Source organism: Amycolatopsis acidiphila (assembly GCF_021391495.1).
Lineage (GTDB): Bacteria > Actinomycetota > Actinomycetes > Mycobacteriales > Pseudonocardiaceae > Amycolatopsis_E > Amycolatopsis_E acidiphila.
Window position 1 is genome coordinate 7722816 of record NZ_CP090063.1, and the last position, 55948, is coordinate 7778763.

General features: G+C 66.6%; 53 protein-coding genes and 12 pseudogenes (2 of these 65 only partly in view). 27 read left to right on the forward strand and 38 right to left on the reverse strand.

The window, feature by feature from the left end; translation table 11 throughout:
- On the reverse strand, positions 1-821 hold the 5' portion of the coding sequence (locus LWP59_RS37845; protein ID WP_101436338.1) for an SDR family oxidoreductase. It extends 67 nt beyond the left edge of the window; the window shows 821 of its 888 coding nt (coding positions 1-821); the start codon lies at positions 819-821; the stop codon falls past the left edge of the window.
- Positions 822-910: 89 nt separating this feature from the next.
- Here LWP59_RS37845 and LWP59_RS37850 point away from each other — a divergent pair, with 89 nt between their 5' ends.
- The 3 genes from LWP59_RS37850 (at position 911) to LWP59_RS37860 (ending at position 3381) form a co-directional block, all read left to right on the forward strand.
- Positions 911-1531 (forward strand): TetR/AcrR family transcriptional regulator, encoded by a 621-nt coding sequence (locus tag LWP59_RS37850; protein ID WP_101436339.1) that lies wholly within the window; start codon positions 911-913, stop codon positions 1529-1531.
- Between the two features lie 108 nt (positions 1532-1639).
- Positions 1640-2137: a PaaI family thioesterase gene (locus LWP59_RS37855; RefSeq protein ID WP_101436340.1), complete on the forward strand. Its 498-nt coding sequence runs from the start codon at positions 1640-1642 to the stop codon at positions 2135-2137.
- Positions 2138-2259: 122 nt separating this feature from the next.
- Positions 2260-3381, forward strand: coding sequence for an acyl-CoA dehydrogenase family protein (locus LWP59_RS37860; RefSeq protein ID WP_101436341.1), 1122 nt, complete (start codon positions 2260-2262; stop codon positions 3379-3381).
- A gap of 66 nt (positions 3382-3447) precedes the next feature.
- On the opposite strand, the gene LWP59_RS37865 is transcribed toward LWP59_RS37860, so the two are convergent.
- A complete protein-coding gene (locus LWP59_RS37865) occupies positions 3448-4101 on the reverse strand; it encodes a TetR/AcrR family transcriptional regulator (RefSeq protein WP_101436342.1) in 654 nt (217 codons plus the stop codon).
- Between the two features lie 133 nt (positions 4102-4234).
- Here LWP59_RS37865 and LWP59_RS37870 point away from each other — a divergent pair, with 133 nt between their 5' ends.
- A complete protein-coding gene (locus LWP59_RS37870; protein WP_101436343.1) occupies positions 4235-5821 on the forward strand; it encodes an MFS transporter in 1587 nt (528 codons plus the stop codon).
- Complete coding sequence (locus LWP59_RS37875) at positions 5818-5949, forward strand: BtrH N-terminal domain-containing protein (protein ID WP_222425608.1); 132 nt, start codon at positions 5818-5820, stop codon at positions 5947-5949. Before LWP59_RS37870 ends, LWP59_RS37875 begins: the two co-directional genes overlap by 4 nt.
- Before the next feature lie 4 nt (positions 5950-5953).
- Here LWP59_RS37875 and LWP59_RS37880 read toward each other — a convergent pair whose 3' ends face one another.
- Complete coding sequence (locus tag LWP59_RS37880; RefSeq protein WP_208637356.1) at positions 5954-6889, reverse strand: IS5 family transposase; 936 nt, start codon at positions 6887-6889, stop codon at positions 5954-5956.
- Between the two features lie 13 nt (positions 6890-6902).
- Here LWP59_RS37880 and LWP59_RS37885 point away from each other — a divergent pair, with 13 nt between their 5' ends.
- The 6 genes and pseudogenes from LWP59_RS37885 to LWP59_RS37910 form a co-directional block, all read left to right on the forward strand.
- Positions 6903-7952, forward strand: a complete 1050-nt coding sequence (locus LWP59_RS37885) for a BtrH N-terminal domain-containing protein (RefSeq protein ID WP_101436344.1) — start codon at positions 6903-6905, stop codon at positions 7950-7952.
- Positions 7953-8102: 150 nt separating this feature from the next.
- Positions 8103-8531: pseudogene (locus LWP59_RS37890) on the forward strand (transposase); the annotation flags it as partial.
- A gap of 589 nt (positions 8532-9120) precedes the next feature.
- Positions 9121-10584 (forward strand): group II intron reverse transcriptase/maturase, encoded by a 1464-nt coding sequence (gene ltrA, locus LWP59_RS37895; RefSeq protein WP_101436346.1) that lies wholly within the window; start codon positions 9121-9123, stop codon positions 10582-10584.
- Positions 10493-11221: pseudogene (locus tag LWP59_RS37900) on the forward strand (IS256 family transposase); the annotation flags it as partial. The gene ltrA (LWP59_RS37895) and the pseudogene LWP59_RS37900, both read left to right, overlap by 92 nt.
- A 158-nt stretch (positions 11222-11379) precedes the next feature.
- The gene (locus tag LWP59_RS37905) at positions 11380-12210 is read left to right on the forward strand and encodes a transposase family protein (RefSeq protein WP_144646382.1); all 831 of its coding nucleotides are present in this window, start codon (positions 11380-11382) and stop codon (positions 12208-12210) included.
- A gap of 26 nt (positions 12211-12236) precedes the next feature.
- Positions 12237-12380 (forward strand): annotated as a pseudogene (locus tag LWP59_RS37910) (transposase); the annotation flags it as partial.
- 5 nt (positions 12381-12385) lie between these two features.
- Here the strand turns inward: LWP59_RS37910 and LWP59_RS37915 are convergent.
- The 3 genes and pseudogenes from LWP59_RS37915 to LWP59_RS37925 form a co-directional block, all read right to left on the reverse strand.
- Positions 12386-12796, reverse strand: a pseudogene (locus LWP59_RS37915) (transposase family protein); the annotation flags it as partial.
- A 17-nt stretch (positions 12797-12813) separates the two neighbouring features.
- On the reverse strand, positions 12814-13914 hold the full coding sequence (locus LWP59_RS37920) for an IS110 family RNA-guided transposase (RefSeq protein ID WP_233921962.1): 1101 nt from the start codon (positions 13912-13914) through the stop codon (positions 12814-12816).
- Positions 13915-14146: 232 nt separating this feature from the next.
- Positions 14147-14515: pseudogene (locus tag LWP59_RS37925) on the reverse strand (helix-turn-helix domain-containing protein); the annotation flags it as partial.
- Between the two features lie 151 nt (positions 14516-14666).
- Between LWP59_RS37925 and LWP59_RS37930 the strand changes: the two are divergent.
- Positions 14667-14873 (forward strand): annotated as a pseudogene (locus LWP59_RS37930) (transposase); the annotation flags it as partial.
- 48 nt (positions 14874-14921) lie between these two features.
- Here the strand turns inward: LWP59_RS37930 and LWP59_RS37935 are convergent.
- From LWP59_RS37935 to LWP59_RS37965, 7 genes are all read right to left on the reverse strand, one after another.
- Entirely contained in the window at positions 14922-15725 is an 804-nt protein-coding gene (locus LWP59_RS37935; protein WP_229858633.1) for a class II aldolase/adducin family protein, read from the reverse strand.
- Between the two features lie 40 nt (positions 15726-15765).
- Positions 15766-17046, reverse strand: coding sequence for an MFS transporter (locus LWP59_RS37940; protein WP_144646083.1), 1281 nt, complete (start codon positions 17044-17046; stop codon positions 15766-15768).
- Positions 17047-17088: 42 nt separating this feature from the next.
- Positions 17089-18003, reverse strand: a complete 915-nt coding sequence (locus LWP59_RS37945; RefSeq protein ID WP_222425754.1) for an NAD(P)-dependent oxidoreductase — start codon at positions 18001-18003, stop codon at positions 17089-17091.
- Positions 18004-18180: 177 nt separating this feature from the next.
- Positions 18181-18729 (reverse strand): 3-phenylpropionate/cinnamic acid dioxygenase subunit beta, encoded by a 549-nt coding sequence (locus LWP59_RS37950; RefSeq protein WP_144646079.1) that lies wholly within the window; start codon positions 18727-18729, stop codon positions 18181-18183.
- Entirely contained in the window at positions 18726-20168 is a 1443-nt protein-coding gene (locus LWP59_RS37955; RefSeq protein ID WP_144646077.1) for an aromatic ring-hydroxylating oxygenase subunit alpha, read from the reverse strand. Before LWP59_RS37955 ends, LWP59_RS37950 begins: the two co-directional genes overlap by 4 nt.
- Before the next feature lie 52 nt (positions 20169-20220).
- Positions 20221-21453 carry an NAD(P)/FAD-dependent oxidoreductase gene (locus tag LWP59_RS37960; RefSeq protein ID WP_144646075.1) on the reverse strand — a complete coding sequence of 411 codons (1233 nt, stop codon included), beginning with the start codon at positions 21451-21453 and terminating at the stop codon, positions 20221-20223.
- The gene (locus LWP59_RS37965; RefSeq protein WP_144646073.1) at positions 21446-21646 is read right to left on the reverse strand and encodes a ferredoxin; all 201 of its coding nucleotides are present in this window, start codon (positions 21644-21646) and stop codon (positions 21446-21448) included. The genes LWP59_RS37960 and LWP59_RS37965 overlap by 8 nt, the downstream gene beginning before the upstream one ends.
- Positions 21647-21801: 155 nt before the next feature.
- Here LWP59_RS37965 and LWP59_RS37970 point away from each other — a divergent pair, with 155 nt between their 5' ends.
- Positions 21802-22512: a FadR/GntR family transcriptional regulator gene (locus tag LWP59_RS37970; RefSeq protein WP_222425753.1), complete on the forward strand. Its 711-nt coding sequence runs from the start codon at positions 21802-21804 to the stop codon at positions 22510-22512.
- A gap of 235 nt (positions 22513-22747) precedes the next feature.
- On the opposite strand, the gene LWP59_RS40835 is transcribed toward LWP59_RS37970, so the two are convergent.
- A complete protein-coding gene (locus LWP59_RS40835) occupies positions 22748-22888 on the reverse strand; it encodes a hypothetical protein (protein ID WP_186383651.1) in 141 nt (46 codons plus the stop codon).
- 669 nt (positions 22889-23557) lie between these two features.
- Between LWP59_RS40835 and LWP59_RS37980 the strand changes: the two are divergent.
- The 3 pseudogenes from LWP59_RS37980 to LWP59_RS37990 all read left to right on the forward strand — a co-directional run.
- Positions 23558-23836: pseudogene (locus LWP59_RS37980) on the forward strand (transposase); the annotation flags it as partial.
- 55 nt (positions 23837-23891) lie between these two features.
- Positions 23892-24113, forward strand: a pseudogene (locus LWP59_RS37985) (transposase); the annotation flags it as partial.
- A 160-nt stretch (positions 24114-24273) separates the two neighbouring features.
- Positions 24274-24642 (forward strand): annotated as a pseudogene (locus tag LWP59_RS37990) (helix-turn-helix domain-containing protein); the annotation flags it as partial.
- A 385-nt stretch (positions 24643-25027) separates the two neighbouring features.
- On the opposite strand, the gene LWP59_RS37995 reads toward LWP59_RS37990, so the two are convergent.
- Positions 25028-26196 (reverse strand): IS3 family transposase gene (locus LWP59_RS37995; RefSeq protein ID WP_373300086.1). Its coding sequence is split into 2 segments (ribosomal slippage): positions 25028-25927 and positions 25930-26196, totalling 1167 coding nucleotides; the frame shifts between segments, so codons are not numbered across the junction.
- 65 nt (positions 26197-26261) lie between these two features.
- Between LWP59_RS37995 and LWP59_RS38005 the strand changes: the two genes are divergently transcribed.
- Together LWP59_RS38005 and LWP59_RS38010 are read left to right on the forward strand one after the other, a co-directional pair.
- Positions 26262-27242 (forward strand): IS110 family RNA-guided transposase, encoded by a 981-nt coding sequence (locus tag LWP59_RS38005; protein ID WP_144646388.1) that lies wholly within the window; start codon positions 26262-26264, stop codon positions 27240-27242.
- Positions 27243-27259: 17 nt separating this feature from the next.
- Positions 27260-27670 (forward strand): annotated as a pseudogene (locus LWP59_RS38010) (transposase family protein); the annotation flags it as partial.
- Positions 27671-27675: 5 nt separating this feature from the next.
- On the opposite strand, the pseudogene LWP59_RS38015 reads toward LWP59_RS38010, so the two are convergent.
- The 3 genes and pseudogenes from LWP59_RS38015 to LWP59_RS38025 all read right to left on the reverse strand — a co-directional run.
- Positions 27676-28548 (reverse strand): annotated as a pseudogene (locus LWP59_RS38015) (IS256 family transposase); the annotation flags it as partial.
- Positions 28457-29920, reverse strand: a complete 1464-nt coding sequence (gene ltrA / locus LWP59_RS38020) for a group II intron reverse transcriptase/maturase (RefSeq protein ID WP_101436346.1) — start codon at positions 29918-29920, stop codon at positions 28457-28459. The gene ltrA (LWP59_RS38020) and the pseudogene LWP59_RS38015, both read right to left, overlap by 92 nt.
- Positions 29921-30509: 589 nt before the next feature.
- A pseudogene (locus LWP59_RS38025) lies at positions 30510-30938 on the reverse strand (transposase); the annotation flags it as partial.
- A gap of 57 nt (positions 30939-30995) precedes the next feature.
- Here LWP59_RS38025 and LWP59_RS38030 point away from each other — a divergent pair.
- On the forward strand, positions 30996-32384 hold the full coding sequence (locus LWP59_RS38030; protein WP_186383268.1) for an IS110 family RNA-guided transposase: 1389 nt from the start codon (positions 30996-30998) through the stop codon (positions 32382-32384).
- A 280-nt stretch (positions 32385-32664) separates the two neighbouring features.
- Here LWP59_RS38030 and LWP59_RS38035 read toward each other — a convergent pair whose 3' ends face one another.
- The 8 genes from LWP59_RS38035 to LWP59_RS38070 form a co-directional block, all read right to left on the reverse strand.
- Positions 32665-33105, reverse strand: a complete 441-nt coding sequence (locus tag LWP59_RS38035) for a peptidase associated/transthyretin-like domain-containing protein (RefSeq protein ID WP_144639200.1) — start codon at positions 33103-33105, stop codon at positions 32665-32667.
- Between the two features lie 75 nt (positions 33106-33180).
- Positions 33181-34203, reverse strand: a complete 1023-nt coding sequence (locus LWP59_RS38040; protein WP_233921963.1) for an alcohol dehydrogenase catalytic domain-containing protein — start codon at positions 34201-34203, stop codon at positions 33181-33183.
- Positions 34204-34299: 96 nt separating this feature from the next.
- Positions 34300-35319 carry a 2Fe-2S iron-sulfur cluster binding domain-containing protein gene (locus tag LWP59_RS38045; RefSeq protein ID WP_144639196.1) on the reverse strand — a complete coding sequence of 340 codons (1020 nt, stop codon included), beginning with the start codon at positions 35317-35319 and terminating at the stop codon, positions 34300-34302.
- The gene (locus LWP59_RS38050; protein WP_222425552.1) at positions 35291-36301 is read right to left on the reverse strand and encodes an aromatic/alkene monooxygenase hydroxylase subunit beta; all 1011 of its coding nucleotides are present in this window, start codon (positions 36299-36301) and stop codon (positions 35291-35293) included. The genes LWP59_RS38045 and LWP59_RS38050 overlap by 29 nt, the downstream gene beginning before the upstream one ends.
- Before the next feature lie 3 nt (positions 36302-36304).
- Positions 36305-36619, reverse strand: coding sequence for an MmoB/DmpM family protein (locus LWP59_RS38055; RefSeq protein ID WP_144639194.1), 315 nt, complete (start codon positions 36617-36619; stop codon positions 36305-36307).
- Between the two features lie 13 nt (positions 36620-36632).
- Positions 36633-36998 carry a Rieske 2Fe-2S domain-containing protein gene (locus tag LWP59_RS38060; protein WP_144639192.1) on the reverse strand — a complete coding sequence of 122 codons (366 nt, stop codon included), beginning with the start codon at positions 36996-36998 and terminating at the stop codon, positions 36633-36635.
- Entirely contained in the window at positions 36998-37243 is a 246-nt protein-coding gene (locus LWP59_RS38065; RefSeq protein ID WP_144639190.1) for a toluene-4-monooxygenase system B family protein, read from the reverse strand. The genes LWP59_RS38060 and LWP59_RS38065 overlap by 1 nt, the downstream gene beginning before the upstream one ends.
- A 36-nt stretch (positions 37244-37279) precedes the next feature.
- Positions 37280-38749, reverse strand: a complete 1470-nt coding sequence (locus LWP59_RS38070; protein WP_229858581.1) for an aromatic/alkene/methane monooxygenase hydroxylase/oxygenase subunit alpha — start codon at positions 38747-38749, stop codon at positions 37280-37282.
- Positions 38750-39495: 746 nt separating this feature from the next.
- Here LWP59_RS38070 and LWP59_RS41330 point away from each other — a divergent pair.
- On the forward strand, positions 39496-39957 hold the full coding sequence (locus LWP59_RS41330) for a transposase (protein ID WP_144639188.1): 462 nt from the start codon (positions 39496-39498) through the stop codon (positions 39955-39957).
- On the forward strand, positions 39954-40958 hold the full coding sequence (locus tag LWP59_RS38080; RefSeq protein WP_229858583.1) for an IS3 family transposase: 1005 nt from the start codon (positions 39954-39956) through the stop codon (positions 40956-40958). Before LWP59_RS41330 ends, LWP59_RS38080 begins: the two co-directional genes overlap by 4 nt.
- 24 nt (positions 40959-40982) lie before the next feature.
- Here the strand turns inward: LWP59_RS38080 and LWP59_RS38085 are convergent.
- The 11 genes from LWP59_RS38085 to LWP59_RS38135 all read right to left on the reverse strand — a co-directional run bounded on the left by LWP59_RS38085 (position 40983) and on the right by LWP59_RS38135 (position 49513).
- A protein-coding gene (locus tag LWP59_RS38085) for an IS5 family transposase (RefSeq protein ID WP_407653135.1) occupies positions 40983-41800 on the reverse strand; the annotation gives its coding sequence in 2 pieces (ribosomal slippage) (positions 40983-41452 and positions 41452-41800; 819 coding nt in all).
- A 156-nt stretch (positions 41801-41956) separates the two neighbouring features.
- Positions 41957-42721: an IclR family transcriptional regulator gene (locus tag LWP59_RS38090; protein WP_144639184.1), complete on the reverse strand. Its 765-nt coding sequence runs from the start codon at positions 42719-42721 to the stop codon at positions 41957-41959.
- A gap of 99 nt (positions 42722-42820) precedes the next feature.
- Positions 42821-43876, reverse strand: a complete 1056-nt coding sequence (locus LWP59_RS38095) for an NADH:ubiquinone reductase (Na(+)-transporting) subunit F (protein ID WP_144639182.1) — start codon at positions 43874-43876, stop codon at positions 42821-42823.
- An 84-nt stretch (positions 43877-43960) separates the two neighbouring features.
- Positions 43961-44293: a phenol hydroxylase subunit P4 gene (locus LWP59_RS38100; protein WP_144639180.1), complete on the reverse strand. Its 333-nt coding sequence runs from the start codon at positions 44291-44293 to the stop codon at positions 43961-43963.
- Between the two features lie 5 nt (positions 44294-44298).
- Positions 44299-45822 (reverse strand): YHS domain-containing protein, encoded by a 1524-nt coding sequence (locus LWP59_RS38105; RefSeq protein WP_144639178.1) that lies wholly within the window; start codon positions 45820-45822, stop codon positions 44299-44301.
- Between the two features lie 17 nt (positions 45823-45839).
- Positions 45840-46130, reverse strand: a complete 291-nt coding sequence (locus tag LWP59_RS38110) for an MmoB/DmpM family protein (RefSeq protein WP_144639176.1) — start codon at positions 46128-46130, stop codon at positions 45840-45842.
- The gene (locus LWP59_RS38115) at positions 46127-47134 is read right to left on the reverse strand and encodes a ferritin family protein (RefSeq protein WP_144639174.1); all 1008 of its coding nucleotides are present in this window, start codon (positions 47132-47134) and stop codon (positions 46127-46129) included. Before LWP59_RS38115 ends, LWP59_RS38110 begins: the two co-directional genes overlap by 4 nt.
- A gap of 1 nt (position 47135) precedes the next feature.
- Positions 47136-47507: a hypothetical protein gene (locus LWP59_RS38120; RefSeq protein ID WP_144639172.1), complete on the reverse strand. Its 372-nt coding sequence runs from the start codon at positions 47505-47507 to the stop codon at positions 47136-47138.
- Between the two features lie 292 nt (positions 47508-47799).
- The gene (locus tag LWP59_RS38125) at positions 47800-48627 is read right to left on the reverse strand and encodes a 2-keto-4-pentenoate hydratase (RefSeq protein WP_186383266.1); all 828 of its coding nucleotides are present in this window, start codon (positions 48625-48627) and stop codon (positions 47800-47802) included.
- 263 nt (positions 48628-48890) lie between these two features.
- On the reverse strand, positions 48891-49169 hold the full coding sequence (locus tag LWP59_RS38130; RefSeq protein ID WP_144639168.1) for an HAD family hydrolase: 279 nt from the start codon (positions 49167-49169) through the stop codon (positions 48891-48893).
- Between the two features lie 62 nt (positions 49170-49231).
- Positions 49232-49513 (reverse strand): HAD family hydrolase, encoded by a 282-nt coding sequence (locus LWP59_RS38135; RefSeq protein WP_144639166.1) that lies wholly within the window; start codon positions 49511-49513, stop codon positions 49232-49234.
- A 319-nt stretch (positions 49514-49832) separates the two neighbouring features.
- Here LWP59_RS38135 and LWP59_RS38140 point away from each other — a divergent pair, with 319 nt between their 5' ends.
- From LWP59_RS38140 to LWP59_RS38155, 5 genes are all read left to right on the forward strand, one after another.
- Complete coding sequence (locus LWP59_RS38140; RefSeq protein WP_144639164.1) at positions 49833-51596, forward strand: PEP-utilizing enzyme; 1764 nt, start codon at positions 49833-49835, stop codon at positions 51594-51596.
- On the forward strand, positions 51593-52684 hold the full coding sequence (locus LWP59_RS38145; protein WP_144639162.1) for a PEP/pyruvate-binding domain-containing protein: 1092 nt from the start codon (positions 51593-51595) through the stop codon (positions 52682-52684). The genes LWP59_RS38140 and LWP59_RS38145 overlap by 4 nt, the downstream gene beginning before the upstream one ends.
- A gap of 94 nt (positions 52685-52778) precedes the next feature.
- Complete coding sequence (locus tag LWP59_RS41335) at positions 52779-53126, forward strand: 2Fe-2S iron-sulfur cluster-binding protein (protein WP_144639160.1); 348 nt, start codon at positions 52779-52781, stop codon at positions 53124-53126.
- Entirely contained in the window at positions 53126-54040 is a 915-nt protein-coding gene (locus LWP59_RS38150) for a catechol 2,3-dioxygenase (RefSeq protein ID WP_144639158.1), read from the forward strand. The genes LWP59_RS41335 and LWP59_RS38150 overlap by 1 nt, the downstream gene beginning before the upstream one ends.
- 136 nt (positions 54041-54176) lie before the next feature.
- A complete protein-coding gene (locus tag LWP59_RS38155) occupies positions 54177-54566 on the forward strand; it encodes a GlcG/HbpS family heme-binding protein (protein ID WP_144639155.1) in 390 nt (129 codons plus the stop codon).
- A gap of 23 nt (positions 54567-54589) precedes the next feature.
- Here the strand turns inward: LWP59_RS38155 and LWP59_RS38160 are convergent, their stop codons facing one another.
- The gene (locus LWP59_RS38160) at positions 54590-55369 is read right to left on the reverse strand and encodes an IclR family transcriptional regulator (RefSeq protein WP_144639153.1); all 780 of its coding nucleotides are present in this window, start codon (positions 55367-55369) and stop codon (positions 54590-54592) included.
- 147 nt (positions 55370-55516) lie between these two features.
- Between LWP59_RS38160 and LWP59_RS38165 the strand changes: the two genes are divergently transcribed.
- On the forward strand, positions 55517-55948 hold the 5' portion of the coding sequence (locus tag LWP59_RS38165) for a 2-keto-4-pentenoate hydratase (protein WP_144639214.1). The gene runs 369 nt beyond the window's last position; 432 of the gene's 801 nt are visible here — the first part of the coding sequence; its start codon is at positions 55517-55519; the stop codon falls past the right edge of the window.

Below are 55948 nucleotides of genomic sequence, written 5' to 3' on the forward strand. Positions count from 1 at the left end.
GCAGCCGGATCGGCACCCGCGAGGACCCGATCCGCGCGGGAGGCCCGCAACAGAACGTCGCCGACCGCGCGCGGCGCCAAGGCCAGCAGCCGGTTCATCGCCCCCAGCGACCGAGGCACATACACCTCGAACCGCGGGCGGGCCACCGCGCCCACGATCGCCTCAGCCACCTGCTGCGGCGTCACCGGCCGCACCAGCGGCGACTCGCCGAGCCCCGAGGCCAGCTCGGTCCGCACCACCGTGGGCATCACACACGACACCGACACACCCGTGCCGCGCAGCTCAGCCCGCAGCGCCTCGGACAACCCGACGACGCCGTGCTTGGTGGCGCAATAGGTGGCGGCCTCGGCGAACCCGACCTTGCCCGCCTCCGAGGCCACGTTGACGATGTGGCCCCGCCCTCGCGGACGCATCCGGCGTACTGCCTGCCGGCTGCCGTGGATCACGGCGTGCAGGTTGATCTCCACCTGTCGCGCCGTGACCGCCTCCGGCTCGTCGGCCAGCCGCCCCAGCGGCATGATCCCCGCGTTGTTGATCAGCACGTCGAGCGGCCCGAACGCCTCCTCGACCTGATCGAGGAAACCGGTGAACGAGTCCCGGTCGGTCACGTCCACCCGCCACACTCGCACCGCCTGCGCCTGTCCCTGCGCCGGCGAGGGGTCCAGGTCACCGATCGCCACTCTGGCCCCAGCCCGGGCCAGCGCGTCCGCGGTCGCCGCCCCGATTCCTCGCGCTCCGCCGGTGATGGCAACCACCACACCGGCCAGCGGCCGCGCGACCGGAACCCGGCGTTGCCAAAACCTGCCTACCCGCTCAGCCATGGACGTCGCCTCCGCCGCTGATCGATCCGCATTCTGACAGAAACCACTGTCAGAATGCTTCTGACAGGAGACCATGTCAAGATGGGGTCATGACGACGCCAAGGCGGAGCTATCGCGGGGTCAGCGCCGAGCAGCGCCGCGACCTGCGGCGCGAGCAGTTGCTGGAGGCCGGCCTGGATCTGCTGGGCACTCAAGGGTGGCAGCAGACCACGATGACCGCGGTCTGCGCGCGTGCCGGGCTCACCGAGCGCTACTTCTACGAGAACTTCGCCCACCGCGACGAGCTGCTGTTGGCCGTTCTCGACCGGATCGCGGCGCGGATCCGGGACGTGGCGTTGCGGGCACTGGCCGGCCCGGACGGCGACCCGCGCGCGAAGGCGGAGGCGGCGATCGGCGCGTTCGTCGACCTGCTCACCGACGACCCCCGGGTCGGGCGCGCGGCGATACTGGAATCCGCCGCCGCTGAGCCGCTGCGGGCCCGGCGGCACGAACTGCTCGTCGGCTTCGGTCAGCTGATCGCCACCCAGGCGCGCGCCCTCTACGGCGACAACGCGCTGCCCCCGCCCCGCGACCGCATCAACGGCCTCATGCTCACCGGCGGGCTCGCCGAACTGCTCATGGCCTGGCTCAACGGGGAGATGCAGATCGACCGCCAGGACATCATCGACACCGTCGCCACGCATTTCGCCGCCACCGCACGACAGCAATAGCCACGGGCGGTGCTGTGACGGCGCCCACGCAGACTTTCAGAACTCCTAGTCTTACAGCGAGACTGCTAGTCTCGCTGTGTTTCGATGGTGGAAGGACAAACACACACGATGGCCGATTCGGGGTTCGCTTCGCTGCCGCCGCACCATCCGCAGTGTCTGGGCTGCGGGCCGGACAACCCGGCCGGGCTACAACTGTCCGTCTACCGCGACGGTGACGAGGTCTTCACCGACCTCGCCTTCGACGCACGCCATCGGGGCGCTCCTGGGCTGGCGCACGGCGGCGCGATCTCCGCGGCCTGCGACGACCTGTTCGGGTTCGTGCTCTACGTCGTCGAGGAGATCGCCGTCACCCGCACGTTGACCGTCGAGTACCGCGCTCCCGTGCCGTTGGGACAGCGGCATCGCATCACCGCACGCCTGCACCACCGGGACGGCCGGCGGCTGCACCTGGAAGCCGCGGGCGTCGGCGACGACGGTGTCACGCGGTTCACCGCCCAGGCGCTGTTCATCGTCGTCGACATCGACCATTTCAGCGATCACGGCACCGAACACGACGTCCACGCCATGTTCACCCAGCACCCCCTGCGCACCCGCGAGGGCGGCTGAGGCCGTCCACCACGGCACCACCGGCGACCCACTCACAACCCGACGAAGGCGGTGCCGGTGGCTGGGGTACCGCGACACGATGAAGGAGACGCTCCGTGCCCGCACACCGCAGCCGCCCGTGGATGACCGCCGACCTCGACGCGTTCCGCGACCTCGCGCGTCAATTCTGCGAGAAAGAACTGTCGCCGAACCAGCAGCGGTGGGCGGCGCAGAAAAGCGTCGATCGCGACCTCTGGAACAAGGCCGGGGAGGTGGGGCTGCTATGCCTGGCGATCCCGCAGGAATACGGTGGGGGCGGTGGCACCTTCGCCCATGAAGCCGTCCTGCTCGAAGAACAGGCCGCCAGCGGCGACAGCTGCTGGGGCGTGGGCCTGCACAACGCCATCGTGGCGCACTACCTGCTCGCCTACGGCACCGAGGGCCAGAAACGGGACTGGCTGCCCAAACTCGCCCGCGGCGAGTGGGTCGGCGCCATCGCCATGACCGAACCCGGCACCGGCTCGGACCTGCAAACCGTCACCACGAAAGCCATCCGCGACGGCGACTCCTACATCGTCAACCGCGCCAAGACCTTCATCACCAACGGCGGCCAGGCCGACCTGATCCTCGTCGTGGCCAAGACCGATCCGACACGGGGTGCCGAGGGCATCTCGCTGATCGTGGTGGAAGCCGAGCGCGACGGGTTCCGGCGCGCTCGGGTCCTGGACAAGGTCGGCCTGAAAGGACAGGACACCGCCGAACTGTTCTTCGACGACGTCCGCGTCCCGACTGGTCACCTCCTCGGTGAGGTCGAGGGCCACGGTTTCCTCCAGCTGATGCAGCAGCTCCCGCAGGAGCGGCTGCTTATCGGCATCGCCTCCGTCGCGGCCATGGAACTCGCCCTACGCGACACACTCGACTACACCCGCAGCCGCACGGCGTTCGGCCGGGACATCTTCTCCTTCCAGAACACCAAGTTCACCCTCGCCGAAGCGGCGACCGAAACGCGGGTGGCCCGCGTGTTCCTTGACGACTGCATCAGCAAACACCTCGACGGCACGCTCGACGTCCCGACCGCGGCCATGCTCAAATGGTGGTCCAGCGACCGCGCCATGCGAGTCATCGACGACTGCGTCCAGCTCCACGGCGGCTACGGCTACATGAGCGAGTACCGCATCGCCCGTGCATGGACCGACCAGCGGGTGCAGAAGATCTACGGCGGCACCAACGAGATCATGAAAGAGATCATCGCCCGTACGCTATGACCTCGGCTCGCGCGGGACTCCACGGCGGGCGTGGCTCGATCGCCGCGCGGCAGGGGCCGGCGGAACTCACGTCCGGGGGGTGTTGGCGGCCAGGAAGTCGTCGACGACGCGGGCGCAGAAAGTCTCGTCATTGGGAAGGCCGGTGACCAGGCGGTTGAACACGACCGGCCCGACAAGCTGAGCCAGCGCCGCGGTGGTGTCGATGTCGGCGCCCAGTACCTTGCGGGCGTCGTCACCGGTGAGAATAGTGTCGAAGGGCCGCCGGTAGAGCTCGACGATGCGGCGCCGCAACGTGCGCATCCACGGCCGGGCGGTATCCGGCTGGTCGATGCCGGGCAGGTCGTCCGGTTGTGCCGGCAAGGTGCTCATCCCCACCCAGGACAGCACAGTGAGCTGCAGCGGGGCGTGGTCGATGAGCTGGGCTTGGTTGACGAGCAGGGTGAGCAGCCGACGCCGCAGCGGGCCCCGGGCGGGAGCCGGCGGCACGGGCGGCAACAGTTTCTCGAAGGCCGCGGCCACCAACTCGGTGCCAGTGCCGAAATGGCGGTAGAGCGTGGCGCGGGCTACACCGGCGGTGCGGGTGACCGCGTCGATGGTGACCGCGTCGATGCCGCCCTCGGCGAGCAGCCGGGTGGCCGCGTCGATCAGCAGTGCCCGCGACTGCGCCGGTCGCGGGTCCTCACGTGGCGTGCGTGGTGAGCGGGTGGTGGGTGTGGGCATTGGTCTCCCTACTGGCCGACATCCTAGTAGCGCAGCGTTTCACCAGGACGGCGAGTGTGATCGAGCAGGTGTTGTGAACTACCAGTCTAGGTCCGATACTGGGAGTCTCATAACCGTGTAGGAGTCGTGGGTGATGCGTGTGCCGGAAACAGCCGTCAGGTCGCGGCCGTTGCGCCAGATGTGGACACTGACGGTGTCGTGCCTGGCAGTGGCGCTGGTGATGGCGGCGGTGGCGTCGCTGACCACGGCCCTGCCCGGCCTCGCCGGGGACACCGGGGCCAGCCAGACGCAGCTGACGTGGATCGTGGACGCCTACACCCTGGTGCTGGCCTGCGCACTGCTGCCGGCGGGCGCGGTCGGCGACCGCTACGGCCGGCGGGACCTGCTGGTGATCGGGCTCGCGGTGCTCGCGGCCGGATCGGCCCTGCCGACGGTCGTCACCTCGCCAGGCTGGGTGATCGCCTGCCGCGCCGTCAGCGGGCTGGGGGCGGCCCTGGTGATGCCCGCGACGTTGTCCATCCTGACCGCGGAATTCCCGCCGCGACAGGCCTCGCGCGCGGTGGGAGTGTGGGCGGGCTTCGCCGGTGCGGGCGCGGTGCTGGGCATCCTCGGCGCCGGGGTGTTGTTGCAGACCTGGTCATGGCGGGCGGTGTTCGCCGCCACGGCGATCCTGGCCCTGCTGTTGCTGGCAGGGGCCTTCGCCGTGCCACCCTCTCGGGAACCGGACACCCAGCCGCTGGACGTCCCCGGCGCGGCGCTGAGCGCGACGGCGATCGGCCTCGTGGTGTTCGGCATGATCGAAGCACCCGACCGAGGCTGGGACAGCGTCCTGGTCATCGGCGCGCTCAGCGGCGCCGTCCTCGCCGCGGCCGGATTCATTCTCGTCGAGCGTCGCCACCGTGCGCCGCTGCTGGATGTGCGACTGTTCACCGAACGCGCGTTCGGCACCGGCGCCGGGTCGCTGGTCGTGCAGTTCCTGGCCGCGTTCGGGCTGTTCTTCGTAGTGATGCAGCACCTGCAACTCGTCTGGAACTACTCGCCGCTGGACGCCGGTCTGGCGCTGACCCCCTTGGCCGTCCCGCTGGTCGTGGTGGCGGTGCTCGCGCCGTGGCTGACCGAGCGGCTCGGGCTGAGGCTGATGACCTGTACCGGGTTGGGGCTGGTCGCCGTCGCCCTGGTCGGCGTGGCCGGCCTCGGAGTCGAGGAGGACTACCCACGTCTGGCGGTGTTCATCATCATGTTCGGGCTCGGCCTGGGAATCAGCGCCACTCCGGCCACCGCCGCCATCGTGCACGGGGTCCCCCGCGCGAAACAAGGTGTCGCCTCCGCGGTCAACGACGCCACCCGCGAAATCGGCGCGGCACTCGGGATCGCGCTGGCCGGCAGCCTGCTCGCCAGCGGCTACCGCACCGGCATCATGCTCGACGCGGCCACCCTGTCCGAGCCGGACAGGACCCTGGCCACCGACTCCTTGACCGCGGCACTGCACGTCGCCACCACCCAGGCAGACCCCGCTCTGGCGGCCGCGGCCCGCCGGGCGTTCACCGAGGGCATGCACGACTCGCTGCTCACCCTGGCCGCCGTCACCGCCACGGCCACGATCGTGCTCGCCCTGCGAGCCCCCGGGCGCCCGCGCGCGAAACCCGCGCACGCTCCCTCGACACCAACGGCCGAAACCCCCGGACCCAGCGCCCTCGATCAGTCAAGGAGCACGTCGTGACCGACCAGCAACTCATCGGCAACTACCCGCACCAAGTGGCCGGACACTGCGGCTCCGGAGCGCTGCGTGATCTGATGCAGTGGGCCGGCCTGTCCTACGACTCCACGCCACTCAGAGCCTGTTGGTAGATGGTCAGGCTGGGGTCAGGGCGGGTGGTCTGGGCTTGCCCCAGCGTGGTGCTGGAGGGGTGTCGGCCAGTTCTCGGGTCAGGCGGCGGGTCATGATCGAGACGGTGGCCCACCACACCATGGCTTCGTGGTGCTCTGGTCGGCGTTCGTAGTCTCGGACCAGGCGTCGATGGCGGATCAGCCAGCCGAACGTCCGCTCCACCACCCATCTGCGGGGCAGCACCACGAAGCCTCTGATGTCGTCGCTGCGTTTCACGATGGTGATCGTCAGGCGCAGCACGGCTTTGGCCCACACGACGAGGCGTCCGGCGTAGCCGCCGTCGGCCCAGACCAGAGTGATGGTGGAGAAGTGTTCACGCAGCAACGCCAGCAGGCGATACGCGGTGTCGCGGTCTTGCATACCGGCGGAGGTGACGGTGACCATCAACACGAGTCCGAGACAATCGGTGGCGATATTTCTCTTGCGGCCCTTGGTCTTCTTCCCCGCGTCGTACCCGCAACTTTCGGCGGCCATGGTGTCGGCGCCACGCACGGTCTGAGCGTCGATGACCGCCGCGGTCGGTAGTTCGGCCCGGCCACACGCGACCCGGATGCGTCCCCGCAGCCGGTCTGCCAGCCGGTGTGGCAGTCCTCGTTCACTCCAGCGTTGGAAGAACGCGTACACCGCCGACCAGGGCGGAAAATCGGCCGGCAGCGCCCGCCACTCGATGCCGTAGCGGGTCAGATAGCCGATCGCGTCCAGCACCGCCCGCAGGTCATGGCGCATCGGCGCCCCCGCAGGGCTCTTGCGCAGCTCTGCCATGACAGCCCGTGCTTCCGGTTCCAGCACCTCCCACTGCTCATCGGTCAGATCGGACGGATACCGGCGTAGCCGGTCACGACACGCGCAACCGGACACGCCGCAACTGGCCTTCGCGGCCTCGACACGGTAGACAGACATCCTGGGGCTTCTGGTGATCAAGTTGGTGGTACTTCTCGATCTACCAGGAGCCCCGCCTCATACCCTCACGACACGCTCAGGTCCCGGCCACACCATCCACCAACAGGCTCTCAGCGAAGGCACGATCTTCGGCCTCGGCGGAGAGCTCGGATTCAGCTATCTGCGCCACTCCGCCATGTCCCCACCGATCTACCTCGTCGGCCGCGGCCCCGACCTCACCGGCCACTTCACCCGTCGACTCGGGATCACCGCCACCCAGCACGCCACCGACGACCCCGACGAGGGCTGGGCCTGGGTCCGCGACGAACTCGACCAGGGCCATCCCGTCCTCTGCTGGGCCGACATCGCCGAACTCCCCTACCTGCGCGTCCGTCTTAGCATGAGCCGCCACGACATCGTCATCATCGGCTACAACGACCACACCCGCACCGCCACCGTCATCGACAACGACCGTGCCGACCCGCAACCCGTCCCCTATGACGCGCTCGCCCGCGCCCGCAGCTCTACCGGATTCCCCGCACCCACCCGACACACCACCTACCGGCTGCGCTACCCCACCCAACTCCCGCCTCTGTCCACCACCGCCGCCGACGCCTGCGACGCCGCCGCCTCCGCACTGCGACACCCCGAACCCATGCTGACCGGCGATCTCGACACCACACCCGAACTCGTGCACGGCTACGGCCTCAACGGCGTCACCACCTTCGTCGACGACCTCCACCAGTGGCCCGACCTCTTCCCACCCGACCAGCTCGACACCGTGCTGCGCGCCCTAGCCGCCTTCATCGACAAAGCCGGCACCGGCGGCGGCCTCTTCCGTCGCCTGCAAGCCGACTACCTGCACTACCTCGCCCGCCACACCCACCTGCCCACCGCACAACAGGCAGCCGACACCTACTCTCAACTCGCACAAGTCTGGAGCGACCTCGCCACCACCGCCACCACCGATATCGACATCACCACCCGAATCGCTGCCCTCACCGACACAGCCCAACAGCTCCCCGCCCTCGAACAACGCGGCGCCGACGACCTCCATATCCTCGCCCGCGACCTCACGACCTGACACTCGCTCCGGTCGCGCACGCCAATCCCGCCCCCGGCACTCCGTCGGGGGGGCCAAGGGTGGGGGACCGCGCCGCAGGGACTGTTCCAAGATCGGTGTTTCCGGCCCGACACGCCGGGCTGAGGTCCGGCGGGATGGGCACTGTGAGTGATGACATCGGAGCTTGTGAGTCCACGTAAGCGTGACGAGAAGCCGGCGCGGGAGCTGTCGCCGGAGCAGGCCGCCGCGGCGGCGATGGTGGCCGAGGCGAGGGCTCGCGGGCTGGCGTTGACCGGGCCGGACGGCCTGCTGAAGCTGTTCACCAAGAACGTGCTGGAAACGGCGCTGAACGAGGAAATGACCGAGCACCTCGGTCACGAGAAGCGCCAGGCCGATCCGAGTCGGGAATCGACCAATGTGCGAAATGGAAGCCGGCCGAAGACCGTGCTCTCGGATGCCGCCGGCGAGGTGCGGATCGACGTGCCGAGGGATCGGGAAAGCACTTTCGAGCCTCAGATCGTCAAGAAGCGGCAACGCCGGCTCGCCGACGTGGACGAGATCGTGCTGTCGCTGTACGCGAAAGGGATGACAACCGGGGAAAGTGCGCCGTGAAAGCGCTGTTGTATCGCGAGGAGGTGGAAGACCTTCTCCTGCAGGCCGTCGCAGCGGACTGTTGAAGTTGAGGGCAGCCTGAACCGGGAGGTGCCGGTAAGGGTGGCAAGCGGCCCTGACAAAACCGGGACGTGCCAGAACTGCCAGATGGTGCGGGTCCGGCAAACGAGCCGAAGAGGTATACGCGAGGAACTGGCGTGTTACGTTTCCTAAGTAGTCACCGGCTGAAACCTGGCGGATGGCCGGTTGCGATGCGCACCCGTTCTCTGGTGAGGCGGGGAACTCCTGAGCGGGGATTTTCACCTTCGCAGGGAGGCCGTGGTGAAGGTCTGCGGCGTAGTCACGGCGATATCGCGGGAACAAAGTCAGATGCCTCCTTCGGCAAGCGATCAGCAGTGAACACGGGAACTGTCTGGCGATGGTTCCCGGCTCGTGGGCATCCAGTTTGCGCGTCGGGATAGGCACACCGTCTGCCGAACACACCGGACAGGGCGGAGCCGTCGTAGTACTCGGAGGCCGGGAAAGCCGGTCACATTGGGGAAGGACGGCAGCGGTTCCGAGAAGAAGGGATGCTGCAATGCCGAAAGACGCGCCGCTGAATAGCGGCGCTCCGGAACAACCCGAAGCTGGGTCGTTCCGTCGGGTATCGGAAATGCAGGCCAAGCTTCATCGTTGGGCGTCGGCCGATCCTGGCCGACGGTTCGATGACTTGTTCAACCTCGTGCACGACCCGGCGACCCTGCGTGTTGCGTGGGAGCGGGTCGCGACGAATACCGGGGCACGAACCGCTGGTTCGGACGGCGTCACCGTCGCCCGGATTGAGCGGGAAATCGGTGCCCTGGAGTTTCTGGGTGGCATTCGCAGAGCGGTCAAAGACGGTTCGTTTCGGCCGCAGCCGGTTCGGGAACGGTTGATTCCCAAACCTGGTGGGTCGGGGAAAGTCCGCAGGTTGGGCATTCCTACTGTCGCGGATCGTGTGGTTCAGGCTGCCTTGAAGCTGGTTCTGGAACCTATATTCGAGGCTGATTTTCATCCGGTCTCGTTCGGGTTCCGGCCCAAGCGGCGGGCACACGACGCGATCGCCGACATCCATCTATTCGGGAGCCGCGGCTACGAATGGGTTTTGGACGCCGACATCGAAGCTTGTTTCGACACCATCGACCATGCGGCCCTGATGGACCGCGTGCGGGCGCGGGTGACGGACAAGCGTGTGCTCACGTTGGTAAAATCGTTCCTCAAGGCTGGGATCCTGACCGAGCTCGGCGAGGAACGGGACACACCGACCGGGACGCCGCAAGGGGGCATCCTCTCGCCGTTATTGGCCAATATCGCGTTGTCGGTGCTGGATGAGTACCTGCACCGCGACTGGCGGCCAGGAGGTTGGATGTCGACAGAAAACCGGCGTCACCGCCATCGGCGCCTGGGTCTGCCGACCTGGCGACTCGTCCGGTATGCGGACGATTTCGTCGTCATGGTGTTCGGCACCAGGGACCACGTGGTGACGTTGCGCGAGGAAGTCGCGCAGGTGCTCGCTCCGATGGGTCTGCGTTTATCGCCGGCCAAGACTCGGATCGTGCACATCGCCGATGGGTTCGATTTCCTGGGTTTCCGCATCCGGTGGAGAATCAAGAAAGGGACCCGCGATCAGTGGCGGCTCTACACTTTCATTGGCGATCGGCCACTCCGGTCGTTGAAAGCGAGAATTCGTGCCCTGACGCGCAGGACATCACAGCAGGACCTACGGGCCGTGTTGATCCGGATCAATCGGATCACACGCGGCTGGGCTGAATATTTCCGGCACGCCGTGGCCAAGCACACCTTCGACCGGATCGCTTACTTTATCTGGTGGCGAATCGTCCGATGGGTGAAGACCAAACGGCGTTGGAGATGGAAGGACGTCCACCGCTGGCTGCGAACCCCGACGGGGTGGCGGCCGATCGCGGTGGACGGGATTGAACTGCGCAACATCGCGGCGACACCGGTCACCCGGTACCGTCGGCGCAGTATTCCCAGCCCTTGGCCCTGCGCGAACCGCGCCTAACGACAGAAACCGTGGAGAGCCCGTTGCGTTGAAAGGCGCACGGCGGGTTCGGCGAGCGGCCTGGGGAAACAGACCGACGGCAACGCCGGAACTGCGCCCCAGGCCGACTCGACTCTCGGCGCATTTCAATGAGATTTACGGTGCTTCGGTGAGCAAGGAGACGATATCGCGGATCACCGACAAAGTGATCGCCGAAATGCAGGACTGGGCCAACCGGCCGCTCGACGCGGCCTACGCGGCGGTGTTCATCGACGCGATCCACGTCAAGGTCCGCGACGGGCAAGTCGCCAACCGCCCGGTCTACGCGGCCATCGGCGTGACCGTGGACGGCCGCAAGGACGTCCTGGGCCTCTGGATGGGCGTCGGCGGCGAAGGCGCGAAGTTCTGGATGAGCGTTCTGATCGACCTGAAGAACCGCGGTGTCCGCGACGTGTTCTTCCTCGTCTGCGACGGCCTCAAAGGCCTCCCGGAGACCGTCGTGAACGTGTGGCCGTACACCATCGTCCAGACATGCATCGTCCATCTGATTCGCAACACCTTCCGCCTTGTCGCGCGGCAGAACTGGGACGCAGTCAAGCGGGATGTCAAGCCCATCTACACGGCACCCAATCCCGACGCCGCACTCGCCGCATTGAAGTGATCTCACCAACGGTGGTTCTGGTGCTGATGGTCTGATGGTGCTCGCGGGAACGCTCTGGCACGGACCCCGACGAGCTGCGGGGCCGGAGACGAAGGACGGGGAGCTCCTGATAGGACTGGATTTGCGAAGATCAAATCCTGACCAGAAAGCTCCCCGTGATCACCTATCGTGCCACACTCGACGTGCCCCGCGAACTGGCCCAGTATCTGGGCCGCCTGCTCCGTGCGGAACGTCGGGACCGCGGCACGCGCACCGGGACCAGGGCGCTGACCTGCTACGGACAGGCGGTGCTGGGCCTGCGCTGGTTCCGCCAGCGCGGCGACGTCGCCGCGCTGGCCCGCGATCACGGCATCTCCCGCGCCACCGGCTACCGCTATCTCGACGAGGTCGTCGCCGTGCTCGCCGACCGCGCTCCGGACCTGCACGAAGTGCTGGAACGAGCCAAGAACGACGGACTGGCCCACGTCATTCTCGACGGAAAGATCTTCTCCGCCGACCGCCTCGCGGAGAAGACCACCAGCGTGAAAGGCAAGCAGATCGACCTGTGGTACTCCGGCAAAGCGCACGAGCACGGAGGCAACATTCAAGCTCTGCTGGCACCGGACGGTTTCCCGTTGTGGATCAGCGACGTCGAACCCGGCTCGGTACACGACCTGACTGCGGCCCGCGAGCATGTGCTGGGCGCCCTGTACTGGGCCGCCTCCCGACTCGACCTGCCCACGCTGGCCGACAACGGCTACGACGGGGCCGGCATCGGCGTGTTCACCCCGGTCAAACAGCCCGCCGACGGCCAGACGCTCGACGTGGACACCCGAACCCGCAACGCCCTGCTGCGCGGCCTGCGCTGCCTCGGCGAACGCGGCTTCGCCCTGCTGACCGGCCGCTGGCGATCGCTACGCCACATCACCGCCAGTCCCCGCAAGATCGGCGACATCGTCAAAGCAGCGCTCGTACTCACGCATTTCGAGCACGGACGGATCACCTAAAACTCGTTGAGATCACGTCATTGAATGCCCTGGAAGAGAAATGGGGGAACAAATATGGTGCCGTGATTCGACTGTGGCGCAACGCATGGGAAGAGTTCGTGCCCTTTCTCGACTACGACATCGAAATCCGGCGCATGATCTGCTCGACGAACGCGATCGAATCACTGAGCCTTTTTCATCCTGCGGTGGTCTCGTAGTTCTGTAGGACGTGGATGGCTTTGGCGAGTTGGCCGGCGCGTCGGGGGCAGCTGCGGAGTTTGCGCAGGATGTGCCAGGTTTTGAGTTGGGCGTTGGCGCGTTCGCCGGGGCCGCGCAGCCGTGCGTGAGCCCGGTTGACGTCCTTTTGGGACTCGGGCTTGTTCTTGCCCTTGTACGGGGTGATCACGTGTTGTCTGGTCTCGTCGTAGCCGTGGTAGCCCTTGTCGCCCAGCGCGATGAGCCCGGCGTCGCGCAGGGCGGCGAGAATCTGCCAGATCCGGGCAGCGGCGGTGTCATGGGTGCTGCCGGGCAGGTCACCCGAGACCCACAGGATGGTGCCGTCCGGCGAGGCGATGACCTGCAGGTTCATGCCGTGCTTCTTGTGCTTGATGCCCCTATGTCTTGTCAAGCGGTGTGGGCGTGGTGTTCTGGAGGGGTCCAGACTTGTCGTAGGAGAGGGTGGACCTCGCGGGCGACGTAGCGTTTGAGGCAGCGGATCACCTCGCGGCGGGTTTTGCCCTCAGTCAGGCGTCGTTGCAGGTATTCTTGGGTGGATGGATCGCATCGCAGGCGGGTGAGCACGATGCGGTAGAGCGCGGCGTTGGCCTGCCTGTCGCCGCCTCGGTTGAGTCGGCGTCGTTGGGTCTTGCCGGATGACGCCTCGATCGGGCTGGTGCCGCACAGGGCCGCAAAGGATGCTTCGGTGTCGAGTCGGTCGGGGTTGTCTCCCGCAGCGAGGAGGAGGGCTGCGGCGCTGTCGTGGCCGATGCCGCGGCGGTGCAGCAGGGCGGGGGCGCACGCGTTGATCGCCGTAGTGATCTGTTGTTCGAGGTCGCGGATCTCCTCGCCCAGGCGCAGGATGCGCCGGCCCAGCAGGCGCAGTGTGTAGATCGCCGCGGCGACGGCGTCCTGCGGGTCGGTGGTGTCGAGCTCAGCGCATCGGCGGATGAGCATCCAGCGACTCAGCCCGGCCAGCGACTCGCGCAGTGCCGGGTCGGTGGTCACCAGCACGGCCTTGAGCTGGTTGATCGCCTGAGTGCGCGCCTTGAGCGCGGATGTCTTGGCCAGCTTGAACATCCGCATCATCTCCACCGGCCCGTCGCCGGTCTTCGCGATAGCGGTGGCCCGACCGGACAACACAGCTCGCGCAGCGGACTCGGCGTCACCGGCGTCGGTCTTGCCGCGTTTGCGTCGAGTGGCCTTGTCTGGCTGGTTGACCTCGATGACCGAAACGTGTTGGGCCCGCAGAAATCGGGTCAGCGCCACGCCGTAGGAGCCGGTGCACTCCACCCCGGCTTGCTGGACTGTCCCGAACGTGCGTGCCCACGCGAGCATCTGCTCGTATCCGGCAGCGGTTGTGGGGAATGCCTGGCTGGCCAAGAACACACCCAGCATCGTGATCACCGTTGCGACATGCACGTCCTTGTGCGTGTCGACGCCCAGCACCACCACGTTATCGGCAGCGGTACCACCTCCCTGTGTGTCCGATTGCGGCGTGCTGGTCATGATTGGCTGACTCCTGATCGGCTCGGGAATGGATGGCCAGCGCCGGGCCGGTGTGGGCGGTCAGGACTGTGATGGTGCCGTGACGGCAAGGCCCCTATCGGGACACGCCCCACCGCACCGGCGGCAGCAAGCACCACCCCCGACCACGGCCGACAGATCAAACACAAGGCAGCAAGGCCAACCAGAGTACGGGTCAAGCCGTGGCCCGAGGCAGCACACAAAGATCATCACAGCCGGAGTAGAAGGGGCGGTCGGCGGAGACCCGGTCGATCGGGATCAGGGTGCCGTCGATGACCACGTAGGCCAGGCCGTCGCGTTTCGCCTTGCGCAGCGCCGCGCGTAGTTTCGGGGCTCGCGCGGCCAGTAGTTCCACGGTCTCGTTGACGTAGCGCCAGCAGGTTGTGGTGGAGATGTCGAACCCGGCGCCGACCTCGGCGAACGGTTCGCCTTTGCGCAGGTACACCAGTACCGCCAGGGCCTGCTGGCCTGAGTTGAGCTTGCGCCACACCGAACCGAGCTGCTTGCGGTGGGTGCGGATGAGGCCGGACACGAAGGTGAGGGTCTGATGTGACAACGGCAGCGCGGCACGGTAGAACAGCATGTGAAGCCCCTGGTCCTGCGGAACGATCTTGGTCGAAAGTCCTGCTACCAGGGGCTTCGCCATGCCAGGACCTCGACACGCCGATGATCGTCTACCTGTGATCAGCGACAAGCCTTGCCCGCCAACACATCCAGGTCAGGATGAAAAAGGCTCACTGAATGCCCGCTACCGGCGGGCCGTCCGCGCTCGCGGGCACTTCCCGACCGAGCAGGCCGCGATGAAATGCCTGTACCTTGTGACTCGCAGCCTGGACCCGACCGGGACCGGCCGCGCCCGATGGACGATGCGCTGGAAACCCGTGATCAACGCATTCGCCATCACGTTCGGTGACCGCTGGCCGGTCGCCGAAACCTACTGATCGACAACGCCGGAAACACCGATTGCGGGATAGACCCAGGGGGAAAGCTCAGAGACCGTCGTGATCGAGCTTTGCGAGCAAGCTGTGCCACACGAACTGATCGTTGAACGTTGATCCGAGATCAGGAAGTTCGGCGGCGTCCTCCGCTGACAGGACTTCCGGGTCGCCGTGCGCGCTAGCATCGAGCGTCAGGCGCGCAAGTGCTTCGAGGTTGAGCGCTCGGACCACAGCTTGCTGCACTGTCTCACCGGTGGTGACGATCCCATGGCCCCGTAGCACGCAAACATGCTTCATACCGAGAGCATCGGCCACGGCGCGCCCCAGTTCTGTTCGGCGGATGAGCACGCTGCGCGGGTAGACGGGAATTCCGTCCGAGGCAAGGCGCATCGCGGGAATGTTGAACGCGCCGACGATGGGTCGCAGCGTCAAACCGGCGATGTCCGCGGCCACAACGGCAGGCGGATGGACGTGCACGACGGCCTGCACGTCCGGCCGAGCCCGCATGATTTCGCTGTGGATCGGCAGTTCGTTGGGTACGGCGTATCCATCGGGCAGGTCGGTCCTGCCAACAAGTGGCACGCGTCGGATGTCGTCCGGGCGGGTGAAGAGCAGCCCACGCTCCTGTGGGCCGCGACACCGCACCCAGATACTGTCGTTGTCCGCGCGCGTGCTGACATGGCCCAGGATGTCGGCCGCCAGCCCCTGATGGGCCAGGATCCGGCACGCGGTGGCAACCATGCTGCGAGCGACAGCTTCTTCGACGGCAGTCCGCGGAATACCTTCCGCGGACTCCGAGGCGAGCGGGTAGTGCGCCAAGGCGTCCTGCGAGGAACGAGACATTTCGATGGCCATGTGGCTCCTTTCGGTCAACGGCCGTTAGTCCCTATCTCGGTCAGTACCGGATTCGGTGGAGAGCGAACGCGCAGGCGGCACCGATGATGAAGGTGCCGATCAAGAATCCGAAGGCCGCCGGGTAGCCGCCCGCGTCGATGAACAGGCCCATGACCGTGGCTCCGAAGGCACCGACGAAGTTCCCGACGCCGATCATCACGCCCGCGGCGCGGCCCATGCGCCGCTCGGGCGCCATCGAGTGCAACACGCCCTGCCCGGCGAGCGTGGTCATGCCCTCGATGCCCACGATCGCGATGATGACCGCGGCGAGTTCGAAGTCCGTCGAGTGGATGACCTGACTGAGCACGAGAAAGAGCGCAGCCAGGGAAAAACCGCAGACAGAGAAGATGGCCTTGCGCCCGATGCGGTCCATCCAGACCGCCACGATCGGAGAGATCGCGATGCAGAGGACGAAGGCGAGCGCGACGAACGCGCTCGCGGTGTTCTTGCTGACGTGCTGTTCGGACTTGAGGTAGGAAGGGAACCAACTCGCGAGCCCGTACACCCCGATGTTGTTGGTGATCCAGCCGATGATCATGATGAAGAAGGGCCAACTGAGGAGCTGACTGCGCCTCTCGTCGCGGGAGAGCTTGACGTTCGTGCTGTCGGCGGCGATGAATGCTCTCTCCGCGTCCGTCACCCGCTTGGCCTTCGCCGGGTCGTCCTTGAGCAGCACAAGTGCGACCGGGATGCAGACCACCAGGGCAAGAATGGTCAGCAGGAAGAAGGCTCCTCGCCAGTTCGTCACGGCGATGGCGCCGTTGACGACATAGGCGGCCACGGCGAATCCGAGGTTGATCGCGCCGATCCACAAGGACTTGGCCCGAGAGCGCTCCGAGCGTGGGAACCAGCGCGCCGTGAGGGCGTTCGACAGTGGCCAGAGGAAGCCCTCGGAGACGCCGAGCAGGGCTCGGCCCACCAGTAGGATGCCGTAGCTGGGTGCCAAGCCGGCGATCGTCGTACTGATCGCCCAGAACACGAGCCCGGTGACCGCACAACGCTTGGGGCCGAACTTGTCGATCAGGATTCCCCAGACCGGCATCGACGCCCCGTAAAACAGGAGCGTGGCGGTGGTGAGGAATCCGATCAGGCCCTCTTCGCCCTTGAGGTGAAGCTCGGACAGGAAGCCATCGTCGGCGGCGATGACACCCACGCCGGTCTTGTCGATCATGCCGACAATCCAGATGATCGCCAGCGGTGGCAGGGCGATTCGCCAGCGCATACTCGGCGTCGAGGGCAGTGGGTCCAACGCCGCACTCGCCGGCGATTGCTCGGTACTCAACTCTGAGTCTCCATTCGAGAGGGATGCTCAACGGCCCAAGGGTCAGGATGGGGTAGATCGGGTCCGGGATTCGGCGGCTCCTGTCCTGGTTTCGGCACTCGGGCGCTCCCGGCGCAGGCGCGCGAGGAGCTCGGTGCTCTCGGGGTAGGGGCGCTCGAGATAATGAGTCTCGGCGACCCGTTCAAAGAAGTCGGCCACCACGTCGACGGTCGGGCTGCGCACCGAGCTCCCGGCAGCCAACTGCTTGACCAGCTGCATGTCCTTGTGAATCGTTCGGGCCGGCGCATGGGTGGCCATCTGGGCGACGTCACCGCGAAAGAACTCGGCGGCGGTGTCCAGGCCGGAGTCGCCTCCGCTGCTTCGCTCGATCGCTTGCGCGACTGCAGCGGCATCGAGGCCCCATTCTCGGGCGATCAACAACGCCTCGGAGGAGGCGAGGTACCAGGCGTACTTGACGTGTTGATTGAGCAGCTTGGTCGCGTACCCAGCTCCACGGCTCCCGCAATGCACGAGAGTGCGCGACACGGCAGCCAGGACAGCCTCCGCCGCACCAAGAACGCCCGGCTCACCACCGATGAGCACTGTCATTTCCGGGGCCTTACGACTGACCGGGCAGTCGACGAAAACGCACCCCGCGATGTCGAAGGCTTCACCGACCCGGATGGCGGTGTCAGGACCGCAGGTGGACATGTCCAGCACGATCGTGCCCTCGCGGGCTCCGGACAGCACGCTGTCCGGAGCCTCCACCAACACATGCTCGACCTCGGTCGGCCCTGGCAGAAAGGTGATGACAAGACCGCAGTTCGCAGCGAGATGTGCGGCGCTGTCGGCGACCTCTGTTCCCGCGGCGGCAAGTTCCTCGACCCGTTCTGGCCGGCGGTCGTGGACCATTACCGCATAGCCTGCCAGGAGCAATTCCTGGGACAATGCCGTCCCCATGCCGCCGAGCCCGATCACCCCGACAGACGGGCCGCCGCCCCCACCACTCCAACTCATGCCGGACCTTCCATATCGCAGAAAGATTTTTCGATGTGAGGCTTTTGCTGTCGGGCGCGCGAAGTTCGACGCAGACTTGGAACCGGTGCGAGTTCGCAGATACGCCACGAACCACGGCACTGCTGAGGAGTTCGCCTCTCAGAGGAAGACGGAGAGGTTCTTTGCCATCAAGACCGACTGGTCGAGGTGGAGTATTCGTCGGAAGACTTTCCAACCCTGCTCGGTACGCCGCGCCCAATCGCGACGACGCCCGACGAAAAAGTCGGTCTCGTCGGCCACCCGGTTGCGGTAGACCAAGAAGCGAGCGCTGACTTCGACTTCGTCGCCGGAGACCTCGACGATCCGCAGATTGGTCACCACGTGCGAGACGCGCGACACTGGCTCCTCGGCCCAGTGCACGCCGGTGAGGAGCTGCTGGACGCGGAGTTCCACCGTGCTCTTGGGCTCGTCGAACCAGCACACCTCGGAGCCGTACTTTGTTTCCTCACGCTCCGCCACGTCGTTGTACATGACATTCATACGGAGCGGGACCGAGTAGCGGTAGTCGTCCGCCAACAGGTCTAGCCACTCCTCGTAGCGGCGTTCGTCGAGAAGGTCAGCCTCGTAATAGAGGAACTCGCTGATCTCACTGAGCAGTTCCACGCGCTGCAGGCCGGTCGGCTGGCTGTTCTGCATCGTGACGGTCATGCCTCCACCTCGCTCGCACGCTCCATGATCTTGCTGACGCGGTCGTCGACAGCGGCCACGTTCATCAACTCGGGCCAAGACATGTTGTCGACGAACTCGGCCCATCGGCGGTAGAACGCTCGGGCGTTGACCTCGCCGGCGATGGCGTGGTCGGAGTGCACTGCGCCGTCGAGCGCGCTGAGCCGCTCCTCGCCGAGACCCTGCTGGTAGTTGTAGGGATAGCGGCGGGCGACCACGCCCAGGCTTGCCTGGGTCGCGTAGTCCCAGTTCTCCATATCGTCCTGCTCGGTCATGCCGGCGGGGCCCCCGTACCGCATGTAGTACTCGCGCAGCCAATCACGGACGAAGTCCGGAGCATCCTTGTCGACGAGGAACCAGCGCCACACCTCGGTCTCGGTGGAGCTGATCGGATGAGAGACCAGGATCGAGCGCGGGAAACCGGCAGCGAAGGACATGTTCGGGAACAGCGTCGCCGGGCCACGTCCGCCCAGTGCGCGGCCCTCCGCGCGGAGCCTCTCAGCGCGGATGTCCCATGCGTGCTCGAAGTACTCGGTCAGCTTCGGCTCAGCGAATTCGGGATACGGGAGCTCGTAGTCAAGGTTGTCCGAAGCGCCGTGACCGAGGCGGAATGAAGTCTTCATGCGGCCCTTGGAGAAGCCGCCCTGGTTCTGCCGCTCACCATGGCGACGTTTGCCTCGGCCGCCCGGACCGATCCCGACCGCCTCGACCGAGGCATGTGTCGAAGCACCATGGTAGGTATCACCCAAGAAGTTCTCCGCGACGAACTTCCAATTGGAGCGGATCCGCCACTTCAGCACGCCGCGGAACACCTCGGTCTCGCCCTCGCGCCCGTCGAACGCGTCGGCCAGGTTGTCCAGCCAGAAGTGGAAGTTGCCGACGTAGTCGAGGAAATCCGGTGCGTTCTCGTCCCAGGACGCGAAGATGAGGCCCTTGTAGTTATACACCCGCGGGCAGCGGACGAGTCCCCACTTTTCCTTCTCGAGCCGGCCGTGGTAAGCCGACTTCATGTGCGGCACTCCGTGGAGGTCGCCGGGGACGTCCACCAACGATCCGTCCATAGAGTACGACCACGCGTGGTACGGGCAGGTGAACTGCATCGTGTTGCCCTCGTCGTACCGACAAACACGCATACCGCGGTGGCGGCAGGAGTTCAGCAGAACGTAGACCTCACCCTTGGTGTCACGGGTCATGAGCACCGGGTCAGAGCCCATCCGAGAGCTGAAGAAGTCCCCCGGGTTCGGCACCTGGCTGGCGTGGCCGACGAAGAGCCACGCTCTGGGGAAGAGATACTCCAGTTCCAACTTGTGGATCTGCTCGTTGACGAAAATGTCGCGGCTGATGACACCGCTGTCGACGTCGACCAGATCGCTGACGCGAATCGGCGCGGGCGAGGCCGTGCTTAGGTCCTCAATCGTCATTACTGTTGCCTTTCGATGTGCTTCCCTGGTGAGGCGGGCGCGCGGGAAGATGTCAGGTCAGGCCGACGGACGCGCCCGAGGAGAGCGTCTCAAGCTCGGCGACTACGTGATCAATGGAGGCACCGCGCTCCCATGCGGATCGGCATGTTGCGATCGAGCGCGGCCAGCCGATCGCGACGCATGCGGCAAAGGCGCCCCTTAGCCCATAGATCGCCACGGTCTTCTCTCCCGCCGGGGTCAGAAATCGACGCAGTTCCACGCTGTCGGATTCCGCCGGGCGTCCGACCATCTGGATCTTCGTGCCGAACTGGTCGGACCAGAAATAAGGCGCACGCGCGTCCGGTACCGGCGACGTGGGGTCGATGATCTGCTTAGCGACGATGTGCGCCTGTTCGACAGCGTTAGTCCAGTGCTCGACGCGTCGATAGACCGTCGCGCCCTTGTCGATCGACCGGGCGACATCGCCGATCGCATAAACGCCCTCAGCGGCCTGGACAGCACAACTGGCGTCAGTAAGTACGCCATTGTCGACAGGAATCCGGGAGCCGTCGAGCCACTCAGTGTTGGGCATGGTGCCGATCCCGACAACCACCGTTCCGGCCTCGTGCGTTGTGCCATCGGACAACCGCACAACAACACCGTCAGACGTCTGCTTCACGGCGTCCACACCCACACCGGTCAGTAGCTTGACGCCGTTGTCGCGGTGCAAAGACGCGAGATGCCCGCCGACCTCAGCGCCCACCGCGCGAGCGAACGGCGCCTCCAACGCCTCGATAATGGTGACATCGGCCCCGAGCGCCCGCGCCGACGACGCGACCTCGGCACCGATGAAACCACCACCGACGACAAGCATGGGGCCTCCCCCGGCAAGTCGCTGTCGGAGGGCGCGAGCATCGCGCAGTTCGCGAACGGAGACGACGCTCTCATTGGTGGCGAGACCGCCCAGGGTCCGAGGTCGGACGCCGGTAGCGATGATGAGGTAGTCGTACTCGATCTCCTCGCCGCCCGCGGTGACCGTGCGCTCATCGATGTCCACGGCGGTGGCCGGCGTCCCCGGCCTGCCATCGAGCTGGAGCCCGTCCCACCCGCCGGCGCCGAGCAGCGAGATCTGGTCCTCAGTCTGCGTGCCGAGCAACAACTGCTTGCTCAACGGAGGCTTGTCGTAGGGCAGCTCGTCCTCCGCGCCGAGCACCACGATGTCGTCCTCGAAACCAAGACGTCGCAGTTCCTGGGCGGTGCGGATACCGCCGACCGATGATCCGACGATGACGGCGCGCTCACGCATCAGCGCCCGCCCTCCAGATCGCCGACACCGGGCAACTGCGGATTGCCGCGTCCACCGTCTCCATCTCGGACGGATCGACCACTTCGTCGAGGACAACGACCAGCCCGTCGTCGTCCAGGTCGAAGTGCTTGGCATCCACACCAACGCAATTCCCGTAGCCCTGGCACTTCACGACATCCGCCTTGATGCGCATGCCACCTCCGCATTGGTACAATGGTTTAGGACATCATCCTAAGCTGGGGCGGAGGCCGGTGTCAAGAGTCACCAGACCGAGGGTGCCGGGTGCCGTAACGTGACTCTCCGCAAAGGACCTATCAGGCCCCTGCGGGCTGCGGCGAGGAGGACAGCGTGTCGAAGGAGGCCCCGCCCGTTGCGTTCGATCCGCTACCGAGTGCGAGAACCGCGGACCGCATCGTGCGCTTGCTTCGTGACCAGATCCGTTCTGGCGAGCTGTCGGTCGGAGCTCGCCTGCCGTCTGAGCGGGATCTGTGCGCTCAACTCAACGTCAGCAGGCTCTCCTTGCGCGAGGCCCTCCGCGTGCTCGAGTCCAATGGCCTCGTCGAGATCCGGATGGGATCCCGCGGCGGAGCCTTCGTGACGGCCCCGTCGACACAGCACGCCGGCGAGGGAATCACCGACCTTCTCACGACCGCTGGCCTGTCCGCCGCGGACGTGACCCAGGCGCGCTCCATCCTCGAACTCGGGATCGTCCCGGTTGTGGTCGCGTGCGCCGACGAGACCGACCTCCGTGAACTCCAAACGTTGTGCGACGACGCCGAAGCGGCACGCACCGACGGCACCTATACGCCGGCGATGTCCCTCGACTTCCATCTGCGTGTCGCGGCCGCGACACACAACCCCGCGATCGTGATGGTGATGGATTCCTTCCGCGACGCCATCCTAATGTCGATGCAAGAGGCGCAGCACGAGGGAACACAGGGCGTCGCAGAGCACCGGGAGTTCATCGAGGCCGTCCAAGCAAAGGACATCGACCGCGCACATCGGGTCATGGCCGATCACCTTCGTCGCACCGCCGATGCAGTCGGTTACTCCTGCTGAACCACCACGTCGACGAGCGCCATTGGCCGACACTTCACGATGCGACTCACCAACGACGCCAACCACGCATGGTGGTTTCACGCCGGCTGCACGGACAGAGTTTCCGCAGTCGCAGTAGCCCTTCACCCGCTCCTCGCGGGCAGCGTACGCCGAGCCGATGTGTACGCCCGTAAGGCCTCCGCTGCGGTCACCGCCTCCTCCAATGTGAACGGTGCCCCAATGGCCGGCTGCCTGTTCACCATGTCGTGCAGCTCGGCAGCGGAGCCCCGTGCACGACCGTGCTGTCCGTGCTGCCCGGCAGTACGGCGCCGGCGTCCAGGAACGCGCGCATGCGGTAGGCCAACCGGGACCGCTCCGGGCCTATCGCGGCGAGCATGCCGTCTGGGGACGACCGTATGGTTGTTACCGCACGCAATGCCGAAGCGCCCGCAGATGTCGTCTGTCGGTTGTTTTTGCCGGTAGTTCTTGGCTCCGCTGCTCCGGAGCAGCGGAGCCAAGAACTACCGGCAAAAACAGGCCCGCCGTCAACGGCATCGTCTACCCCGGCTGGAAGCGAGCGGCATGACCACCCGTCTGTACCGCCGCGAGTGCGGCTGGCACCCCGAGTACCGACGCAAGCGCGCTGCGCTTCGCGCCGCCGCTCGCCACCAGTGCGCCGGCACGCCGGTGGCCGAGACGCGTCCACCGTGGTGGTCCCGCCTGTGGACCAACCTATGGGCAAGCCAGTCGGGTGTCACCGCCGTCGACACCGAAGCACGAGCGGATGACCGTACCGGTGACGACGTATTGGTCGATGCCCGCGGCAAACCGCATCCAGTGGGCCGCGCTCGCCGCGCACCACGCCGAGACAACGCGCCGCGCCCGCGCCGCGATGGTCGACCTAGTACTACAGTCGCGATGTGTGATTTGTGGCGGCGTGTCGTGACTGTGGACGCGTTCGGGACGTGGTGAACTTGGCGGCGTGGTAGAGCTTGTGGAGAAGGCGATGGCCGGGGCGCCTGTGGTTGATGATCGTGTCGCACGGTGGCGGGCCGGGTTCGACGACATGTTCTCGTTGGTAGCCGGTCGTTTCGCGCAGGCGGACTCGCGTCGTCGGGCTCGGATGTATCTGCTGGGCCTGCTCTCGGGTGCGGAGCGGAAGAACTCGTGGACCTTGGCCGAGCAGGCCGGTGATCTGACCCCGAATGGCATGCAGCGGTTGCTGGGCTACTACCGGTGGGACGCCGATGCGGTGCGGGATGATCTGCGGGCCTATGTGCTGGACAATCTGGGTGATCCCAGTGGTGTCGTGGTGGCCGATGAGACGGGCTTTCTGAAGAAGGGCGGCTAAGAGCGTGTCTTACGTGGTGATCAGCTGCTGATGCGTCATGATCTTGGTCGTGGTTGATCGTTTGTCATTGCGGCTCGTGCCGGACGAGCTGTGGGAGTTGGTGGAGCCGTTGATCCCCGCGTTCGCGGCGCGTCCCCAGGGCGGGGGAACCGCGCCGCTGGAGCCGCGGCAGGTGTTCACCGCGATCGTGTACGTGTTGACCAGTGGGTGCGCGTGGCGGGATCTGCCGCCGTCGTTCGGCGTGCCGTTCCAGACCGCGCACCGGCGCTTCACTCAGTGAGCCTTTTTCATCCTGACCTGGATGTGTTGGCGGGCAAGGCTTGTCGCTGATCACAGGTAGACGATCATCGGCGTGTCGAGGTCCTGGCATGGCGAAGCCCCTGGTAGCAGGACTTTCGACCAAGATCGTTCCGCAGGACCAGGGGCTTCACATGCTGTTCTACCGTGCCGCGCTGCCGTTGTCACATCAGACCCTCACCTTCGTGTCCGGCCTCATCCGCACCCACCGCAAGCAGCTCGGTTCGGTGTGGCGCAAGCTCAACTCAGGCCAGCAGGCCCTGGCGGTACTGGTGTACCTGCGCAAAGGCGAACCGTTCGCCGAGGTCGGCGCCGGGTTCGACATCTCCACCACAACCTGCTGGCGCTACGTCAACGAGACCGTGGAACTACTGGCCGCGCGAGCCCCGAAACTACGCGCGGCGCTGCGCAAGGCGAAACGCGACGGCCTGGCCTACGTGGTCATCGACGGCACCCTGATCCCGATCGACCGGGTCTCCGCCGACCGCCCCTTCTACTCCGGCTGTGATGATCTTTGTGTGCTGCCTCGGGCCACGGCTTGACCCGTACTCTGGTTGGCCTTGCTGCCTTGTGTTTGATCTGTCGGCCGTGGTCGGGGGTGGTGCTTGCTGCCGCCGGTGCGGTGGGGCGTGTCCCGATAGGGGCCTTGCCGTCACGGCACCATCACAGTCCTGACCGCCCACACCGGCCCGGCGCTGGCCATCCATTCCCGAGCCGATCAGGAGTCAGCCAATCATGACCAGCACGCCGCAATCGGACACACAGGGAGGTGGTACCGCTGCCGATAACGTGGTGGTGCTGGGCGTCGACACGCACAAGGACGTGCATGTCGCAACGGTGATCACGATGCTGGGTGTGAGGTTTCCCCCGGGGATCGGACACCGGGTTTCATGCTGCGTGGGCGTGGTGGTGAGGGTAGCTGAGACGGGTTTCGTGGGGTGTGCGGTAGCCGAGTGTGGAGTGCAGTCGGTGGTGGTTGTAGTAGGCGAGGTAAGCGAAAACGTCTCGTCTGGCTTGCCGGCGGGTGGTCCAGGTTCGCGTGCCGATTTCGGTTTTGAGGGTGGCGAAGAAGGATTCGGCGGCGGCGTTGTCGTAGCAGGACCCGGTCCTGCCCATCGACGGGCGGATGCCGTGGGCGGTCAGGGCGGCGCGGAATTCCGTGGAGGCGTATTGGGTGCCGCGGTCGGAGTGGAACACCGCTCCCGCGTTGATCAAACCGCGGCCGGCGGCGAGGGCGATGGCGTCGCGGACGAGGCCGGCGCGCATGTGCGGGGCGAGGGCGTGGCCGACGATTTCGCGGGTGTGCAGGTCGAGCACGGTCGCCAGATACAGCCAGCCTTCCTCGGTGGGCAGGTAGGTGATGTCCCCGGCCAGCCGCTGCCCGGGGGCGTCGGCGGCGAAGTCGCGGCCGATCAGATCCGGGACCGCGGCCGCGGTCGTGTCCGGCCGGGTCAGCGACCGGGGCCGGCGGCGGGTGTTCCCGGCGATCCGCCGTTCGCGCATCACCCGCTCGACCCGCTTGTGGTTGACCGCCTGCCCGCGGCGGCGCAGCTCGGCGGTGACCCGCGGGCTGCCGTAGGCGCCGCGGTGGGCGGCGTGGATCCCGGCGATCTCGCCGGCCAGCCGGTCCTCGGCCGCGGCCCGTTCCTTCCTCGCGGGGGCGGCGGCGAGCCATTCGTAGAACCCCGGGCGGCGCACGCCCAGGACTCGGCACAGCCGGGCGACACCGAACGTGCCGCGGTGGGCGGAGATGAACCGGTAGCTGCGGGTCAACGATCCATCTCCTGTGCGAAATAGGCGGCCGCTTTGCGCAGGATCTCCTTCTCTTTCTCCAGCTCCGCCACCCGTTTGCGCAACGCCCGCAGCTCCCGCTCCGCCGCGTCCCCGCCCGTTTCGGCGGCCTGATCGGCGCGGTCGGCGGCCCGCACCCACGTCCGCAGGGTCTCGTGATTCACCCCCAGCTCACGAGCCACCTGCGCCAACGGACGAGCCGACGACCGCACCAACGCGACCGCATCCCGCCGAAACTCCTGCGGATACTTCGACGAACCAGACACAAACACATCCTTCCCCAGGCCAAAGCCAAGGATCAGAGTGTCCGGCACACCGGGGGAACCTCAGTGTGTTCTTGGCCAGCCAGGCATTCCCCACAACCGCTGCCGGATACGAGCAGATGCTCGCGTGGGCACGCACGTTCGGGACAGTCCAGCAAGCCGGGGTGGAGTGCACCGGCTCCTACGGCGTGGCGCTGACCCGATTTCTGCGGGCCCAACACGTTTCGGTCATCGAGGTCAACCAGCCAGACAAGGCCACTCGACGCAAACGCGGCAAGACCGACGCCGGTGACGCCGAGTCCGCTGCGCGAGCTGTGTTGTCCGGTCGGGCCACCGCTATCGCGAAGACCGGCGACGGGCCGGTGGAGATGATGCGGATGTTCAAGCTGGCCAAGACATCCGCGCTCAAGGCGCGCACTCAGGCGATCAACCAGCTCAAGGCCGTGCTGGTGACCACCGACCCGGCACTGCGCGAGTCGCTGGCCGGGCTGAGTCGCTGGATGCTCATCCGCCGATGCGCTGAGCTCGACACCACCGACCCGCAGGACGCCGTCGCCGCGGCGATCTACACACTGCGCCTGCTGGGCCGGCGCATCCTGCGCCTGGGCGAGGAGATCCGCGACCTCGAACAACAGATCACTACGGCGATCAACGCGTGCGCCCCCGCCCTGCTGCACCGCCGCGGCATCGGCCACGACAGCGCCGCAGCCCTCCTCCTCGCTGCGGGAGACAACCCCGACCGACTCGACACCGAAGCATCCTTTGCGGCCCTGTGCGGCACCAGCCCGATCGAGGCGTCATCCGGCAAGACCCAACGACGCCGACTCAACCGAGGCGGCGACAGGCAGGCCAACGCCGCGCTCTACCGCATCGTGCTCACCCGCCTGCGATGCGATCCATCCACCCAAGAATACCTGCAACGACGCCTGACTGAGGGCAAAACCCGCCGCGAGGTGATCCGCTGCCTCAAACGCTACGTCGCCCGCGAGGTCCACCCTCTCCTACGACAAGTCTGGACCCCTCCAGAACACCACGCCCACACCGCTTGACAAGACATAGGGGCATCAAGCACAAGAAGCACGGCATGAACCTGCAGGTCATCGCCTCGCCGGACGGCACCATCCTGTGGGTCTCGGGTGACCTGCCCGGCAGCACCCATGACACCGCCGCTGCCCGGATCTGGCAGATTCTCGCCGCCCTGCGCGACGCCGGGCTCATCGCGCTGGGCGACAAGGGCTACCACGGCTACGACGAGACCAGACAACACGTGATCACCCCGTACAAGGGCAAGAACAAGCCCGAGTCCCAAAAGGACGTCAACCGGGCTCACGCACGGCTGCGCGGCCCCGGCGAACGCGCCAACGCCCAACTCAAAACCTGGCACATCCTGCGCAAACTCCGCAGCTGCCCCCGACGCGCCGGCCAACTCGCCAAAGCCATCCACGTCCTACAGAACTACGAGACCACCGCAGGATGAAAAAGGCTCAGTGATTCGATCGCGTTCGTCGAGCAGATCATGCGCCGGATTTCGATGTCGTAGTCGAGAAAGGGCACGAACTCTTCCCATGCGTTGCGCCACAGTCGAATCACGGCACCATATTTGTTCCCCCATTTCTCTTCCAGGGCATTCAATGCGGCGAGTGCGGCGTCGGGATTGGGTGCCGTGTAGATGGGCTTGACATCCCGCTTGACTGCGTCCCAGTTCTGCCGCGCGACAAGGCGGAAGGTGTTGCGAATCAGATGGACGATGCATGTCTGGACGATGGTGTACGGCCACACGTTCACGACGGTCTCCGGGAGGCCTTTGAGGCCGTCGCAGACGAGGAAGAACACGTCGCGGACACCGCGGTTCTTCAGGTCGATCAGAACGCTCATCCAGAACTTCGCGCCTTCGCCGCCGACGCCCATCCAGAGGCCCAGGACGTCCTTGCGGCCGTCCACGGTCACGCCGATGGCCGCGTAGACCGGGCGGTTGGCGACTTGCCCGTCGCGGACCTTGACGTGGATCGCGTCGATGAACACCGCCGCGTAGGCCGCGTCGAGCGGCCGGTTGGCCCAGTCCTGCATTTCGGCGATCACTTTGTCGGTGATCCGCGATATCGTCTCCTTGCTCACCGAAGCACCGTAAATCTCATTGAAATGCGCCGAGAGTCGAGTCGGCCTGGGGCGCAGTTCCGGCGTTGCCGTCGGTCTGTTTCCCCAGGCCGCTCGCCGAACCCGCCGTGCGCCTTTCAACGCAACGGGCTCTCCACGGTTTCTGTCGTTAGGCGCGGTTCGCGCAGGGCCAAGGGCTGGGAATACTGCGCCGACGGTACCGGGTGACCGGTGTCGCCGCGATGTTGCGCAGTTCAATCCCGTCCACCGCGATCGGCCGCCACCCCGTCGGGGTTCGCAGCCAGCGGTGGACGTCCTTCCATCTCCAACGCCGTTTGGTCTTCACCCATCGGACGATTCGCCACCAGATAAAGTAAGCGATCCGGTCGAAGGTGTGCTTGGCCACGGCGTGCCGGAAATATTCAGCCCAGCCGCGTGTGATCCGATTGATCCGGATCAACACGGCCCGTAGGTCCTGCTGTGATGTCCTGCGCGTCAGGGCACGAATTCTCGCTTTCAACGACCGGAGTGGCCGATCGCCAATGAAAGTGTAGAGCCGCCACTGATCGCGGGTCCCTTTCTTGATTCTCCACCGGATGCGGAAACCCAGGAAATCGAACCCATCGGCGATGTGCACGATCCGAGTCTTGGCCGGCGATAAACGCAGACCCATCGGAGCGAGCACCTGCGCGACTTCCTCGCGCAACGTCACCACGTGGTCCCTGGTGCCGAACACCATGACGACGAAATCGTCCGCATACCGGACGAGTCGCCAGGTCGGCAGACCCAGGCGCCGATGGCGGTGACGCCGGTTTTCTGTCGACATCCAACCTCCTGGCCGCCAGTCGCGGTGCAGGTACTCATCCAGCACCGACAACGCGATATTGGCCAATAACGGCGAGAGGATGCCCCCTTGCGGCGTCCCGGTCGGTGTGTCCCGTTCCTCGCCGAGCTCGGTCAGGATCCCAGCCTTGAGGAACGATTTTACCAACGTGAGCACACGCTTGTCCGTCACCCGCGCCCGCACGCGGTCCATCAGGGCCGCATGGTCGATGGTGTCGAAACAAGCTTCGATGTCGGCGTCCAAAACCCATTCGTAGCCGCGGCTCCCGAATAGATGGATGTCGGCGATCGCGTCGTGTGCCCGCCGCTTGGGCCGGAACCCGAACGAGACCGGATGAAAATCAGCCTCGAATATAGGTTCCAGAACCAGCTTCAAGGCAGCCTGAACCACACGATCCGCGACAGTAGGAATGCCCAACCTGCGGACTTTCCCCGACCCACCAGGTTTGGGAATCAACCGTTCCCGAACCGGCTGCGGCCGAAACGAACCGTCTTTGACCGCTCTGCGAATGCCACCCAGAAACTCCAGGGCACCGATTTCCCGCTCAATCCGGGCGACGGTGACGCCGTCCGAACCAGCGGTTCGTGCCCCGGTATTCGTCGCGACCCGCTCCCACGCAACACGCAGGGTCGCCGGGTCGTGCACGAGGTTGAACAAGTCATCGAACCGTCGGCCAGGATCGGCCGACGCCCAACGATGAAGCTTGGCCTGCATTTCCGATACCCGACGGAACGACCCAGCTTCGGGTTGTTCCGGAGCGCCGCTATTCAGCGGCGCGTCTTTCGGCATTGCAGCATCCCTTCTTCTCGGAACCGCTGCCGTCCTTCCCCAATGTGACCGGCTTTCCCGGCCTCCGAGTACTACGACGGCTCCGCCCTGTCCGGTGTGTTCGGCAGACGGTGTGCCTATCCCGACGCGCAAACTGGATGCCCACGAGCCGGGAACCATCGCCAGACAGTTCCCGTGTTCACTGCTGATCGCTTGCCGAAGGAGGCATCTGACTTTGTTCCCGCGATATCGCCGTGACTACGCCGCAGACCTTCACCACGGCCTCCCTGCGAAGGTGAAAATCCCCGCTCAGGAGTTCCCCGCCTCACCAGAGAACGGGTGCGCATCGCAACCGGCCATCCGCCAGGTTTCAGCCGGTGACTACTTAGGAAACGTAACACGCCAGTTCCTCGCGTATACCTCTTCGGCTCGTTTGCCGGACCCGCACCATCTGGCAGTTCTGGCACGTCCCGGTTTTGTCAGGGCCGCTTGCCACCCTTACCGGCACCTCCCGGTTCAGGCTGCCCTCAACTTCAACAGTCCGCTGCGACGGCCTGCAGGAGAAGGTCTTCCACCTCCTCGCGATACAACAGCGCTTTCACGGCGCACTTTCCCCGGTTGTCATCCCTTTCGCGTACAGCGACAGCACGATCTCGTCCACGTCGGCGAGCCGGCGTTGCCGCTTCTTGACGATCTGAGGCTCGAAAGTGCTTTCCCGATCCCTCGGCACGTCGATCCGCACCTCGCCGGCGGCATCCGAGAGCACGGTCTTCGGCCGGCTTCCATTTCGCACATTGGTCGATTCCCGACTCGGATCGGCCTGGCGCTTCTCGTGACCGAGGTGCTCGGTCATTTCCTCGTTCAGCGCCGTTTCCAGCACGTTCTTGGTGAACAGCTTCAGCAGGCCGTCCGGCCCGGTCAACGCCAGCCCGCGAGCCCTCGCCTCGGCCACCATCGCCGCCGCGGCGGCCTGCTCCGGCGACAGTTGCCGCCCCGATTTCTTGGTCTTCTTCTCCGCGTCCACGGCGTCAGAGTCCATCACTCTCCGTGCCCATCCCGCCGGACCTCGGCCCGGCGTAGTAAGGGAACTATGCCGATGCGTGTTGATCACGGGGACGTCCTCCTGATGTCGTGTGCGGGCTTGCAGTCCCAGGACATCGAGGAGGACGTCATGCCCCACGGTAGTGGCCTGTCACGTGGTGACAAGCGCCGAAACGGGCGATTGGCTCGGTTGCGGGCGCTGGTGCCGCCCCAGAACGCGATTCTGGGGATTGATCTGGCGGATGAGAAGCAGGCGCTGGTGGTGACCGATCACGATTCACGGGTGCTGGCGCGTAAACGGGTCCGGGCGAAGGCATGGCGGCTGGATTCGGCGTTGGAATGGGCCCGCAACGTGGCGCGCCGGCACGGGTTCGCCGATGTCACGGTGGGCTGCGAGCCGACCGGGCACCGGTGGCGAGTGCTTGATCAGCTCGCGGCCGGGTTGGGCATGCCGCTGGTGTGTGTGCAACCGCTGCTGGTCGGCCGGGCCCGGGAAAGTGAGGACTACACCCGGGACAAGACAGACGACAAGGATGCCGTGCTGATCGCACGGCTCGTCGGTGACCTGCGCTGCTACGTGCTGGAACGGGCAGAGGAAACCTGGGCGCGGCTGCGGCACCTGGGCGCTCGACGGGAGGGGCTGGTTGCCGAGGCCACCGCGAACGTGCAGCAGCTGCGCGATCTGCTGGAATGCGCCTGGCCCGCGGTGCTGGGCTGCGCGGCCAAACCGTTCGAGTCGAACAGCTGGTGCGCCGCGCTCACTGTGGTGCTCGACCGCTGCCACGGCCGACCGGAACGACTGGCCCGGATGGGTCTTGCGCGATTTCTGCAGGCAGTCAACCGTGAAGTCGCGCGCTGGGGCGGGCGCCAGGTCTGGCGGCTGACCGATCAAGCGGGCGTAACCGCCCAGCGGACTGGTGCGCTGGAACGGGCCTCCTTCGTGCTCGCCGACTGGCATGCGACGAAGCGTCGACTGTCCGAAGTGGAGGCTCGCATGGTCGAGGTCCTCGACCATCTTGAACTGACCGACCTGGTCACCTCCATCCCGGGACTGTCGACCGTTGGCGCAGCCGCGATCCTGGCCGAAACCGGGGATCTGGCCAGGTTCGACAGCCCCCGCGCGGTGGTCAAACACGCCGGGCTATGTCCCCGTGAGAACAGCAGCGGCACCAAAGAAGGCCGGGCCCGCATCGCCCGCCGCGGCCGCCCCGGGCTGCGCCTGGCCGCATGGCGAGCAGTCTGGGGAGCTCAAGCGAACAACCCGGTACTTACCGCTCGCTTTCATCATCTGACCGCCCGGGAGGAAAACCCGCTCACCACCGGCCAAGCCCACGCCGCACTCGCCGCCGCGCTACTGCGCTGGCTGCATGTCATCATCACCCAGCGTGTCCCCTGGAACGAACAGATCGCCAGTGGACGCACCGATCTTTCCGCCGCCGCCTGACCCAGGCCGCGGCGGATTCCAGGGACGGGCCAAGCTCCACCCGGCGTTGAGGACCGACCTCGACCGACACCCTGAGCAGGCCCGCCGTCTCCTCCCCAAACTCGATTGCACGCTGTCGGGTCAGCAACCCCATTGCCAGCTACGTAGAGCCGAGGAGCCGGTGAGCCCCCGATCCCACTTGACAAATTTCGTCTTACGCTGGTGTCGGGCCGGAAACACCGATCCTGGAACAGTCCCTCGGGGCCCCTCAGATCACGAGATAGTCCCGGTTTGTGTCCTTTCAGTCGCCGCAGCTGGTGGGGTTCAGGACGACGTGGTGCTGCACCACCAGTGTGCCGTCGCCGAGTTGAGTGGGCACGATGCTGCTTTCGGCTCGCGCCGGTGCTCGTGCGCAGGTCTGGTCAGGCCGGTCGAGTGTGATTCGGACGGTGTGGGGTCGATAGCCGGGAGCGGTGACTCGGATTTCGATTGCGGGGTGGCTGCCGCCCGGATTCTTGGTCAGGATCTCAAAGGTTCCTTCGCGGTCTGCACGAACCTGGTACCCGTGGAGGGTGAGCATGGCGTCGGTGATGGGTGTTCCCTCGGCAGTGATGATCTGTCCGGCGACGAGCACCTCGCCCTGTCGGCTTCGGTTAAAGTCGGGGAGCACTGTGGGCGAAGCAAGCGGTGCTGACGCTGGATATGGTGTCGGCGCGGTCGTGGTGGGAGTGACGGTATCCATGGTGTCAGTCCTTCATTGGCGACACGGGCGGATGCCCGTGTGGACTGGTCGAGTATGGGCGCGTTGCATCGGTGGCTATGGTGTGATGAGCATTTTGAGGAAGCCTGGTTCGCGGTCGGCGAACTGCTGAGCGGCGGTGGGGAATTCGGCAAGACGGGTACGGTGGGTGACTACGGTGGTCGGGTCGATCACGCCGTGTTCGATCAGTTGTATCGCTCGCCATTGTGCGGTCTTGGCGTTGGCGAATCCGTTGAGCAGCAGCCGCAGGTTCTTGAAGTACATGTCGAACAACGACACCGTGTGGTCTCGTTCGAGGTAGACGCCGCCGCCGCTGATGGTGGCGCCTGGGCGGGCGAGGGCCACGGCAAGGTCGAAGGCCGGGCCACGACCGGCGAACTCGATGATCTTGTGCACGCCGAGCCCGTGGGTCGTGTCGATGATCGTCTGGATGGAGGCGTCCGCTGCGTCTGGTCCGGCGTCGAGGGCGATCGCGCCGCGTTTTTCGGCCTGTTCCCGGCGGAAGGCCACCGGGTCCAGCGCGTACACCGCGGCGTGGGTGCGCTGGCGGACGAGGTCGAGCGCCAGCAGCCCGGTGGGGCCGCAACCGACGACCGCCACGGTGTCGGTGGATTCGATGCCGGCCGCGTCGACGGCGATGGCGGCGGCGGGCAGGTTGCACGACAGGAACGGTGCGACGTCGTCGGAGATCGCGTCGGGCACGTGCTCGAGGTGATCGTCGGCGTGGGGTACGCGCACATATTCGGCTTGGCTGCCGCCCAGGTCACCGAAGGCGGTGCCGAAGCCGTAGATCGCCTTACCGGTGGTCAGGCAGTGTGCGGTTTGCCCGGCTCGGCAGCATCCGCAGCGCCCGCAGCTGACGGAGTAGGGGAACGTCACGCGGTCGCCGACGGCGAATCGTGTTACCGCGGGGCCCACTTCGACGACTTCACCGCAGATCTCGTGCCCGAGTGTCGTGTGTCCGGGCGCGACGAGGTCGGGTACCTCCCCGTTGAACAGGTACAGGTCAGAGCCGCACATGGAGGCGGTTTTCGTCGCGACGACCAGGTCGCCGGGCTCCTGGATCGTCGCATCCGGCACGTCCTCGACGGTGACGGTGCGCGGTCCGTGATAGACGGCTGCTCGCATGAGGGTCTCCTGGGTGGATGCTGGGCTGACTCGGCGCGCGGTGGCTTGTCAGCCGAATCGGTCGTAGTGGATATGGTCGATCGGGGCGTTGTGTTCGCGCAGTAGCGTCAGCACGGCGTCAACCATCACCGGTGGGCCGGCAAGGTAGTGCTCGGCGCCGCGCAGTTCGGGGAGCCGAACCCGCAGCGCGTCGGTCACGAGCCCGACGGTTCCCGACCAGGATTCACTTGGCTTGAGCAGCGCGCCGTGTAGGCGGGCGGCCGGCAGTCCGGCGACGAGCGCCTGGAGCTCGTCCCAGCACACCAGGTCCTCCTCGGTGTTCGCGCCGTAGAAGACATGCACGCGGCGGGTGTCGGCGGTGTCGGCGAGTTCGCGCAGCAGGGCGAGGATCGGCGAGAGTCCGGTGCCGCCTGCGGTGAGGACGATGTCGCGCTCGCCGGGGCGCAGCCACATGTCGCCGTAGGGCAGCTCGACCGGGACGGCATCACCGGGAGACAGCGTGAACAGCGCGGTGCTGCCGGCCCGGCCCGGGTACCGCTTCGCGATGAACTCCACCGTGTCCAGTCCGGCCGGGCCAGTCATCGAGTAGCAGCGCCGCAGGCCGCGGCCCAGCTCGACGATGGCGTACTGGCCCGGCCGGTACCGGCTGGTGGTGTCGAGCCGGAATCGGAAGCGTCGGATGTCGGGCCCCAGCTCCTGGGCGTCGAGCAGCTCGGCCCGGTGGTCGCAAGTGGGGCGTTCTGCGGTGGGTCCGGTCCGCAGGACCTTGAGGGTGAGATCGGAGCAGGGGGTGGTCTGGCAGGTCAGGATGCGTCGTCGGCGGGCGTCGCGCGGCTCGACGGCGGGGGCGTCGGGGTAGAGCAGCTCGACTTCGCCCTCGACGAGAGTGGCTTTACAGGTGCCGCAGCTGCCCCAGCCGCATTCGAACGGCAGCCAGATCCCTGCCCTGCGGGCGGCGGCGAGGATCCGTTCGCCGGGGCCGACCGTGAATCGCAGGTCGGTCCCGGCGAGCCGAACACTGAACGCACCGGCACCGGGGTCAGACGGATGTTCCGGTGAGGAACTCATCGTGCACCTCTCGGACCCGCGCGGTGACCTCGCCCGGGTTCAGCGGCTGCGGCGCCTGGGCGAACTGCCCGGCGAGGCCCTCGACTGCCTGGTCGGCGCGGGGCTGCCACTGTTGCACCCAGTCGCCGAGCACCCCGGCCAGGTCCGGGTTGCGTTCGATCGCGTAGCCGGTTAGGGCCTGAGTCCAGTCCTGGCTGCGGCGGGCGTCGCGGCCGAACTCGGTGCACAGCGCGGCCAGGAACCGGTCCCCGTTGGCCTCGGCCAACTGCCCGAACACGTTGTTGACCAGGGCGTCCACCGCGGGCTTGACGACGAGGTTGAGCGCGGTGAACGCCTCACCCCAGTCGTAGGCGATGAGCAGGGTCTCCAGCGTCTGCCGCAGCGGCTGCCAGGCGGGGTCGTCCTCCCACGCTCGGCGCGCGGTGCTGGTCGCGGCGATGTCGTCGCCGTGGGCGTTGGCAAGGACCTTGGTCCAGTAGGCGATCCGCTGGATGCGGCGCATCTCGTCGGCGGCCTGGAAGTGCGCGCAGTTCGTGATGTACGACGAGGGCGCCATCTGCCCCACGTACAGGCTGGTCATCTGCAGCACGTGCAGCGGGAACCGCAGCGGCACGAACAGCGTCCGCAGTGTGTCGACCCAGCCATGATCGAGCTTGTCCGCCGACCCGGCGGCCTCGTGCTCGTCGACCAGGGCGTCCACATACACCTCGCGGTCGTGCTGGAGGGCGACGTAGTCGCGGTAGGTCAACTTGTGTGGGTCGCGGAAGTCTTCCCAGTCCTCGACCTGCAGGGGCGAACCCTCACGATGGGTGAGGTACCACTGGTTGAGCGACCACTGCGGGTCCATCTCGAATGGCGCGGGATCGCGCCGGAAGTGGTAGTGGAACTTGCCGGTGACCGCCTCGTACGGCGTCGGCTTGCGCCGGACATCACCGAACATGCTCCAGGTCTTCTGCCGCCGGCGGCTCTGCGCGGTCGTCACAGCTCAGTCCTGCCTCTCCAGGTACCAGACCATCTGGTCCTCGGTCTGCTTGACCCGCCCGGCGAACGCCGACAGGGCGGGCTCGAGATCGCTGAGCGGGAACTCCCGGCCCAGCTGTTCTTCCAGGCTGCGCCGGGTCAGCACGCAGCGGTGGGGCACGCTGATGCGGATGTAGCCGCCCTGGTCGTCGACCAACACCTCGGCGTCGGGGTTGTCCAGCTCAATCGCGGCGGCCACCGCATCGGCGAGGTCGCCGTCGACGCCGCGGATCACCGGGCCCACCAGTTTCCGGCTCGGAGTTTGGGGAACTGCTGTCATCGTCTCGTCCTCATCATTCTCGGCAGCGGTTGTAGTGGATCTGTCCGTCCTGCGGGATACCGACCCGCACCACCCCGCCGTCGGCCTCGACGGGGTAGCGGTACAGTCGGCAACCCGAGGGGTTGATGCCGGAGCCGTCCTTCAGGTCGAACTCCCAATCGTGGCCACTGCAGGTCAGGGTGCTCTTCTCCTCATCCCATTTGCCGTCAGCCAGCAGGATCTCCTGGTGCGGGCACAACCCCTGGTAAGCCGCGAAGGAGCCGTCGAGGTGATGCACGACGAGCACCTGCTCACCGGCGACCTCGGCATCAATGAGATCGCCTTCCCACAAACCCTCGGCTTCCGGCACGTCGAACCACTGCACCGGAGCATCGTTCATCACGCATACCCCACTTCCACCACGTCCAACGGCCCCACACCGGCGGTCACCACCGTGGCGTCCTCGGGCAGCGGGTTTCCGTCGTGGCGCACGCGCAGCGGCCGGTCCTGCCTCGCCACGCGGTGATCCACCACGTGATGAGCCACCTTGTCGGCGACCACGCTCATCGAGTCCTCGTCATCGACCGGGACCAGCAACACCACGAAGTCCCCGTCGAACACGGCCTGCAAGGGAAACAGCGCCATTGCTGAATCCTCCTTCCCTTTGGGTTGTCGGCTTGGTCACGCGCCGGAGACCAGGGCAGGACGTCGTGCGTGCGCCCAGGCATAGTCGGTGGCGTCCTGGCCACATTCCTGCGGAGACAGGCTCATGTAGGCCAGCGCCCCTTCAAGTGTCGGTGGCTGGATCTGCCCGGCGAGGAACCGGTCGACCAGGTTTTGGTGGCCCTGGAACCGCTGCGGCGCCTGCTCAAAGACCCACCGGCAAGGCTCCGAGCAGAAGTTATAGCGGCGGCCGTGGTGATCGAGGATCTTTGATGCCGGGCTGGCCAGCTTGCCCGCGTTGAACCCGGACGGCGTACAGATCGGGATATGGCACATGTTGCAGATCATCGGGAGCGTCTCGGGCAGCGTCGCCTCCAGCTTGCCAGCCCGGATATTGTCCGTGATCACGTCCCACTGCCGACCGAACGTGTCGTTCCAGCCCGGGTACTTCTCCTCCAGCCAGTCCCGCTCCTCCGGCGCCACACCGCCATCGGGGTTCCACCACACCGTCGGACGCCAATACCAGACACCCAAGTGATACGCATGATGCACCCAGTCGAGCTCAGGAATGAAATGCTCGTCCCAGTACCATGGTTTCTCCAGGCCGAAGTCGCGGAACTGGTCGAGGAACTGCTTACAGATCCACTCCTGCATGAACTCCTTGAACGAGTGGCTACGGTGCTCCAACGGCGTGTAGTAGTCCATCGACAGCCCGGTCAGCAACGCGAAGATCTTCCACGTCCGCCAAAACATGTGGTCCACCAGCTGCTGCGCGACATCCTTGCGCCCGTGTTCCACCAGAAGCTTGATCGTCGGCTCGCCCTGCTGGGAGTGCCGCGCCTCGTCGGTCTGGATCGAGGAGATCAGCGCCCCGAAATCGACGTCGCCGACTTTCATCGCGTCCGCGGCCATTCCGAGGAACTGCAGGTTGGTGAAGCCGGTCTCGAAGGTGAAGGTCAGTTGGATCGCGGTGGACACCGCATCGTTCGCGGTGAACATGTCGTCGAACAGGCTGCGCGCGGCGAGCGCGCCCCACTCGTTGGTGTGCAGGGCCTTGTGCGCCCAGTCCGCCCGCGGTTCCTTCGCCAGCAGGCCGTAGGGGAAATACGTCTGAATCTGGCCGTGGCGGGTCTCATCCAGGGTGCCGAACGTGGCCATGTTCCGCCACGCCGCCGCGCGGCCGAACCGCCCCATCCGCGACTCACCGATGGCGGCCAGATACTCGGGGACCGCGATCGCGCCGTAGTGCGCGATGATCGCCGACTTCCACCCGGGGTCGAGCTGCTCGTACATCTTCGACCGGCCCAGGACGGCGTTGACGGCGTAGACGCCGGCGTCCTTGCCGAACTGGTTGTGCACGTACTCCGGGTAGGTGACCTTGTACGGCTCGTCCCAGGTCCACCATGCCTCCGCCGGTAGCCCGAAGCCGTTCGACAACTCGGCCGGCCAGACCTCCTCTTCCTTGACGTAGGACAGCGACCAGTTCATGTCGCGGGTCAGGTCGTACCACTCGGAACGAGTAAGACACGGCATGACGGCTCCCTTCTCTCTGTCAACGACGGCCGGCGTGGCGTCCAGGACCAGCTCACCGTTTCGCGTCCACGCGGGCTCGCTCCGGCGACAGTGACCCACAGCAAGCGCGCGTAACAAGGATCACCCCATCCCCGGCCGACTGGGGAAAGTGTTCCTCGTCCCGGAACGGGCAACGACAGCCAGCGAGACGGTACGGGCATCGCGGTGCACGGGACACCGACCAAGAGCTCCGTGCGGTCCCCAACGCGACACATGCGGCTCACAACCGACGGCGCTTCCCGAGGACGTCGAGCCCGGCTCGGACGCGGTGGTCCAGGGCCGGATCGATGCGTTCGCCAAGCGGGGCGCGACTCCTACCCGGCGGCGGTGCGCTGCCTGCTCGCCGACCGCGAGTCGCTCACCGTCCAACTGCGGTTCCCGCGCGGGCACTGGCAGCGGATCCGGCACTCCAACTTCATTGAGCGCGCGGGTTCACCATGTGACCCCGGCCCGGACTGCGGCTACTACAGAACCTGCGCCGCTCGCACCACCGACACCCAACAACCCCGCCCGCCACAGCCGGACACGACGGATCACGAACAGGCGGCCGAAACTGTCGATCCCGTGGCCTAACATCATCACTCCCGAGCGGAGCGCCCCCGTTCCCCTCTTGGTCAGACTGGCGTGAGACACCCCGTGTGAGTGGGGGTTCCTGACCGAGGGTGGGATCGGAGATCCTTGTGCACGTGTCCACGCTATCTGACAAGCAGTCCCGACGGTCGTCCGGCGACGAGCAAGCCGACCCCGCACCGCGCCCGTCGCGGCGGGCGTTCACCGCGGAGTACAAACTCGCCGCGGTCGCCGAGTACGAAAACGCCCCGAACGGGGAGAAGGGCGCGATCCTGCGCCGGGAAGGCTTGTACTCGTCTCACATCATCGAATGGACACGAGCTCGTGACGCGGGACGCCTGGGCGGCGAACCGGCCGGGCCTGGGACACCGGCGAAACAGGCAAAGAAATCAGCCGACCAGGTCGAGTTGGAGAAACTCCGCCGGCAGAACCAGAAACTCTCCGCCGACTTGACGAAAACCCGGATGGCGCTCGACATCATGGGAAAAGCACACGCGCTCTTGGAAGAACTCTCCGAGAGCACGGACAACGACAAGCCGCCGAGGACGTCCTGACCGCCGCGTTCACCGAACTTCGCGCGGCGGACGTTTCCGTCAAGAGATCGTGCGCGCTGACCGGGACGTCGAGAGCGACGCACTATCGCCACGCCAACCCGAAAGGGCCGGTGCACGGCCCGTGGCTGCCCCGCGCGCCGCCGCCGCAGGCCCTCGACGCCGCCGAACGGGACCTGGTGCTGGCGTTGCTGACCGGCCCGGCCTGCCGGGACCTGGCGATCCCGCAGGTCTGGGCCAGGGAGCTGGACGAGGGCCGGTACTGGTGCTCGGTCTCCACGATGTACCGGATCGCCCGCGCCGCAGGCCAGGTCCGGGAACGCCGCCGCCTCGCCACCCACCCCGCTCGGGTCCGGCCCGAACTGGTCGCCCGCGGCCCGAGCGAGGTGTGGTCCTGGGACATCACCGCGCTGAAAGGACCGTCGAAAGGGATTTGGTACAAATGCTACGTTATCCTCGACATTTACTCTCGCTATGTCACGGGCTGGCTGGTCGCTGCCGCGGAGGACGCGGTCGTGGCGAAAGAGTTCCTCGACGACGCCATGCACCGCAACGGCAGCCGGCCCCACACCATCCACGCCGACCGCGGCGGCGTCATGGTGTCGAAACCGGTATCGGAACTGTTGGTCGATCTCCGCGTCATCCGGTCCCATTCCCGCCCTCGCACCTCGAATGACAACCCGTATTCGGAGGCCCAGTTCAAAACCTTGAAGTACATGCCCGACTTCCCTGAGCGCTTCGGGTCGCTGGAGGACGCCCGCGCGTTCTGTGACAGTTTCTTCATGGCCTACAACCACGAGCACCGGCACTCGGGGATCGGAATGCACACCCCCGCATCGGTGCACTTCGGCACCGCCGAGCAGATCCGCACCCGGCGGCAGGCCACGCTCAACCAGGCCTACGCCGAGCACCCCGAACGCTTCGCGCGCCGGCCCCGACCACCCCAACTGCCCGAAGCGGCCTGGATCAACCAGCCCGCCGACCAGCCCGAACCAGCGTTCTAAACACAACCTGTCTCAGAGGGTGTCTCATGTGGTGGTTTTGTGGAGTTTCTTCCAGCAGGTCACGGCGGCTCCGAGTTGGAGGAAAGCGAGGAAGTGGTCGGCTTTGTGTTCGTAGCGCAGGGTCAGCCGTCGGTATCCGGTGAGCCAGGCGATGGTTCGTTCGATCACCCAGCGGTGTTTGCCGAGTTTCTCGGCGGAGTCGATGCCTTTGCGGGCGATGCGTACGGCGATACCTCGGGCGCGGACCCAGCGGCGGAGTGCGGGCTGGTCGTAGGCTTTGTCGGCGTGCAGTTTGGCGGGTCGGCCTCGCCGGGGGCCGCGGCGCGATGCCACCGCGGGGATGGCCATCACCAGCGGTTTGAGCGCGCGCGAGTCGTGGGTGTTCGCGGCGGAGATCGCGACCGTGAGCGGCAGTCCGCCGCGATCGGAGACCACGTGGATCTTCGAGCCCGGTTTACCTCGGTCGACAGGGCTCGGGCCGGTCAGAGATCCCCTTTTTTCGCGCGAATGCAGGCACCGTCCACGATCGCGCGGCTCCAGTCGAGCAAGCCTCTCCTGCCGAGCTCGTCGAGCAGAGCATGGTGGAGGTCGCGCCACAGCCCTGCCTTGGTCCACTGAGTGAAGCGCCGGTGCGCGGTCTGGAACGGCACGCCGAACGACGGCGGCAGATCCCGCCACGCGCACCCACTGGTCAACACGTACACGATCGCGGTGAACACCTGCCGCGGCTCCAGCGGCGCGGTTCCCCCGCCCTGGGGACGCGCCGCGAACGCGGGGATCAACGGCTCCACCAACTCCCACAGCTCGTCCGGCACGAGCCGCAATGACAAACGATCAACCACGACCAAGATCATGACGCATCAGCAGCTGATCACCACGTAAGACACGCTCTCACTTGACTTGACAACTACCGTTCGCGGGTCATAAGGCAGGGCCATTCCCAGTTCGCCGTGTCCTGTCCAATGTCGATCGGTGCAGTCTCCGATCGCCGCGGGCGCTCACACGCCGACGATGTGCGTCACCTTCGCCGCCGTGATTGTCGCGAGCCGGGCGTACCGCCCGACGTTGCGCTCGGCGTCGGGCGTGGGCGCCACGATCGAGATCGCGGCGTACGCGTGCCCGGCGTGGTCACGCACTGGGCATGCCACGGAGGTCAGCCCGGAGCGCACCTCGTCGTGGTTCGTTGCGAAATTGAGCTGTCGGACGCGGCCGAGCTCCCGTTCGAAGTCTTCGGCCGTCCGGATTGTGGAGGGAGTGAATGCCGGGAATCCCGCGCTGATCCGTGCCGACGCGCAGACCGGGTCGAAGGCTGCTATCGCCTTTCCGCATGCCGTGCTGTGTACGGGCAGCCGTCGCGCGACGTCGCGGAACAACCGCATCCCACGCAGCGTCTCCAACCGTTCCAGGTGGATCACGTCAGCGCCGACGACGACCCCAAGATGGACGGTGTTCCCGGTCCGTTCCCTTAGCTCCTCCAGCAGCGGCATCGCCGCTCGCCGCAGGTCGTAGCGGCTGATCGCCAGCAGCCCCAGTTCGTGCAGGCGTAACCCGAGACGGTACTGCCCGGTCTCGGTGTTTCGCTGAATGAACCCTCTCGCGCACAGGGTGGTCAGCAGTCGGTGCGCGGTGCTCTTCGCGACACCGAGCCGCCGTGCCAGCTCAGATACCCCGAGTTCCTTTTCGGCGGTGAAGCAGTCCAGCAGATCCAGCGCGGTCAGCACGGAGCGCAGACCGCCTGCGCACTCCCCGGCGTTCTCCACCATCCTGGCCTCCTTGCCACCCGGTGCACCGTGATAGCGACCAGCATGGTCGGGCGTCGTCGCTTTCGCAACCACCGCGTCCCATTCAGCGGCACAGCTGGGTCAGCGTTTCAGGAGCGGGCTTCGCAGTCCTCCGGTGGCCTTGTCGCGGGCGTCGAAGAAGTCCTCCCGATAGATGTCGCGGGGGAACAGCCGTTTGCGCATGAGGGTTTTCAACGTGGCATCCACCATGGGTGGCGGCCCGCACACGTAGGCGACGTGCCCGGTGCAGGTGTCCAGTTCGGCGTCGAGCACGTCGGTGACCCTGCCGGCTGCGTACCCTTCGGCCCGCTGTTCGGACAGGCAGGGCCGGTAGTGGAACCGGTCGGGGTATCGCTGCTGCAGCTCCCGGAACAATGCCACGTTGTAGAGGTGCTCGGTGGTGCGCCCGCCGGCGTAGAGGGTGATCCGCTGCTCGGCCTCGGCGAGTGCGTGCCGGATGATCGACGTGATCGGCGCCTGCCCGGTACCGCCGGCGATCATGAGCATCGGCTCGGGGCGGGCCGGACGGAAGAAGAACCGGCCGTACGGCCCGGACAACCGGATCTCGTCGCCGACCTCGAGGGTCTTGAAGATCCAGTTATCGGTGGCCAGCCCGCCGGGTGTGCGACGGATGTGCAGCTCGACCCTGCCCGGTTCGGCCGGCACGTTCGCCATCGAGTAGGTGCGGGTCTGTCCGGTACCGGGCACCTCCAGCGAGACGTACTGGCCTGGGTTGAAGGCCATCTCGCGGTCGAGGTCGAGTAGCAGCCGGCGGGTGTCGGTGGCGCAGTCGGACAGCTCGACCACGGTCCCGGTGTAGTCGCTCACCGGATGCATGGTGATGCCCTGCTCCAGTTCCACGTCACCCTCGATCGTAACGTCCGAGCGGGGCATCGCGCAGCACAGCAGCGCCTTGCCCTCCTCCCGCTCGAAGTCCATCAGCGCGAAGGACGACGCCTCGCCGAAGTCGACCTCGCCGTCTGTGACCTCGGCCTTGCAGGTGCCGCAGGTGCCGTGCGTGCAGGCGTGCGGCAGCCATACCCCCGCGCGCAGGCAGGCGTCCAGGATGGGCTGGTCCGCGCGGCATTGCACCTCGGTGCCCAGTGGATCGACGGTGACCGTATAGACCTCCGACATGATCCTCTTTCCCTTTCCGATGTCACGTGGACCGTGAGTGTTCCTTGCCGCCCTGTAGGCGCCAAGAACACTCACGGTCCGAGGTCAGATGGTGGTGGGAGCCCGGAATGACACCACGCTCTTATGGCCAATGCCGAGGTCGGCGAGCGAGCGGGCCTCGTCGGGCTGCCACGGCTGCCCGTCGAGCGTCCAGTCGGTCGGACTGCCGGGCTGGAAGTCCGGGTCGGAGGCCGCCCACGGGTTAACCATCTGCTCGATGAACTCCCGCCACCCTATTGCTGTGGGCACCCGGAAGCAGGCCGCGGCGCAGAACATGGGGTTGTTCTCCCACCACACGTGCACCAGCTCGTCGTCGCCGTAGAGCTCCTGCCTCGAGCGCGACGGGTGGTCATACTCGTACAGTGCCTTCACCGCCATCGCGATCAGCTCCCCATCGGCGCGGTCTGCTCGGCTTGCTGCGCGTGCCACTGCTGCCAGTGGCGGTGCTCGACCGAGCCGAGGTACTCGCCGTTGTCGCCGTCGGTGATGCCGTACCACTCCAGGACTTCCGGCACCGAGGGACCACCGCAGTTGCCCTGGTAGATCTGGTGTACCGGCAGCCATGCCTGCCGGTACTTCTCCGGTTCCCGGTCGAAGATCCATTGGCAGCCGTCGGAGCAGAGGTTGTACCGCTCACCGTCGAACACGCTGGCGCGCTGCGCGATCCGGGTCGGGTCACCGGGTTCGGTGAAGGTCATCGGGATCTGGCACACCTGGCACAGCTCGGGCAGTCCCTGGAAGAAGAACCGGTCGCCGCCGTCCTGGATTCGCTTGGCCTTGTTCCACAGTGGACGATAGTGCTTGTCGAAGCTGTCCGGGTACTGCTGGGCCAGCCACTCCATCTCCGACGGCTCGGGCACGGTGGTGGTGAACGCTGCGGCGAAGCCGAACTGGTACAGCGTCCAGTACACCTGGTGGGACACGAGGTCCTTCTCGGCGATGGCCTGCTCGACGTGCCGCGGCGGGCGGATGCCGTAATAGGCCAGGTCGGGGAATAGCCCGTTCAGCATCTGCTCCTCGAAGTACAGCTCGAAGGCCTCCTTCCAGCTCATCACCTTGCGCGGCAGCATGTAGTCCAGCATCGCCGCGACCAGCGCGGTGACCCGGTAGCCACGCCAGAACCACTTGTCGATCCAGTCCTGGATGATCGGCACGTTGCCCTCGTCCTGCTCCAGCAGGAACTTGATGGACTCCAGTCCGAGGGTCATGTGCCGGCTCTCGTCGCTCTGCGCGGAGAACCCGAACGTCATCGACGGCATGTCACCGTTGAAACTGGCCGCCGACATGAACGGCACGAACAGCAGATTGGTGAGCAGGTACTCGAAGCTGAACGAGATCGCGATGAGAGACTCGAACGGGCCCGCCGCCAGCGCGTCGTCGAAGAACGACTTCGGCACCGACAGGTACCACACCCGGTCGTGCATCTCGCGCCAGTTGTGGAAACCCGGGTAGTACTTGTTGTAGTTGGACAGCGTGTGGATCTCGGTCTGGGTGTGTCGCAACTCGTCGATCGACTGGCAGAGCGCGGCGAACCGCGGTCCGGGCCCGTTGAAGTTCCGCGACAGGTCCGCGAACAGCCGGTGGGACGCGTACTCCAGCGGCGTCACGCCCTGCAGGAACAACTTCATCGCGTTGAGGTAGCGCCCGTCCGAGAGGGTGAGGTGTCCCTGCGACTGGGCGAACCCGTCCAGCACGGCGTAGAGCCGCTTGTCCTTCTCCGCCTGGTACTTGTGATAGGCGTCCACGGTGAGCCGGAACGGGTCTTCCCACTTCGACCAGTCGTGGATCTTGATGCCCTCGAACGTGGTGTGCGGGAACACCTTCTCGGCGGCCACATAGGACGGGTCCCAGTGCACGTCCCGGGTCAGGGCCGCATAACGCTGCTTGAGCGGAAGTTTCTTGGCCATCTTGGTCGGGTCCTCCTTTAGTGGTCCCAGGCGAGGACGATCTCGTCGTCGTCGTATTCCTGGATGTGGCCGTAGTAGGTGACGATCGCCATCTGGAACTCGTGGGTCTCCCACTCGCGGCCGAGTAGCTCCTCCACGGTCTCCCGACGCACCACCAGCCGTCCCGGCACCTGAATCTTGATCAACCCCGGGAAGTGCTTGATCCTGCAGTCGGGATTGTCCCGCTCGATCGCCTCGATGATCCGCCGGTTGTCCTCACTGCTCTCCTGCAGATCGACACCGACCGTTCGGGTCCCTGCGGTGGTCATACGCTCAACTCCTCGGCCAGTTGGTTGCGCAGTTCGGTGGTCTGCTCATGCACGGCATCCACCGCGCCGACCTCGGCCGCGGTGTCGGCGGCACGGGCCAACCCGGCCACCGCCTCGGCCGCCAGCGGCAGCCAGGTGTCGACCGTGGAGCGCAGCACCTCGGCGTTGCCCGTGCCGTGTTCCGGGTCAGCCAGCCACGCCGTGATCAGCGCGTCGAGCCACTTGCGGTGGTCGGTAAACCAGGTGCCCAGGTGCTGGCTGAGCAGGCTGAGCGCGCCCGCCCCGAAGCTCAGCGCCTGCTCGTCGAGATGCCGGTAAGCCAGCGGGTAGATCAGCCGGTCGGCCAGATCCAGGGCGATGGTGGCCACCGCCCAGTCGGGCTCGACGAGCAGCTCTTCGCAGTAGCGTCGCAGCGGCTGCAGTTCCTCGGCCTCCAGCCACCGCGCGCGTGCCTCGGTGAGCAGCTCAGCGGTGCCGCCGCCGAGTGCCAGCCCGACACGAGAGAGCAGCTGCGCGTTGCCGATCCGGTCGAACGCGGCGAACGACAGGCATTGCTCGATGCTGGTACCGTAGGCCAACCGGGCACCGGCCGAGCACACCAACTGGGCGCCGCCCTCGTAGTGCCGTAGCGGCAGCAGCATGCGCACCGCCAGCGTCTGCCAGGACTCCGGCAGCTTCGCCAGCAGGCCGCGGCTCTCGACGTAGTCCAGCGTCTTGGCGAAGGCATCGAACAACTGGCTGCGCGCGGTGACATACGGCGCGTAGTAGTACTGGCGGGGGTCGGTGAACGAGTACGGGTCGACCAGCCGCAGCGCGGAGAACCGCTCGTCGTAGATCTCGCGTTCGGCGTCCCACTGCGGCCGGTAATGGAAGTGTTCCACCGCCTGCACGTCGATGGTGCCCTCCTGGTAGCGGGTGGCCGGCTTGGCGCCGAACCGTCGCTGCAGGTGGGTAAAGGTCGGCCGCAGCGGCTCGATGGTCTGGGTGCGAAGTTCGTACTGCACGTCACGCCTCCACGTGGGTCTGCTGAATCGTCGACGGCCGCCCGGACAGCAACGCCAGGATCAGATCGGCCACCGTGTCCGGGCATGCCAACTCGCGCCGGGCGTCGGTGCACTCACCCGGTAGTGCCGGTACCACACCCCCCGCGCAGACGAGCCGGGCCTCGGCCTGCCGCCCGGTGAAGGTGGTAGACAGCTCGGCACGGCGGTCGCCGTAGCGCAGGATGAAGCACAGCCGGTCGCCCCCGGCCTGGTCCACGAGTTCGATCCGCTCACCCCGAGCGGCGAGCACGGCGTTGGCCTCGCACACCATCTGCTCGGCCAGCGAACGCACCATGACCTGCTTGTCGGCGCCCTCCCCCACAGGCCTGGGCACCGCAGCGATCGTCGCCGGCGCCCTGCTACCGTCCGCCGTTCCGAGCGCCTCGGTGACAGCGAGCATGAATGGAGTCATGTGCCCTACGCTCGTGACCACGGCCGCCCGGCGCCAGCGACGTTCCCGATAACGGAACGTTCGACGAGACCGGGCCGCCGATTTCAGGCAGTGGTGGCTGGGTGGACAGAGGATCCGGCTGCTCCGTCCTCGACGCCGAAGTCGATCCGCAGGCGAAGGCAACCGGGGTGAGCGCGATCGCGTGTGCGGGGACGCGCTCGTCCACCGCTGCTTGTCATCCCTCCCGGGTCGACACCGACGGTGACCGTTCGGGGACATCAGGTGGCGCGGCGGTGGCGCGGCGATGCACGGTCACCGGAGGATAGCCGGAGACGGCGGCCGAGATCACGTCACCGGGTCGCACCGGTACGGCGGCGGTGAGCCCGCCGGTGAGAACGACATCACCGGCACGCAAACCCTTGCCGCGGCGGGAGAGTTCCCGAGCGAGCCAGGTTAGCGCGTGGACCGGGTGCCCCATGACCGCCCGGCCGTGGCCCGTGCCCGCGACCGCACCGTTTCGGCGCAGCACGACCCGCAGCGCGCCCAGGTCGGTACCCGGGTGCAGCGCCGGACCGAGCACCACGTGTGCCGCCGAGGAGCCGTCCGCCGTGTTGTCTTCCAGGCGAAACCGGTAGTCCTGCCAGACCGAGTCGACGATCTCCAGCGCGAGGTACGCGTCGCCGATCGCGGCCCGGACGTGTTCGACTGTCGTCCCCGGTCGCACATCGGTGTGCAGGCGTATCGCGATCTCCGGCTCGGCGCGAGGCTGAATCAGCTCAACGCTGAGAGCCCCGCCGTCGGCCAGGACCATCTGGTCGGTCAGGGGACCGTAGTTGGGGGCGTCCACGCCCATCTGTTCCCGCATCGCCGCCGAGGTGTAGCCCAATTTCCACCCTATGGGTCGAGCACCGCGCGCGGTGCGGCGCGCCGTCAGCAGTTCCTGAATGGTGTAGGCGTCGGTCAACGTCACCGGTTCGGTGTCGGTGATGGGTTGCAGCAGCCACCCTTGCCGGTGGGCCGCGTCGATCGTCGCGGCCCAGCGTTGCAACCGGGCCGGACCCATGGCCCACCGTCCTCCTGGTGCTGTCCACCCCTTATCGGGCGGAGCGTGATCCCAGTGCGCGTGGCCCTGGCTCATCGAGACGCCGCGCCCCGGCGTCGACCGGCGCGGGCCACACGGACGTCACGCAACCCAGCATGGCGTGCTGCCCCGACCGCGGCCACGTCTGTTCCTCACACCGGAACGTCGGCTTGTCGGCCTGAGGGCCGCGTAGTAACCGGGCTGGGCCGCCGCTGCGTCAGCGACGACAGACAGGCGGGAGGCGTTCAGTCCCAGGGAGCGGCCAGCGGCGGCGGAGTGATATCGACCCAGATCGCCGCTGCCCCTAACGCCGCGGCGGCGTCGGTGTTCCATACCTGGCCGCCAAGGAATACCGGGTCGGTCACGGCGACCCCGAGCTGGTGCGCCGCGAGCAGGAAAGCATGCGGATCGGGTTTGAGCAGCCCGGTGTTCGAGCCGTCCACCACGGCATAGAATTCCCTCAGGATGCGCTGCTCCGCGACCCACCGGGCACCGTAGAAGTGTTCCAGATCGTTGGACAGCACCCCGCGGTGCGCACGCCCGCGGTGCGCGCCGCCCGCAGCAGGCTCCCGGCTTCCCGGCGCAGCTACTGTTGCTCGGGCCCGCCAATTACGCGCACCAGCAGGTCCCGAGCCTGCCGCTGGTAGCCGAGCAGTCCGCCGATCTCTGCCGCCCGCTGCGCCCAGTACTCCCGCTCGGTCAGCTCACGGCGCGGCATGCGTTTCCACAGCTGATCGACAAGAGCACCGCACGGGCCGCTGCGCTGGGTGATGTGGTCGGGCAGCCCGAACCGGGCCGACCACGCCGGGAGTAGTTCCAGCACCGAATGCTGGATCACTCCGCCAAAGTCCATCAGCAATGCGCGCATGATCAAAACTCCGCTGCTCCTGAACTCAACGATTCAACGATGTCCGTGCGGTTTGGGGACCAAAGCCCACGACACTGCCAGATGCGCATGTCCACGGCCTCGTCTCGGTAACGATCGGGTAAATGCCGGTGGTCGACTGTCGCCGCGAGCTTGAGGGTGCCCCACTGTCGCGCCTCCGGTCACCGGGCCGGTGAGCTGGGCCAGGCAATGCGTCGCCTGGCACGGGTGGGAGTTGTCACGGGTGGCAGCCAGCTTCCATTATCGCTCAATCCGGTCCCGTAACGGAAGCTCCGGGTGCTCGCGATCAAGGAGGCTTGCGATGGTCACGATCGTGCCGGTGGACCAGTTCATCGCCGACGGGGGGTATCCCGGATACACCCCGCTCGGTGACCGTGCTGACTGGCTGGTGAAGCCGTCCGGGCCGTTCCGCGAGGCGGACGAGCAGCGGTTCTGGTTCCTGGACTTTCATTGGCCGCAGGGACTGACCCCGATGGGGTTGGCCTGCGTTGAAGACGTGTACTCTTGGGGCACCCAACTGGCCGCCGAGGCGTTGCCGGTACCGATCGGTCGTGGCATCGCCCACCGGATCGCCGGCACGCACATCTACGCCGCAGCCATCGAGGTCACCCACGAAGCGCAGGTCGCCGAACGCACGCGGCGGCTGCGGGCGAGCTTGCCAGCCTTCGTGAACAACTTCGACGCGATCTGGGCGGCGCGGGTCGGGGAAATCGGCGCCTGGTGGGATCGTCTGTGGTCGGTCGATGTGTCGTCCCTGTCTCGGCCGGAACTGGGTGAGTATCTGCGCGAGGCACGGCGGTTCCACCGGCGCGCATTTGAGATCCACTTCGAAGTGATGTACCCGCTGCTGATCAACTATCTCGGTTTTCACCGCGCGTGCACCGGGATGGGTATCGCGCCCGGTGAGGTCGCGAAGTTCCTCCAAGGCTACGACACGAAGATCATGGAGACGGATCGAACGCTGTACACCCTCGCCAGGAAAGCGCGCCAGGCTGGGTTACGGGAGGTGTTCGTTGCCCACGCCGCACATGATCTGCGCGGGGCGCTGTCCCGCCGCGGTGGACGCGCCGCGTCCTGGTTGACTGAGTTCGATGACTTCCTGCGCCTGTATGGCGATCGTGCCGAGGGAACGTCCGACATTGCCCTGCCCTCGTGGGCGGAGGACCCGACACCGCCCCTGAAGATGATCAAATCCTTTCTGCGCGACGACGCCGATCACGACTTCGCCGCCGCGCGGAACGCCGCGGTCGAGGAGCGGGAGGCGGCCATTGACGCCGCCCGCGCAGGGCTGACCTCGCCGGAACAAGAGATATTCGACGCGGGGCTGGCTTCGTGTCAGGTAGCGAATTTCCCGTGGTGGCAGGACGAGCACAACCTGTGGATCGACCTGCGGGCGTCGCTGCCGCTGCGGTGGGCGTGTCTGCGGGTCTCTGACGCGGTGGGCGCAGGCAGGCCCGATGACGCCCTGTTTCTGTTCTGGCCCGAGCTGATGGCGGTGGTGGACGGCACCACACCGTATGACACGCTCCGGCAGCTCGTTGAGGACCGGCGACAGTACTTCGACCACTGGCAGCAACGCAGGCCCGACATGCCCAAGATTTTGGGGACGGTGCCGGACGCGGTCACTGACCCCATCCTGATCGAGGTCTTCGGCCTCGACCGGCATTTCCTGCAAGCGGTGAGCGCCGGCGACGGCCACACCGAGGTGCGGTCACTGACCGGTATGCCTGCGGCAGGGGGCGTGGCGCGGGGCATCGCCCGAGTCCTGTTCGACGCGGCCGGGCTACACCGAGTCCAACGCGGCGACGTGTTGGTGTGTGAATCGACCTCACCGAACTGGACCCCCGCTTTCGGCAAGGTCGCGGCCTGTGTCTGCGATGGTGGCGGCAGCCTGTCCCACGCCGCGATCGTCGGCCGCGAGTATCGGATACCTACGGTGACCGCGGTGGGCGTGGCCACGACCGTTATCCAGGACGGCGACGAGATCGAGGTCGACGGCACCCGTGGGGTCGTTACCGTCCTGCGGCGGGCGGCGCGCATCGAGTCCCTGGGAGCAGTCTCGTGAGCGGCCAGGTGCTCGGGCTGGACGAGCTGGACTGCGGCACTGCGGTGGCCATCGGCGGCCCGAAGATCGGCCGACTCGTGGAGCTGAGAGCGGCGGGGATCACGGTGCCGCACGGATTCGTGCTCGGCGCGACCGCCTACCGCCGGCACTGTGTCAACTCCGGCTTGGACCTGATCATCGACAAGGTGCTGGGCCAGTTACCCCCTGCGCCCTCCGTGCGGCAGCTGGACGCGGCGTCGGCCGAGATCCGACGGGCCTTTCTCCGCGCGCCGATGTCACCTGAGCTGATCTCGTCGGTCACCGAGGCCTACCAGAATCTGTGTGCCCGCCACGGGCCGGGGAACATACCGGTCGCCGTGCGCAGCTCCGCGGCCGGCGAGGATGGCGGGCAGGCCAGTTTCGCCGGCATCTTCGACACCTCCCTCGGCATCGTCGGAACCCGCCGCCTGCAGGAGGCGGTGCGCGACTGCTGGGCCAGCCTGTTCACCCCACGAGCCCTCAGCTACCGTCGCGAACGCGGCATCACGCACCAGGACATGCCGATGGCCGTCGGGGTGCTGGAACTCATTCCCGCCCGAGCCTCCGGCGTGGCGTTCTCGGCACACCCGGTGACCGGGAGGACCGACCGCATCGTGATCGAAGGCTCGTGGGGATGGGGCGAGGTCGTCGTGCAAGGACACGTCATCCCCGACCACGCCGAGGTCGCCAAGTCCGATCTGCGGGTGCTGCGCTACCACATTGCGCGCAAGGAGGTCATGTCCGACCTCGATCTGGCCAGTGGCCGGATCGTGAGTCGGCCGGTACCGCAGCACCTGCGCGAAACACGGGTCGCGGACTCCGACGAGGTCGCCGTGATCGCCGCGACAGTGCGCCGGATCGAAGAACACTACGGCTGTCCGGTGGACGTGGAGTGGGTCATCAGTCGCGACCGGCAGGCCGGTGCGCCGGTGCACATCGTGCAGGCGCGTCCCATCACCACGCCGGTGACCGAATCCGCATCGCTGCCCCGGACAGGGTGGGATCCTGTCGCCTTCGCCTTCGGCATGCCGCCCCAGCTCGAGGTCCCGTGGTTACGACGAACCCGGTGACGTGCCCGGCGGGAACACTCCAGGTGGGCGCGGGGTGTTCCGGGATGAGGAACGTTGCGGGCGCGGTGGCCACCCCACGGCGCAGGATTACCGCATGGGTCTGCTGCGGATCGAGCCCGCCGGGGTGAGCCTACGCTCACGCGAAGATGAACCGATGTTGGCGGCGCTTGCCCGCTGTGGCTATAGCCATCGCTTCGGGTGCCGCCGCGGTGGTTGCGGTACCTGCAAGGTCGAGCTCGTCTCCGGCGCGGTTCGCTACCCCGCGCCGGTGCCCGAACAGGTGCTCACAGCGGCGGAACGAGCGGCCGGTGTGTGTGTGTCGTGCCGAGCAGTGCCCGTGGGCGACGTGGTCATCCGGTTGCGGCGTGGTGACCGGCTTCGGTGTGTCGCACCGATCTTGGCTGCCCTGGCGGCCACAACAATGGAGGAAGGAGAGCGCTGATGGGCGTGATGCGGCTTGGTTACGTGCACACCCGGGTGACCGATCTCGAGGCTGCCCGGTCGCACTACGCCGACACTCTCGGCATGCGGTTGGTGCACGAGGACGATGATCGGTTGTACTTCAAAGCCTGGGACGAATACGACCACCATTCGGTCGTGCTAGAGCGGGGCGGGGTCGGGCTGGTCAAGCTCGGCTACAAGGTGCAGCGCTCGGAGGATCTGGACGTTATCGAGAAGCGGGTGCAGACCTTCGGCTGCCTCACCGAGCGGATGAGCAAGGGGGACAACCTCGCGGTGGGAGACGGCATCCGTGTGGTGCTGCCCAGCGACCACGTGGTCGAACTGTATGCCGAGATCGAATACACCGGCACCGAGACGGGCACGCTCAACCCGGATGTGTTTCCTCGCCATCTCGTCGGTGTCGGCGTACCTCGCGTCGATCACGCGTTGATTACGACCGAGGACCCGGCGACGCTGGAACGGTTTTTCGGCGAGTGCCTAAAATTCCGCCCTGCCGAACGCGTCGTGACCGACCTGAGCGAGGACGCCGACTTGCTCGGCTCGTGGATGTTCTGCACGAACACCCCGCACGACATCGCCTTCATCAAAGGGCCCAACGGGAAGCTGCATCACTTCGCCTACTATCTCAACGACTGGTCTGACATCCTGAAGGCGGGTCAGTTGTTCTCGATGGACGACGTCTCGGTGGATGTGGGGCCGACTCAGCACGGCATCACCCGCGGCGAGACGATCTATTTCTTCGATCCGGCGGGGAACCGCAACGAGGTATTCTCGGGCGGCTACCAAACCTATCCGGACTTCCCGACGATCACGTGGACGGCCGACCAGTTGGGTAAAGGCATTTTCTATGTCAGCCGCGAACTCAACGAGCGCTTCACCACGGTGCTCACCTGAGCCGGTGTACCGGCCCAACACCCGCGAAGCGGGACGGCCGGCGGTTCCGCGCAACTAAAAGGTCTGTGTTAGGACCTATAAAAGGGAGACGAGGAGCGTGGCATCGGACAACGTGCGGTCCGCAACCTCGCTGACCATGGCTGGAGCGCGACGAGTGCTGGACGCCGCCGTGGCGCACGCCAAAAAGATCGACGTGGCGGTCTGTGTGGCGGTAGCTGACCGCGCCGGGCACCTGCTGGCATACCTGCGGACAGATGGTGCTCCCTTGCTGTCGGAGCAGATCGCCCGCGACAAGGCCTACACGGTGGCGGCATTCAACGGCCAACCCACACACGCGTGGTGGCCCGCCATCGCCGAGGACCCTCCGCTGCGGCACGGGCTCGTACACACCGCACGGCTGGTGATCTTCGGTGGTGGTGTGCCGGTGCGGGCGAACGGCGAGCTGGTCGGCGCGGTGGGGGTCTCTGGAGGCTCAGCCGACCAGGACCGGCAGATCGCCGAGGCCGGAGCGGCCGCGGTGAGGTGACACAGTGGGAGCGACGGGGATGCTTACTGCGTGGGGGCGCCCAGGTCGCGGGAAAGGGCGAGGGCGGCGGTGCGGACGGCGGGCGCGATGCGACGCACGTTGAGCCGCCCCACCCAGCCCGATACCGACAGCGCCCCGGCGATAGTGCCGTCGGCGGCGGTGATCGGGCTGGCCGCGCACACCAGGCCCGCGCGGGACTCCTCGTGGTCGTAGGCGATCCCGTTGCCGCGCACCGCCCGCAGCTCGCGCTGCAGCAGACCAGGCCCCGCAATGGTACGTTCGGACAGTCGCGGCAGGCCGCCCCGGATCACCGCCTCGACGGTCTCCGACGGGGAGAACGCCAGGATCGCCTTGCCGACTCCGGTGGCGTGCGCCGGCAACCGACCACCGACCCGCGACGGTAATGGCGGTGCGTCCCGGCTGCGCAGGATCTCCACGTAGACGACCTCGGTGCCGTCGAGCACGGCGAGGTGCACAGTCTGCCGGGTGGCCGCCCGCAGGTCGGCCATGTAGGGCAACGCTGCCTCGCGCAGGTCGTGCTGACGCGGCACCCGCTCGGCCAGCTCGAACAGCCGCAGGCCGAGCACGACCCCGTCACCGTGCCGCTCCAGCAGGCCGTGCGTGACCAGCGCGCAGACCAGGCGGTGCACGGTGGATTTCGCCAGTCCGGTACGGCGCGCCAGTTCCGAGGTGCCCAGCGGGCGGGACTCCCCGTCGAACGCGCCAAGGATGGCCAACACTCGGTCCAGCACCGACGGTGCCGCACTCGTGCCGTTGCCATCGTGCCGTTGAGTGGAACGCATGCGTTGCATTGTCGGCATCGAACAGAGACGGTGCAAGGGAACGTCGCGATGTTCCGCGTGCGGGAACGTCCCGGCCACGGCCGGATAGTCGGCGGTAGCGTCGAGGCCGGTTTCTTGAGACGAGGTGCCTTGAGACGAGGTGCAGGGATGAGTACGCAAGCGCGCTCGGAAGCGGTGCGGGCACTGCTGGGCGCCTACCAAAGTGGCGTACCGGTCGACCCGTTGACCGACCAGTACGACGGCTTGGACGTTGACGATGCCTACGCGATCCAGGTAAGCCAGGTGCAGCGGTGGCAGGCCGACGGCGCGGTGGTCAAAGGCCACAAGGTGGGGCTGAGCTCGGCGGCGATGCAGCGCCAGCTCGGCGTGGACCAGCCCGACTTCGGCCACCTCACCGACCGCATGTTCCACCTGGAATCGCAGCCGATCGATCCGTCGGCATTCGTGGCGCCGAAGGTGGAACCCGAGATCGCGTTCGTGCTGGGCAAGCCGTTGGCCGGTCCGGGAGTCACGGTGGCCGAAGCGGTGGCCGCAGTAGAGTTTGTGACGCCGGCGCTGGAGATCATCGACTCCCGCATC

Bases quoted from the DNA above. Each gene is read 5' to 3' on its own strand.
- LWP59_RS37850 (WP_101436339.1), top strand. From the start codon at position 911: ATGACGACGCCAAGGCGGAGCTATCGCGGGGTCAGCGCCGAGCAGCGC.
- LWP59_RS37855 (WP_101436340.1), top strand. From the start codon at position 1,640: ATGGCCGATTCGGGGTTCGCTTCGCTGCCGCCGCACCATCCGCAGTGT.
- LWP59_RS37860 (WP_101436341.1), top strand. From the start codon at position 2,260: ATGACCGCCGACCTCGACGCGTTCCGCGACCTCGCGCGTCAATTCTGC.
- LWP59_RS37865 (WP_101436342.1), bottom strand. From the start codon at position 4,101: ATGCCCACACCCACCACCCGCTCACCACGCACGCCACGTGAGGACCCG.
- LWP59_RS37870 (WP_101436343.1), top strand. From the start codon at position 4,235: ATGCGTGTGCCGGAAACAGCCGTCAGGTCGCGGCCGTTGCGCCAGATG.
- LWP59_RS37880 (WP_208637356.1), bottom strand. From the start codon at position 6,889: ATGTCTGTCTACCGTGTCGAGGCCGCGAAGGCCAGTTGCGGCGTGTCC.
- ltrA (WP_101436346.1), top strand. From the start codon at position 9,121: ATGCCGAAAGACGCGCCGCTGAATAGCGGCGCTCCGGAACAACCCGAA.
- LWP59_RS37920 (WP_233921962.1), bottom strand. From the start codon at position 13,914: ATGACCAGCACGCCGCAATCGGACACACAGGGAGGTGGTACCGCTGCC.
- LWP59_RS37935 (WP_229858633.1), bottom strand. From the start codon at position 15,725: ATGGCCATCGAAATGTCTCGTTCCTCGCAGGACGCCTTGGCGCACTAC.
- LWP59_RS37950 (WP_144646079.1), bottom strand. From the start codon at position 18,729: ATGACCGTCACGATGCAGAACAGCCAGCCGACCGGCCTGCAGCGCGTG.
- LWP59_RS37955 (WP_144646077.1), bottom strand. From the start codon at position 20,168: ATGACGATTGAGGACCTAAGCACGGCCTCGCCCGCGCCGATTCGCGTC.
- LWP59_RS37960 (WP_144646075.1), bottom strand. From the start codon at position 21,453: ATGCGTGAGCGCGCCGTCATCGTCGGATCATCGGTCGGCGGTATCCGC.
- LWP59_RS37965 (WP_144646073.1), bottom strand. From the start codon at position 21,646: ATGCGCATCAAGGCGGATGTCGTGAAGTGCCAGGGCTACGGGAATTGC.
- LWP59_RS40835 (WP_186383651.1), bottom strand. From the start codon at position 22,888: ATGCTCGCCGCGATAGGCCCGGAGCGGTCCCGGTTGGCCTACCGCATG.
- ltrA (WP_101436346.1), bottom strand. From the start codon at position 29,920: ATGCCGAAAGACGCGCCGCTGAATAGCGGCGCTCCGGAACAACCCGAA.
- LWP59_RS38030 (WP_186383268.1), top strand. From the start codon at position 30,996: ATGCGTGTTGATCACGGGGACGTCCTCCTGATGTCGTGTGCGGGCTTG.
- LWP59_RS38035 (WP_144639200.1), bottom strand. From the start codon at position 33,105: ATGGATACCGTCACTCCCACCACGACCGCGCCGACACCATATCCAGCG.
- LWP59_RS38045 (WP_144639196.1), bottom strand. From the start codon at position 35,319: ATGAGTTCCTCACCGGAACATCCGTCTGACCCCGGTGCCGGTGCGTTC.
- LWP59_RS38055 (WP_144639194.1), bottom strand. From the start codon at position 36,619: ATGACAGCAGTTCCCCAAACTCCGAGCCGGAAACTGGTGGGCCCGGTG.
- LWP59_RS38060 (WP_144639192.1), bottom strand. From the start codon at position 36,998: ATGAACGATGCTCCGGTGCAGTGGTTCGACGTGCCGGAAGCCGAGGGT.
- LWP59_RS38065 (WP_144639190.1), bottom strand. From the start codon at position 37,243: ATGGCGCTGTTTCCCTTGCAGGCCGTGTTCGACGGGGACTTCGTGGTG.
- LWP59_RS38070 (WP_229858581.1), bottom strand. From the start codon at position 38,749: ATGAACTGGTCGCTGTCCTACGTCAAGGAAGAGGAGGTCTGGCCGGCC.
- LWP59_RS38090 (WP_144639184.1), bottom strand. From the start codon at position 42,721: ATGGTGGAGAACGCCGGGGAGTGCGCAGGCGGTCTGCGCTCCGTGCTG.
- LWP59_RS38095 (WP_144639182.1), bottom strand. From the start codon at position 43,876: ATGTCGGAGGTCTATACGGTCACCGTCGATCCACTGGGCACCGAGGTG.
- LWP59_RS38100 (WP_144639180.1), bottom strand. From the start codon at position 44,293: ATGGCGGTGAAGGCACTGTACGAGTATGACCACCCGTCGCGCTCGAGG.
- LWP59_RS38105 (WP_144639178.1), bottom strand. From the start codon at position 45,822: ATGGCCAAGAAACTTCCGCTCAAGCAGCGTTATGCGGCCCTGACCCGG.
- LWP59_RS38110 (WP_144639176.1), bottom strand. From the start codon at position 46,130: ATGACCACCGCAGGGACCCGAACGGTCGGTGTCGATCTGCAGGAGAGC.
- LWP59_RS38125 (WP_186383266.1), bottom strand. From the start codon at position 48,627: ATGGGTCCGGCCCGGTTGCAACGCTGGGCCGCGACGATCGACGCGGCC.
- LWP59_RS38135 (WP_144639166.1), bottom strand. From the start codon at position 49,513: ATGCGCGCATTGCTGATGGACTTTGGCGGAGTGATCCAGCATTCGGTG.
- LWP59_RS38140 (WP_144639164.1), top strand. From the start codon at position 49,833: ATGGTCACGATCGTGCCGGTGGACCAGTTCATCGCCGACGGGGGGTAT.
- LWP59_RS41335 (WP_144639160.1), top strand. From the start codon at position 52,779: ATGGGTCTGCTGCGGATCGAGCCCGCCGGGGTGAGCCTACGCTCACGC.
- LWP59_RS38150 (WP_144639158.1), top strand. From the start codon at position 53,126: ATGGGCGTGATGCGGCTTGGTTACGTGCACACCCGGGTGACCGATCTC.
- LWP59_RS38155 (WP_144639155.1), top strand. From the start codon at position 54,177: ATGGCTGGAGCGCGACGAGTGCTGGACGCCGCCGTGGCGCACGCCAAA.
- LWP59_RS38160 (WP_144639153.1), bottom strand. From the start codon at position 55,369: ATGCGTTCCACTCAACGGCACGATGGCAACGGCACGAGTGCGGCACCG.